The following is a 57671-nucleotide window of genomic DNA, read 5'->3' on the forward strand; positions in this document are numbered from 1 at the left end:
CCCTGCGTCAATTAATACTAGGTCACCATCTGCTACGCGTTGATTATTATCGACATAATGCAAAATACAGGCATTTTCACCCCCCCCAACAATCGTATTATAAGCGGCGAATCTCGCTCCATTTGAAGCAAAGGTATGCAATATATCCGCTTCGAGTTGATATTCCCAGATATCAGGATGCGCTATTTGCATGGCTTTGCAATGAGCCTGAGCTGAAATATCTGCAGCACGCTGCATAACAGCAATCTCCTGCTCAGATTTTATCAACCTCATTTTGTGTATCATAATCGAGATATCGTGCACACATTTCGGCGCGCTCATGGCCTGCTTGGGCGCGGTTTTACAAACCTTGATTGCCGCATTGACTACTTTATCAGCCAATGTATTTGCACCTGCCGTGTAATATAGATGGTCATGGCCATTGATAATTGTTGGCAATAGTTCGTCGAGTTCTTCAATGCTATAAGCTTGTTGGATATTCAGTGTCGATGGTGCTGACTGCACGCCCAAGCGGCGCCCATGCCATATCTCAGCTGTTTTATCTTTTGGTCGCAAAAATACGTAACTGGCGAACGAATTCGCGTTATCACGATTGCTAAGGATCAGATAGGCATCGGGTTCATTGAAACCCGTAAAATACCAAAAATCGCTATTTTGCCTAAAGTGATATTCTGTATCGTTGCTGCGGGTACACATTTGTGCGGCAGGCAAAACAACAACGCTATTGGGTAGGCACTCAGCGATTAAGCGTGCCCGTCTTTGGTCGTATTCAGCTTGAGTAATCAATGGATGACCGATTTATCAGCTTGTCGGCTATCTAATAGAGATTTACCGAGTTCATTGAAGCTCAACATAGCACTGATCCGCACATACTCGAGCACCTCAAACAAGGCTTGCTCATTTTCTTCGCCTTCGGTCATTTCTTCGTCCATGCGAGAAATTTGACTAAAGTCTTCCAACGCCTCTTTCACCTCTTCTGAGCATGCGCTCAAATCGGCTTGATGCAAGCCAAAACCTAGTAAAAACCCTTGCACCCACAAAATCAGCGCTTGACCTCGGTCGTTAATTGGCGCTGAATCGTCTGGCAAACACAAAGCCAAGGCAAAATCAGGTTCGATAAATTCTTGGCATATTTGGTTGTACATCTCAACGATGTTTTTCTTTACTCTTGCAGAAAATTTATCACCCTGATTGATAACATCTTCGAGCACCTCAATCCATTCCTGATCATCTACTGACATGCCACCCGCTAACATGCCGCAAATTACGCCGTGAATTTCTGAGGCATCAACAATAATTTTCTCTTGACTAAAAATATTGCTCAATTCGTCGTAACTTAATTTTTCTTGCGTCACAAAACTATCTCTTACTATGTGTTAGGCTAATGCTAGCAAATACACTCGGTTTAGAACAGTAAAGAAGTATAGCGGTAAGTTCGCAAGCAATCCGCTTCATACAATTATTTACAAACAAAAAGTTTTTGTACTTTTAACCGATTGGTGAATGGGTTAGTATTCGCAGTCCCGTAGGGTGTATCAGCATATTTTGCGATGTATTACGGGTCAAAAACAATAATAGCTTCAATGCTTCCTGAAATGTTAGCGGTTATGCTTCATGTTCCTGGCCGATGCTATAAACTTAGGATCTTGACTCTATTGCTATTGTGCAAGCTCGACTTGTATCGAGAAGCCTACGGCAATGATGATATTTCCACCGTGTCCTTTTCGGCGCACGGACGATAAGCATACAGCGGCATTTTGGGAGGCGCCTAAAAATGCGAGCAGCTTAATATGGCAGTCTTCAACTTTGGTTCCATCAACATCGATTATGTTTACAAAGTAGACCACTTTGTGGCACCCGGCGAAACACTCTCCTCGACAGCTTACAAAGCCATCCTAGGCGGCAAAGGAGCAAACCAGTCTATTGCTTGCGCGAAGGCCGGAACAAGGACCTTGCACATCGGCGCAATTAATAGCAAAGACCAACACATGCTCTCACCTATGACCGAGGCAGGTGTCGATATGTCGCATGTTAAACACTCAGACGACATCGCTAGCGGTCACGCATTGATACAGGTTACACCAGACGCTGAAAATGCCATTATCTTATTTGGCGGGGCTAATCATACTATCGAGCTCGATCACATAGACGAGGTGCTTCAGCAAGCCCAAACAAACGACTGGGTGTTATTGCAAAACGAAACAAATGCAATAAGCGATATCATCAACAAAGCATACGCTAAACACATTCCTGTGGCATTTAATCCTGCCCCTATGACCGCCGATATTGCTTCCTTACCTCTAGAAAAAATTCAATTGCTCATTGTCAATGAAATCGAGGCGATGCAACTGACCAATACAAAAACTGAGAACGAGGCCAAACTCGTATTACAACAACAATATCCCAACACAAATATTCTACTGACCCTCGGAAAAAATGGTGTCATCTATTTACACGCTGGAAATGAGCAGAGAGCCGAGGCTTTTGTGGTAGATGCAAAGGACACCACCGCAGCGGGTGATACTTTTATTGGGTATTTTTTGGCAAACTATACAAATCAAGACAATGTTGAATCCGCGATGCGTATTGCATGTGCCGCCTCAGCAATAGCTGTTACACGCGAGGGTGCTGCTCCTTCAATCCCTGACAAGGATGAAGTCAGTACTTTTTTATCTAATCGCACTTAGTTCTGCAAAGTGCTCTAAACTGGTAAGCGCAATTCATGACACATAAAATTATTTTAGATACCGATCCCGGTATCGATGATGCCATGGCAATATTCTTTGCCTTTCAATCGCCCGAAATTGAAGTACTGGGCTTAACTACTGTATTTGGGAATGTACCCGCCGAAATGGCTGCGCAAAATGGTTTGTCGCTGGTTGAACTCGCAGGTAAAGATATTCCTGTCACCAAAGGCGCAAGCGTCCCTCATGTAGGGCCTGAATCTTCGTATGCCCATTTTGTGCACGGAGATGATGGGTTTGGAAACATCAATCACCCCGCCCCCAAGGGCCAGCTTGACCCCAGAAGCTCTGCCGAGTTTATTGTCGAAATGGCACGCAAGTACCCCGGCGAAATAACATTAGTGGCTGTTGGACCTTTGAGCAATCTCGCACTTGCATTAAAACTTGAGCCTGATTTACCTAAACTCATTAAAGCAGTGAATATCATGGGCGGCGCTGCTTTTGTTCCAGGCAATGTCACGCCAGTTGCAGAAGCCAATATATGGAACGATGCTTATGCAGCAGAGATCGTGTTTGCGGCTGACTGGCGGGTGAATATGTTTGGCCTTGATGTCACCTACGACCTGCCGTTTCCGCCTAATTTTGTCGACATTTTAGAAGAAAAAAACCCTAGCCTAGGCGGCTTTGTTGCAAAGGCCTCACAGTTTTATATGGACTTTTATTCACAAGGCCATGACGAACGCAGATGTTTTTTCCATGATGCCTTTCCGTTAGCATATCTGTTAGATGAAAGCTTATTTGAAATGACAGAAGGACATATGCGAATTGGTACAGATCCCCTGCATATTGGGCAAACGAGCTTCGCACCAATTGGAACTACCATGAGTGAATTTTGGACAAAAATGCCACCTGTTTTTGTCGCGACAAAAGTCGATCACCCTCGCCTAACGACATTGTTTATCGATACCTACGCAAAGTAATGCTCGAACCCACTACAACACAATTGCGCAATAGCTTGCGGCAGACCTTCAGAGAGCGCCGCAAGTCTTTGTCTTTGGGTGAACAACAAGAAGCCGCTGAGGCTCTACTTGAACATTATAAAACCTTGCCGATAACTACAGGGGCAAAGCGCGTTGCTATCTATATGACTAATGACGGTGAACTCAGCACGCTGCCCTTGATTGATTTTTTATGGTCTCAAAATATAGAGGTATATTTACCAGTATTGCACCCCTTCTGTGATGGCTACTTGCTGTTTGTTAGCTATACAAAGGATTCATTGATGCTTGCCAATAACTTTGGCATCCTTGAGCCCATTTTGGAATGCCATAAAATTTGTCCAGTTCTTGAGCTCGACATAATTTTCACGCCTTTAGTTGCCTTCGACGAAAAAGGCAATCGCCTTGGTATGGGTGGAGGATTTTACGACCGAACTTTAGAGTTTGTTAGCAAACGAAACAAATGTGAATCGAATCCTTCCTTTAATAAAATGGCAGATGTATCTACGCAACAAAAAAATGCCCCCACATTAGTTGGCCTCGCGCATGACATCCAACAATGTTTGAGTTTACCAACCGAAGCTTGGGATATACCTCTACCTTATATTGTAACACCGACTCGCTTTTTTAATTTTACGCACAACATGTGAACACAACAGCCATGGATCAAAACACCAAGAAACAACGCGCAGCCGAAGCGGCAATATCTCTCATCAAACCGGGCACTGTCGTGGGTGTGGGAACGGGCTCTACGGTAAATTACTTTATAGATGCCCTCGCCGCTAACAAAATTGACATCGAAGCAACCGTATCTAGCTCGGATGCCTCTACTGCGCGCCTTAAAGCTCTCGGCATCGATGTCTATGATTTAAATGAAGTATCAACCTACGATGTTTATGTTGATGGTGCCGACGAGGTCACCAACCATAAGCATATGATTAAAGGTGGCGGAGCTGCACTAACTAGAGAAAAGATCGTTGCTGCGGTCGCCAAATCATTTATTTGCATTGTGGACGATAGCAAAAAGGTGGATGTACTTGGTAAGTTTCCGTTACCTGTAGAAGTGATCCCCTTAGCTCGTTCGTATGTGGCCAGAGAAATAGTTAAGTTAGGCGGTGACCCTGTGTATAGACAGGGTGTCATAACAGACAATGGTAACGTTATTCTGGATGTACACAATTTGTCCATCATAGAGCCAACAGCACTAGAAACACAGTTAAATCAAATAGCTGGAGTCGTATGCAATGGTATTTTTGCTCATCGGCCAGCCGACCTTGTGATTTCAGCCAGTGAAACAGGCATTGAACGCTGGTAAACTGCGATTGACTATTGTGAAAAGTCTGGTATCTTTGCGTCTCATTTAGACGTCTAGATGTCTTAACATATGTTTTACATCGCTACTAAAGGCTATTTTTTCCCATGAATAAACCTTCGCTTGCTAAAGATAAAATTAAAATTCTTTTATTGGAAGGCTTGCACAATAGTGCTCTTGAAACACTTCAAAATGCGGGTTATCACAACATCGAAGCGTTGAAAACCTCATTACCAGAAGACGAGTTAATCGAAAAAATCAAAGATGCACATTTTGTCGGCATTCGCTCCAGAACGCAACTCACCGAGAATGTTATCGAACATGCCAAAAAGCTTGTAGCGATCGGTTGTTTTTGTATTGGAACCAATCAAGTCGATTTATCTGCTACGCAAATTCGCGGTATTCCAGTATTTAATGCTCCTTTTTCAAATACTCGATCTGTTGCGGAGTTAGTACTCGGTCAAATTATTTTATTGCTGCGAGGCATCCCAAGAAAGAACGCAATGGCTCATCGTGGCGAGTGGGAAAAAAGCGCAGTGAACTCGTATGAGGCTCGTGGTAAAACCCTTGGTATCATAGGATATGGGCACATTGGTACACAGCTGAGTATATTGGCAGAACACTTAGGTATGCGCGTACAGTTTTACGATGTGGAAGATAAGCTTGTTTTAGGCAACTCAACCCAAGTAAGTAGTTTGAAAGCCCTACTCAATACCTCTGATGTTGTTAGTTTACATGTTCCCGAAACGCCACACACCAAAAACATGATTGGTCGTGAAGAGCTTGCGCAAATGAAAGACGGCGCAATATTGATCAACGCGGCTCGCGGCACGGTGATAGACATTGATGCACTGACAGAAGCCATGGAAGCAAACAAACTCAATGGTGCTGCCATCGACGTCTTCCCAGTTGAACCCAAGTCTAATTCTGAGCAATTTAGCTCGCCTTTGTGTAAATTTGACAATGTAATATTGACCCCTCATGTTGGCGGAAGTACACAAGAGGCACAACAAAATATTGGTATTGAAGTCGCTGGAAAACTCATTAAATACTCAGACAATGGTTCGACTTTGTCTGCGGTAAACTTTCCGGAAGTATCACTACCTGAATACACAAATCGCTCTAGGTTGCTGCATATTCATAGCAATCAGCCTGGCGTGTTAACTCAAATTAACCAAGCGTTTGCAGACAAAGGCATTAACATTGCTGCGCAGTACCTACAAACTGATGAGAAAATCGGTTATGTGGTTATTGATGTAGACAAAGTCAATGCAGAAGAAGCCTTAAATGAGCTCAAAACCATTGAAGGGACAATAAAAACAAGAGTGCTACATTAGTACTCTTGTTTTATCTCAATTTACAACACAATTCTATCTTTGGCTTGGACGATACATTGCGGTAAATAGCTTTACCCAAACATCAAAAACGCTGCAAGTATATCCATATACGCTTTGGTTTTTCATCCTTGACAAACAAATTTTGATGTTTGGGTAAAGCTATTTACCGCAATGTATCGTCACAATCTAAATACTCGCTTAAAAGAAACTATATACCAGCGTGACGGCAGTTTCGGTGTCTAGCTTTTCTATACCCGGCGCTACGTCTGTATTGTGATCAAATTTTATCGAAAATTTCATCGACAAGTTACCCGCAATTTGCGCTGTCAGTGCAGTTTCGGCTCTTGACTTAGTGTTGTCTGAACCTATTTCAGTAGACACAGCTTGTGTAAATTTCGCGGTTTCAGAAATATTCCAAATATAGCCCATGGAAGCACGTGCAATCGCATTGTTTTGGCTTTCATCGTCTTGTGTTTTGGAGAAGCTGTAACCCGGACCGATGCTGTACTCGAAAGAACTTTTATCATCTTCCCAAACCTTTTGGCTCCAACCCGCAGCCAAGGTCGATTGATACTTGAAGTTACTAAAACGGTCATCTTCATAAGAAGCAAAACCAAACAAGCGGTGATCAGGATTTTCTAGCTTGTAGTTACCCTGTGCTGATGCAAAAAACTTTTGCGCAGTAGTACGCTCAACCTCTTCACCGTCTGATTCGACCGTATCTTTTTTGTATAAACCTTTTACCACATAGGTATTGCTCCAGGATTCTAACTCCTGAGTGGCATTTAAAGCCGCACTTGCTGATGAAGTTTCTGTGTTACCGGTTGTGACAATAAAGCCGAATTCCCCATCCATAGTAAAATCTTTTTTCTCTTCTGCAATTGTAGGTGCAGCGAAAAGGGAAAACGCAATAATTGATGAAAACGCGTGTAGTTTCATGGTGTATCCTTCTTGGATTTGTAGTTATGTGTCCGAGCTAAGAAATACGAGCATTGCGCTCTATTAGCGTTTTGTAATTATACTACAACAAAAGACAGCAACAATCTTAAAAAAACTGATAAACCAAAGAAACGCTTGTTTGTGTAGTAAATCGATCAACATTACGAGAAACATTTTCGTCTAGTATCATTTCGAAACTCAGTTTCATGGCCAGCTTTTCGAATACTTTTGCGGTAAGCGAGGTCACTGATTTCGCTTTAGTCGTGTCTTCACTCATTTCTGCCGAAACATTGTGACGGAATTTAGCATTGTTCTTAAATTGGTAAGAATAATCTGCTGTACCGCGTACAATAAAGTCGTAAAAACTTTCTTCTGTGTCGGCCCGTGTAAAGGTCACATAGCCTGGCCCCAGGCTGTAACCAAAGCTTGATTTTTCCTTTTTCCAAGCAATCTGCCGCCAACCAAAAACAGCCGTAAATTGATCACTCAAACGCAAAAATTCGTTGTCATCATATTCAGCGTAAGCAAACAAACGGTTGTTTTTGTTCACTAACTTATAGTCAAACTGGCTAGAAAACTGGATACGGCTATTTTCTACTTCTTCGTCTCGCACTTCGCTAGAGCGCTGCAAAGCTTGGAAAGCATATTGATTACTCCATGATTTAAGCTCATGCTGAGCGTCTAAGGCCATTTTTAGCACACTTGTTTTGGTATTACCGCTCGTTGTTAAAAAACCAAACTCGCCTTGTAGTGATAGCTCGTTTTCATCCATATCTGATTTTTTTTGCTTTTCATTGAGCATGCGCATCATGTTGCGCTTCTTTTTGTGAGCATTTTTAAAAAAATCAGAGGCTTTTTTTTGTTTTTGCAGGGCAGCAAAATCTGCTGCAGTTGCAGGCAGGGACAAAGTAAAAATACTTAAAAAAACGAGTAATGTTTTCATTTGCGCGAATCTTACGGGTTATATTCGCACAAAAAATATAGTTGTTAGTTTAGTGCTGAAGCAATTTTTGTCGACTCAGCTTGTGCGAATTCGAAAATAATATCATATTCGTAATCATTTAATCCAATAGTCTCGGTTACTGAACGCGGTATTTCAAGTTTATCAAACACTTCACGTCCTAATTTGACTTGTGCCATCGCTGCACTCAGGTATACGACAGCTTGTTCAAACTGGCCAAGGTTACTACCTGTAAGCTCAATCGTTAAAAGTGGTTCATAGATAGACTCGGGTAAATTCCAAGACTTTAAGATCAAGCCACTACACTCAGCAAAAGTAAATCCAAAAAACCGTTGCTGAAGGCTCATTGCCACTGTATCTTCGGCAATCGCACTTTTGTATTCCACATACTTTTCTGGAAGTTTGGTGGCACACACTAGTTCACTTAAGTGATGCAAAATACCCACAACAAAATAGCGTTCGCTACCGCGAATACCCTTTTGTTGAACAATAGACTTCGCAATTAAGCCGGTCAATATTGCTTTATGCCAAAACTCACCAAAATTAATGTTGTCCGAGGCGAAAGACTTAAATGCCAAGTTTGCCGTTTCGGCCATAGAGATATTGTACGCCGCTTCGCCACCAATAATACTAAGTGCCTTGGGCACACTTGATACTTGCGCGGGAAATCGGAACAACGCACTATTCGCTAACTTTAATACCTTTGCACTCAATGAAGGGTCGACAGACATCACTTTTGCCATATCTTCGATTGACGATAAGGGATCGTCCAACATCGTTCGCAGTCTCACACACGTGTCGGGTAACGTAAAAGAGTGAGTAGCGTATTTAACTATTGGCGAAATCGACATGATGGTTCTCTGAGCAACTAAAACTAGAGAAATGATAACCGAGGTGAGCGGAGTTGTGGTTAAGCAGTATTATACCCAATCGTCGCTGGCTATACCTTATCTAGAACAAGTCACCTTGATTAAAATGCGTGGTTTCTGAAGGGTTTTGTTTACGCTTTAAGTGTGCGCGTTTTCTGCGATTACATGCTTTGACAATAATGCGTTTTGTTTGGTCGTCTATACCATGCCAATGCTGACGCTCTTCTCTACTCCTAAAGCAACCCAAACAATAGCCTCTCGGTCCTGATTCACAGACACCAATGCAAGGGCTAGGAATTTCAAAAAACTCTAATTGCTGCATCTAGAAATATGGCGGATAAAAAACGAGCTATATTATATACACGAAAACTAAAGAGACTCTTCTGAGTATTTGTACAGTGGATTATGCTTTGAGCTAAACTTTATGTGTGGGCTTAGCTTACCTTAAGTGTCAATTTTCGCGAGGAAAAGTAATGACTATGCTTTTTAAATTTGGCACTAAAAAAGGTGCCGAAGCACCTTTTTCATAAACAACGCAAAGCTATTTTTTCTTAGCTTTTGGATTTGGCAAATCAGTGATACTACCTTCAAATATTTCAGCGGCTAAACCAATTGATTCATTTAATGTCGGGTGGGCGTGAATAGTCAAACCAACATCCTCTGCGTCAGCCCCCATTTCAATAGCTAAACCAATTTCTCCTAGCATTTCACCTGCGTTAGTACCAACTAGCGCCCCCCCAATGACGCGACCCGTGTCTTTTTCAAAGATCATCTTAGTCATACCGTTGGTCGCATCAGAAGCAATAGCTCTACCGGATGCCGCCCAAGGGAAACTCGCCGTTTCGTAATTGATTCCCTGCTCCTTGGCTTCTTTTTCTGTTAAGCCAACCCAAGCCATCTCTGGCTCAGTATAAGCAACAGAAGGAATACACTTAGGATCGAAATAGTGTTTTTTGCCAGCAATGACTTCTGCTGCAACGTGGCCTTCGTGCACACCTTTGTGAGCAAGCATAGGCTGACCAACAACATCACCAATAGCAAATATATGTGAAACATTGGTGCGCATTTGCTTATCTACATTGATGAAGCCGCGCTCATCTACTTTGACCCCAGCGTTTTCAGCACTGATCTTTGCGCCATTTGGACGACGCCCAACGGCAACAAGTACTTTGTCATAGCGTACAGGCTCTGCTGGCGCTTGTTTGCCTTCAAAACTAACATAGAGTCCATCATCTTTTGCTTCTACCGCAGTGACTTTGGTTTCGAGCATCACATTGAACTTATCTTTAATCGTCTTCATGTAAACTTTAACGATGTCTTTATCCGCGGCAGGTACTAGTTGATCTAAAAACTCAACAACATCTATCTGTGAACCCAAGGACTTATATACCGTACCCATTTCAAGGCCAATGATACCACCACCGAGTACAAGCATTTTGCCCGGGATATCTTTCATCTCCAAGGCACCGGTAGAGTCAATCACGCGCTCGTCATCATGTGGAATAAATGGCAAGGTTACCGGCTCAGAACCTGCAGCAATAATGGCATTGTCAAAGCTAATAGTGGTTTTACCCTCGTTTCCTTCAACTTCTAGGGTATTTGCTCCAGTGAATTTACCGTAGCCTTGAACGTGTTTCACTTTACGCATTTTTGACATGCCCGCTAAACCGTTGGTTAGCTGAGAAACCACCCCATCTTTGTATGCTCTGATCTTATCAAGATCAAAGCTTGGCTCGCCAAAACTAACACCATTACTTGATAGATGCTTTGCTTCTTCTATTACTTTCGACACATGTAGTAGTGCCTTTGAAGGAATACACCCAACGTTCAAACATACACCACCCAGTGTTTCACGGGCGTCAACTAAAATAGTGTCAATACCAAGGTCAGCCGCTCTAAACGCTGCTGAATACCCACCTGGGCCCGCACCTAGAACTACTAACTGTGTTTTGATTTCGCTCATTATGACCTCAATTTACGTATTTGAGTAATTGTTTACCGCCATAGTTGCAGCAAACTAAAATATTAAACACCCCACTGCCATTATGCATTGAGGCGCATACAAAGCCGAATTACAACAAAATTCGACGAATATCCGATAGTACATCACCAAGATGTACTGCAAACTTACATGCTAGTGCACCATCAATTACGCGATGATCGTATGATAATGATAACGGCAGCATAAGGCGTGGCTGAAATTCTTTACCATCCCACTTAGGTTTCATTTCACTCTTAGATACGCCTAATATTGCTACATCAGGTGCATTTACGATTGGCGTGAACGCCGTTCCACCAATACCGCCTAAGCTAGAAATAGTAAAACAACTCCCCTGCATATCCTGTGACTTAAGCTTACCATCACGCGCCTTTACACTTATTTCCATTAACTCTTTTGAAAGTTCAATAATGCCTTTTTTGTCAACATCCCGCACGACAGGTACAACTAAGCCCCCCGGCGTGTCAACGGCAATACCGATGTGGTAATATTTTTTCTGAATCAGTGCTTCACCATCTTCAGACAAACTAGTATTAAAGGTTGGGAAAGCTTTCAGCGCATCTGCTACGGCTTTCATCATAAATACGAGCGGTGTAATTTTTACGCCAAGCTTGCGCTTTTCTGCAATCGCATTCTGTTGCTTACGGAATGCTTCTAGCTCAGTAATGTCAGCCTCTTCAAACTGCGTAACATGTGGGATCGTCACCCAGTTTCTATGTAAGTTTGGACCAGATAGCTTTTGAATACGAGTTAGTGGCTTTTCTTCGATTTCACCAAATTTACTAAAATCAACTTTAGGCTGCGCCAGCACTTGCAAACCGCCACCACCACTCGCAGCCGAGGCGCTACTGCCGCGAGGCTTAGCAAGCTCCGCCTTAACATACGCTTGCACATCCTCTTTAACGATGCGACCTTTACGACCTGAGCCACTAACAAGACTCAAGTCCACACCAAATTCACGGGCTACTCGTCTAACGGAGGGAGAGGCATACACTTTACCCGTCCCTTTAGAGGCGGGCGCCGCTGTCACCGGTGCAGGCTTTGCAACCGGTGCTGGTGCCGCTGGAGCGGATGCTGTCGCGCTTGCAGCGGCTGCCGTTGGTGCAGGTGAAGAAGCAACGGGCGCAGCGCCAGCAACTTCTAAGGTGAGCACTAACGAGCCTTCAGATACTTTGTCACCTACACTTACTTTCACATCAACGATTTTACCCGCCTCTGGTGCAGGTACATCCATTGTTGCTTTGTCTGTTTCAAGCGTAATTAGACCGTCTTCTTCTTCAACAGAGTCACCCGCTTTCACAAGCACGTCAATGATTTCTACATCGCTCGCATCACCAATGTCAGGCACCGTCACTTCGATGGTTTTGCTTTCGGACGATGCAGAAGAAGCGACAGGCGCGTCAGTTACGGGCTTATCTACTGGCGCAGCCGACTGAGAGCTATCGCCACTTGCACCGCTTGCTGTTTCAAGTACAAGTACCAGTGAACCTTCTGACACTTTGTCACCTACTGCTACTTTTAACTCGACCACTTTACCCGCTTGTGGTGCCGGCACATCCATTGTTGCTTTATCAGTTTCTAAGGTAATTAAACCGTCTTCTTCTTCAACCGAGTCGCCAACATTGACAAGTAACTCTATGATCTCAACACCTTCGGCATCACCGATATCAGGCACCATTACTTCAACAGTTGTTGAACCACCGGATGATGCAGGTGCAGGTGCATCTGCAGGCGCGGTTGCGGCTTGCGGCTCAGCTTTAGGTGCTTCTGGCGCTTCTACTGCTTTGCTATCAGTCGAAGCGCTCGCTTCTTCAGCTTTACCTAGCAAGTCGCCTTCTTTTATCTTGTCACCCACGGCAACACTAATTTCCTTGATTACGCCATCAAAGGGAATCGGAATATCCATACTCGCTTTGTCGCTTTCCACAGTCACAATAGATGCTTCTGCTTCAACTTCGTCACCAACGGCAACGCATACTTCAATAATTTCTACTTCATCCCCACCAACGTCAGGAACTAAAATATCAACTAGATTTGCCATTTTTCGTCTCTCTATGCGTATAGTGGATTAATTTTGTCGCCGTCGATATTTAGCTCTGAGCGCGCCTTTTCGAGTGTTTTCGCATCTAAATCACCGGCTTTAAACAACTCGTAAAGTGCCGCATAGGCAACATTGTTCGCATCGACTTCAAAGTGACTACGCAGATTTTCACGACTATCAGAGCGCCCGAAACCGTCTGTTCCAAGTACTCTGTACGGACCCGGCACATAGTTTCGTACTTGTTCAGCGTAAGACTTGATGTAGTCTGTTGCGGCAACAGTCGGCGCATCAAAGCCTTGAGCAAGTAATTCAGTGATATAAGGGACTTTTTGCTCTGCACTCGGATTACGCATGTTGTAACGGTCACAATCCAAACCATCTCGACCTAACTCGTTAAACGACGGTACACTGTATACTTCCGACGTTACACCATATTTTTCAGCAAGTAATGCCGCTGCGGCTCTTACTTGAACAAGAATAGTACCCGAACCAAGCAACTTCACCTTTTTAGAGGACTTTTCATCACCGACCGTATCAAGCAAATAAATGCCTTTTAAAATACCTGCTTCACAACCCTCTGGCATAGCTGGCTGAGCATAGTTTTCATTCATTACTGTCAGGTAATAGAAAATGTTTTCTTGTTCAGTCAACATGCGGCGAATACCATCTTGTACAATGACAGCCACCTCATAGCCGTAAGTAGGATCATAGCTCACACAGTTAGGGATTAAGCCTGCTTGCACATGTGAATGCCCATCTTGATGCTGCAAACCTTCTCCGTTTAAGGTAGTGCGTCCTGCCGTGCCACCTACTAAGAAGCCTCGGCATTGTGAATCACCCGCTGCCCAGGCCATATCGCCAACACGTTGAAAACCAAACATGGAGTAATAAATGTAAACCGGCAGCATGGGCAAATCATTAAGAGAATAAGACGTACCTGCGGCTACAAAAGAAGACATCGCACCTAACTCATTGATACCTTCCTGCAATACCTGACCTTTTTTGTCTTCGCGGTAATAGGCAACCTGATCTTTATCTTGTGGGATGTATTTTTGCCCTTCATTTGAGTATATGCCCACTTGACGGAATAGCCCTTCCATACCAAACGTTCTGGCTTCATCAGGAATGATGGGAACAACGCGTTTACCCATTTGCTTATCTTTAAGCATAACGGTCAATACACGCACAAAAGCCATCGTTGTGGAAATCTCTCGTTCGCCCGAGCCCTTAGTAATTGCTTCAAATGCTTTTAAATCAGGCGCTGGTAAGGCTTCACTACTTTGCGGAAGACGTCTTGGCATATAACCGTTTAGCGCTTCACGCTTTTCTCGTAAATACTTAAGTTCAGGGCTGTCTTCTTCAAATTTATAATAGCTGAGATTTTCAGCTTCTGTATCGGAAAGAGGAATATTAAAACGGTCGCGATACTGTTTTACAGATTCAGCTTCCATTTTTTTGACGTTGTGCGCGATATTCTTACCTTCACCAGCATCACCCAAACCATAACCTTTTACGGTCTTAGCAAGGATCACCTGAGGGCGACCTTTTGTCTCAGATGCTTTTTTGTATGCCGCATACACTTTAACTGGATCGTGACCACCGCGGTTAAGGCGCCAAATGTCTTCATCAGACATGTTTGCAACCATCTCTTTTAACTCGGGATATTTACCAAAGAAGTTTTCTCTCGTAAACGCACCACCTTTGGCCTTGTAATTTTGGTACTCACCGTCAACGGTTTCGTTCATCAAATCGTGTAATTTACCTGAACTGTCTTTTGCGAGTAGTGAATCCCAATAACGCCCCCAGATGACTTTAATCACTTCCCATCCTGCGCCGCGGAAAGTGCCTTCTAATTCTTGAATAATCTTGCCATTTCCACGCACAGGACCATCTAGACGTTGTAAGTTACAGTTAATGACAAAGGTCAGGTTGTCTAAGTTTTCGCGCGAAGCTAAACCAATCGCACCCAAGCTTTCTGGCTCATCTACTTCACCGTCCCCCATAAAGCACCAAACTCGTTGATCAGAGCAGTCTTTCAATCCTCGGTTGGTCAAGTACTTTAAGAATCGGGCTAGATAAATGGCCTGCATTGGCCCTAGTCCCATCGATACCGTAGGGAACTGCCAAAATTCGGGCATAAGCTTTGGATGAGGGTAAGACGATAAACCCTTACCGTCCACTTCTTGCCTGAACATATCTAAATGTTCTTCAGTTAAGCGTCCTTCAATATAAGCGCGAGAATATATACCAGGAGAGACATGACCTTGGACAAATAGATAGTCACCGCCATTGTCTTCGGTTGGTGCTTTGAAGAAGTGATTAAAACCGACATCATAAAGCATGGCTGAGGAAGCGAAACTAGAGATATGCCCGCCCAGTTCTAAATCTTTCTTAGAGCCACGAAGTACCATCATCAATGCATTCCAACGAATAGCATTGCGTATTTTTTTCTCTATGGTCTGGTCACCAGGCATTGTGGGTTCTTGACCAACAGGGATAGTATTTAAATATGCAGTTGTCGCGTCGTATGGCAAATGCGCGCCGCTGCGACGTGCTTTTTCAATCATGGACTCAAGAAGGTAATGTGCGCGTTCTACGCCTTCTTCTTCTAACACTGCTTCTAATGCATCTAACCATTCCTGTGTTTCGATTGGATCCACATCCGGTTGCTTCATTTCAGCCATAGTTATTTCCTATTCTTCTGTTTAAATAAACCCGAAAAGTTGAACTTATCGGGCTTGTTAAAAAGTCGCCTTGCGGCTTATTCGGTCGTAATTATTCGTCTCAACGAGCGCTGAACATTGGCGTCTCGTTTATTTATGTCTAACAGGGTTTTTTCAACAAAAGCCAAATGCTTATGGCTCGCGTTTCTTGCTTTAACTGGATCGCCACTCACAATGGCAAGCACAATATCTCTGCGCTGTTCCGAAATTTGCACTTCAACGTCGGTAGCACTTCTCAGCATGGATAAATTGCGCTTTATGTTGTCCACTAGCATTTCTTGCATCGTTTGCATGACCTGCAACAACACCATATTGTGCGCGGCCTTTGCCATGGTTAAATAAAAACTGGCAAGTGCTTGCGCTTCTTCATCTGCATTAACACCTTCACCTTTCATAGGCAAACCGTCCAAAGCCACTTGCAAAGCTTGATAGTCATCGGGTTGACCGCGAAGAGCAGCATAAAAAGCCGCCATACCTTCTAAAGAATGGCGAAACTCTAACAAATCAAACTGAGTTTCTGGACGGGAAGCAACAAGCGCTAAGAGGGGGTCGGTCATGTTGCGATTCATACTCTGAGAGACAAAAGTACCGCCTCCTTGTTTTCGCTCAATCAGGCCTTTTGCGGTTAAATTTTGAATAGCTTCTCGCAAAGATGGGCGCGATACTTGGAATTTCTCAGCTAATAAGCGTTCAGGCAGGAGTTTTTCACCGGCAACTAGGGTGCCGTCTAAAATCATAGACTCTAGTTGCTCAGTAATGACATCGGACAATTTGGGCTGCTTAATTAAGCTTGTCATCCTATCCTGTTAGCTAATGGTAATACCAATTAACCAAACAGTGTAGGCCATATTGAAATTAAGGTAAAGTTTTTATCGCACTAATCCGACCATAGTCGCGACAGCCACAGCCATTAAAACAAATACGACATTTCGTTTGACTAACTTAACTAATTGTAAAGGTTCAGTTAAATGCTTGTCGCATTTAGAAACATCTTCTGCGGCAACAGCCACTTTCGCTAATGCGTCGTAAGTGTTAATTTTAGTTTCCAGAACAATATGTAACCAGGCAGAAAGTGCATTTGTGAAGTGACCCACTATCAAAAAACCAAAAGTAGTAAAGCGTACAGGAAGCCAATCTAATACAAACAAAATTTTATCTGCCGCAGTTTCGTCCTCTACTCGTCCATGCTTTTCTTTGCATTGGATACTCAGTTCTTTAACGATCGAATAGAACACCAAACCTGGTGCGCCGAGCACAACAAAAAACAAGATAACAGAGGTATATTGTCTGTAATTCACTAAGACAAGCTGTTTTCCAACATTATCAAGCTCACCTCCTTGGTTGCCAAAGTTCATACTGTGCAATGAACACGCCTGAAAATCTCCCCTATTTGCGGCAGCTAAATAGTCTCTATAAGTTTTACGGGTAACTGGACAGCCTAAACAAACCCACAAAATTAATATGCTGACCAACAACTCAAAAAACAAAGGCAACCAAGCGAACAGCATAAAGCACAGTATCGCCGGAATCGCCGCAATGCAAACAACCCATAAATAATTTGGCTTGTCGCGCAAGTTCCCTTTGTCGATCCATAGTTTAAAATACAACTGGCTTATCGTTGCAATGTGAAACATCGCTGATTTTTTACTCACGCGTTCCAAAGCCATCACGATAAGTAATGCAAATAATGTCATACACTTGGTCTTAAGAAAAAATATAAACTGAGTATAATTGCACGTGCCAAAGGTGCAATCGGTTTTTCACAAAAAGAATGATTAAACAACTATGTCTATAGACTTTACAAAAAACATTAAAAAAGACGTTGCAGAAGCGCTCGCCGAAGATTTAGGTGGTAGTGTGTCATTGAGCAATGATATTACCGCTCAATTGGTAGACGAACACACAAGTGTCACTGCACAAATTATTGCAAGAGAGCCAGGTATTATCTGTGGTATTGAATGGGCCAGTGAAGCATTTTTACAACTCGATGAGGGTGTACACATTCTATGGGAAGTAGAAGATGGTGATCAGGTAACGGAAAATCAAGTGCTTGCAAAACTATCCGGTAGAGCACAAGTTATATTGACAGCAGAGCGCACAGCACTTAATTTTTTGCAGACTTTGAGCGGCACAGCGACAACGACTCGCAAATATGTAGGCATGCTCGCTGACTCAAATACAAAATTGCTAGACACCCGAAAAACGATTCCCAACTTGCGACTCGCACAAAAGTACGCCGTCAAATGTGGTGGAGGCCACAATCACCGCATAGGTTTGTTTGACGCTTTCTTGATTAAAGAAAATCACATCGCCGCCTGCGGTGGTATTGCTGAAGCTATTCAAAAAGCGCGCTCGGTTGACGCGGAAAAATTGGTAGAAGTAGAGGTAGAAAACCTAAATGAACTACAAGAAGCCATCGATGCGCAAGCTGATGTTGTCATGTTAGATAATTTTGATACAAAACAGATCTTGGAGGCAGTAGAGCTCAATAAGCAAGCCTGTAAACTTGAAGTCTCTGGAAATATAACCGAGACGAGACTAAAAGAGTTGGCAAAAATAGGGGTAGATTTCGTATCTTCTGGTGCGTTGACCAAACATGTCCACGCATTAGACCTATCTTTACTTATTGAATAAAATCATATAGTTAAAAAGTAATATTATTCAACTTTAGCCTTTCTCGGTGTCGAAACCAAGACTTAAGTATGCGTCTACATACTTCACAAGCCATTCGACAGATTTATACTTCCGATCAAGTTGAGAGAGGCAGCAAACACTTTCAGTTCTCTCGCAATGTGTATTAACTAACTTGTAACTGTGAAAGCGTATCAACGCAACGAGAGGAATCTATCATGTCTAAAGTTAACCAACAAAAAGGCTTTACCCTTATTGAATTAATGATTGTTGTTGCAATCATCGGTATTCTAGCAGCTATTGCTCTGCCTGCTTACCAAACTTATACAAACAAAGCACGTATGACTGAAGTAGTTAACGCTACAGCATCAGCCAAGTCTGCTGTTGAAGTTTGTGCTCAAGTTAATAGCAGCGTTGCAAACTGTCAAGCTAACCAAAACGGTGTACCTGCAGATATCGCTGGTACTGCGACGCTTCCAGGTGTTGCCACTGCCGCCAATGGCGTGATAACTGCGACAGCCTCTACTAACTCAAACCTTCAAAATGCTGCAGCCTCTGGTCCTGCGACAATCACAATGACGCCAACATTTGCAAACGGTCAAGTAACTTGGGCAACAGTGTGTGACCCAACTGAATACTGCTAATTAGCAAAGGTAAGCATACAAAGCCCAGCGAGTCTGGGCTTTCTTGTTTAAAAAGCAATGATAGTGAGGAAGCACCATGGCTAAAGCACTAGAAACATACACCTATGTTGGCTCTGACAGGAAGGGTGCGAGTAAGAATGGAGAAATTTCTGCCAGTAACTTGATTGAAGCAAAAAGCCTACTACGTAAGAAAGGCATATCTGCGACCAAAGTCCGCAAGCAAGCCAAACCTCTTTTCAAAAAGAAAGAAAAGATTACGGCAGCTGACATATGTGTAGTATCAAGGCAAATAGCCACAATGCTAGGGGCGGGCGTTACCTTAATCCAAAGTTTAGAAATGATTGGTCAAGGCCATGCAAATGGTGGTGTACGCAAACTAATGGGCGAAATTACCGAAGAAGTCAAATCGGGCAACCCTTTGTCCTCAGCCTTGAGAAAACACCCATTGTACTTTGACGATTTATACTGTGATCTCGTCGAGACAGGTGAGCAATCGGGAGCGCTCGAAACTATTTACGACCGAATAGCTTTATATAAAGAAAAGGCAGAAGCACTCAAGTCCAAAATCAAAAAAGCCATGTTTTACCCCATCGCAGTACTGGTGGTTGCTTTTATTGTTACCACCATATTATTGGTATTTGTTGTCCCTCAATTTGAAGAAATATTCGCTGGTTTTGGCGCTGAGCTTCCTGCATTTACACAAATGGTACTAGCGCTATCAAACTTTGTGCAAAACTATGGTGTATTTATCGCTGCGGGATTCGTTGCGGGCGGCGTAGTATTCGTTAGAGCACATCGAAAATCGATTAAACTGCGCGATTCTGTCGACAAAAAAATTCTTCGTATCCCCGTCATTGGCGAAATCTTAAAGAAAGCGTCTATTGCAAGGTTTGCGAGAACCTTATCAACCACATTTACTGCGGGTGTGCCACTTATTGGCGCACTTGATTCGGCTGCAGGTGCTTCAGGCAATGCTGTATTTAGGGATGCCATATTGTTTATTCGCAAAGAAGTCGCGGGTGGCACGCAAATGAATACTGCAATGAGAGCGACCGGCGTGTTTCCAGATATGGTGACACAAATGATTGCCATTGGTGAAGAGTCTGGCGCCGTGGATGATATGCTAGCCAAAATCGCCAGTATCTACGAGGCAGAAGTCGACGATATGGTAGATGGCCTTACTAGCTTACTCGAACCGTTAATTATGGCGGTGTTGGGTGTGGTAATCGGTGGTCTGATCATTGCCATGTACTTACCCATATTTCAAATGGGTGCTATTGTATAAACTCAGCGTGGACTAATACGCTTGCGATACCTCGCCCAAGGGAAGCAGTCGAGTATTGTAAAATATATTTTTCATGGAAGAAAAATATAAGCGTACATGGATGTACTCGCAGCGTTTTTACAATGCTCGACTGCTTCCCTTGGGCGAGGTTTAACAAGCATTAATCACATTGATTTCTATAACTAATTGTCTATTATACGATTTTTCGCTTAGGACTTATTCATGCCACAAATCATCGAGCTAATGTCAAGCTCTCCCACAGTCTTCATTTCAATCACTTTCCTTATCAGCCTTTTGGTGGGTAGTTTTTTAAATGTGGTGATTTATCGCTTGCCTCAGATGATGAAACAAGAATGGGAAGACGAACTATTTAGCGCCCAAAATCCAGACACCCCTCTCCCTTCACGTGATACCTTTAATTTGGTCAAGCCTGATTCCACATGTCCCACTTGCGGACACAAAATACGTGCTTGGGAAAATATCCCTGTATTGAGCTGGCTAGTTCTTAAGGCGAAGTGTGCGAGTTGCAAAACACCTATTTCTGCTCGCTACCCCGCGATAGAGTTACTCACTGCTGTGTTATCTTCAATTGTCGCTTGGCAACTCGGCTTTTCACCAATGGGTCTAACGTTTATTTTAGGAACCTGGTTACTGATCGCGATGACTTTTATCGACTTAGATGAAATGTTACTGCCGGACAGTTTGACCTTATCCTTACTTTGGTTAGGCTTACTCACTCATGCCGTGTTTACACCCGAGCTTTTAAAAGATGCCGTATTTGGGGGCGTCTTTGGCTATTTAAGTTTATTTAGCGTGTATTGGCTTTTTAAATTTTTCACCGGCAAGGAAGGCATGGGGTATGGTGATTTTAAATTGCTTGCTGCCTTGGGCGTTTGGGTGGGATGGCAATATTTAACAATTATTATTCTACTGTCTTCCGTCGTCGGAGCTATCATCGGCATCGCTCTAATGTTAAAGCAAAATAAAGACGGAAATTTGGCGATTCCCTTTGGCCCATACTTAGCTGCGGCCGGTTATCTTACTGTACTCTTTGGCGATACCATTGCGCAAACATACTTAGATTTATTACTATATTAAGAATATCCTATCCAATGCTCAGGTAGTGAATGAGTGAATATATTGTAGGCGTAACTGGCGGTATTGCGAGCGGTAAAACAACAGTCACCGATTTATTTTCAGATCTTGGTGTAGACGTAATAGATGCCGACATTATCGCAAGACAAGTAGTTGAACCAGAAACCGTTGCATTTAATAAAATCAAAAAACACTTTGGTAAGCAAGTTGTCGATGGCAAAGGCAACTTAAATCGGGCATGGCTGCGCAAGCACGTATTTGCTGACCCGAGTGAAAAAGAGTGGCTTAATCAGCTATTGCACCCGATCATTCGGCAAGAAATGCAGGTACAATGTCAGCAGGCTACATCGGATTACTGTATACTCTGCGCACCTTTACTCATCGAAAACAAGCTTGTGCACTTAGTAAAGCGTGTGTTAGTTGTGGATGTGCCACCTGATATTCAATTGCAACGCGCGATAAATAGAGATGGAAGTGCAGAAAAAACCATCCAACAAATTATTGAAGCACAATGTGAACGCGAAACTAGGCTTGCAGCTGCAGATGATGTTATTGATAATAGTAATGATGAGGCATCAATAGTTGCTCAAGTAAAAACCTTGCATGCACAATATCTGAAATATGCCTCTACTTGAGAACAACCTTGGATAAATAAGCTTTAAGCCCACACAATGGCATATGCGATATCTTTTGGAAACACAAAAAACAAAAGCAGGGAGAATTAAATGACAACCGCTCTATACGAATTCCCACTTTGTGAAAAAGTGCGAAATTACTTGCGACTAGAGCAATTGTTCAAACAACTTCATACTGCGAGCACGCCTGAAGATACGTACCAATTTTTACATTTTTTTAAGTTGCTATTTGACATTCTAGAGCTTGTAGAGCGATTAGACTTACGCGTCGACTTTATGAAAGACATTGATGCTCAAGAAAAAAACCTTATTCACTGGTCTCAACACCCTGAAATTGATAGTAGTGCCTTAGACAAAACACTGCAACAACTCCAACACTTACTTGGGCAAATTAAACTCAACAAAAAGTTAGGCGCAAGCATAAAAGAGGACAAGTTTATTGCTAGCATAAGGCAGCGTTTTGCTATTCCTGGCGGCGCGACAAGTTTTGACCTTCCAAGCCTGTTTTGTTGGATGAAACAAGCCCCCGCCATTGTCCAAGCCGATATCCAAAGATGGATCCAACAACTTGGTTTAATCGATCAAAGTGTCAATATTATCATGACGTTTTTAAGGGAGCGCGGACGTTTTCACAAAGTCCTAGGCAAGAACGGATTCTACCAAGGGAACGTAGAAGACAAAGTTGAATTAGTCAGGGTAAAATGTACAACGCTAGAATCTTACTACCCAGTGTTAAGTGGTAACACCTATCGATATGGGATCAAATTTATGCAATTGCACCCCAAGCAAGGTACTACGGGTGCCGTTGCCGAAGATATTAGTTTTGAAATTGCGCGATGTTAAGCGCGGACAATCATTTGAGCACACTAGTTATGCCTACAGAAGTTAACTGCCCCACATGCAAACAAAATGTCGTTTGGGCCGAGACCAGCCCCTTTCGTCCCTTTTGTTCGAAACGTTGTCAATTGATCGACCTAGGGGAATGGGCAAACGAAGAAAATCGCTTAGCAACTGAGAGTGATATTAGCGATAAGGAAAACTTAAGTATTGATGTAGAAGATATTGAAGCCTTACTTGCCGAACAAACAGATGAGTTTTTTAAGTCATGATGCGAAACGATGTAATTAAATCCGTTCTTGTAAGCGGCGGTACCCACGGCAACGAATTGTCAGGCGTATATGCGGTAGAGTACTGGCAACAAAACAGTGATGAGTTACTAGCAAGTAGTCCTAGTATTCATGTTGACTTTACCTTGGTGAACGAAAAAGCGATAAAAAACAGAACGCGCTATGTCGAAGAGGATCTTAATCGTCAGTTTTCTCATGTTGCACTCAATACAAATGCAAACAAGCGCGATAAAGAGCTGAATTACGAGCAACAATTGGCACAATCCTTAAACGCCCGATATGGTCCTAAATCAAATCCGCAGTATGATCTAGTCATCGATATTCACAACACAACCAGTAACATGGGGCCAAGTGTAATTTTACTAGCACTGGACGAATTCCATATTTGTTTAGCACGTTTTATAAAGAATCGCATGCCCGAAGCCGTCATCTTAGTCGAAGACCAAATACCTTTTGAGACCCATCCGTATTTTTGTACTCTGGGAAAAAAAGGCTTAATGCTAGAACTCGGCGCGCAGGCACACAGCACCTTAAAAGCCTCCCTATTTGAACAGACCAAGCAGCTAACGCATACCATATTTGCATTTATTCAGTCTTGGAATGAGCAAAGTGTCGCTGCACTTCCTGTTGTCGAGGCTTTTAAGTTAATTGAAGAAATAAAATACCCGCAAAATAACGGGAAAAAATCAGCAATGATTCATCCTGCTATCGACGGAAAGGACTTTCTCCCTTTGCACAAAGGTGATCCTTGTTTCCTGGACTTCGATGGAAAAACTATTACTTGGGATGAAGATACAGTGTATCCACACTTTATCGGTGAGGCAGCTTACCATCATTTGGATATTGCCTTTGCTACTGCAAGTAAAATTACAATTTAGTCCCCAAGGCTTATTTGTATTTGTTTATAAAATATGCAAAACCTATCAACTCGATTGATCGTAAAACCAATTTTTAAAACAAATTTGGCCAGCCTTGTATGATGAGTACAGCGTTAGTATCCTTGCTTTACAGCCGTGAAAACTGACCAAACGGACCACTACTAAAGTGTATTTTTTCTAAATAAACGCTTGGCTTTGTCGTTAAGTAAAATAAGTTATCCTCGTTTTGTTTTTCAACATGCATAATCCAATATCTATCAATACACTCCAACGGCTTGGGGTATCTGGGTGCTTAAAGCTATTTACAATGTTTGTATTAGGCTCAATACTGCTTGCTGGATTTGGATTTACGAAGATAAGTCTTGGCGTACTCTGCGTCGGTAGCCTTTTCGCTCTTTTTGTACTCAATGCAATACAAAGTGACCTCGAGTCATTCATTGGCTATTTAAGCAAGCTCACAGAGGAATATGACAACCAAGTAGGCGAATCCATAAAAGGCCCTCTGCATAGTCTCCAAGATCCGATGCTAAATGTATTGCGGAGTAAACATCGCAACTTAGATACCTCAAATGCTATCGTTACAGAAATGAGCTTTTCTTCAAATGAACTTGCCGACAATGCCCGTTTAGTAGTGGAACATTCTAAATCACAATCTGATGCCACTCTATCAGTAGCCTCAGCGATAACAGAAATAACGCAAAGTATTGAAGACGTATTCAGGCGTTTAGATAGCACCAGAGAAGAAGCCGCATCGAGCAAAGACGTATGCCAATTGGGTTATGAGAACCTGAATACTACACAAGCGATAGTGAGTCAGCTGTCTAACTCAGCAAGCACAAGTGCAGCTAGCTTGAGAGAACTTGAAGAAAACATGGATTTAGTTAACTCCATGTCGCAAGTCATTCGTGAGATGGCCGAACAAACAAATTTATTAGCATTGAACGCGGCAATTGAGGCGGCCAGAGCAGGCGAGCATGGTCGAGGTTTTGCGGTAGTTGCAGAAGAAGTTAGGAACCTAGCCCACAAAAGTCATGAGTCAGCAAACACGATTACAAAACAAACAGAAGACATCACACAAAATATGTCAAATGTTGCCTCACAGATATCTCAGTTACTCGAAAGTGCCAGCGACACCAATAGCAAAGTCAGCGAGGTATCAAGCACACTTAAGTCACTGCTTGGCTCTTCTGAACAGGTGTCAGATGACATTACAGGTGTTGCCGTGGCCTGTGAACAGCAAGCGATAGCGTGTCGAGAGATATCTCAGCTTATTGAAGATATATCCAGTAAAGCAAATGACAATGTTGTGCGTGCACAACAAACGTCTGACGTAGCCAGCCATTTACTCCAACTTTCGGACAAAAATAAGGAAGCCGCATGAGCGTATTTTTAGCCATTCTCCTGAGTATACTGTTAGTACTTGTAGCACTTATTGTGTCGGGTATTAGAAACGAAAAAGGCAACAAAAAACGTCAAAGGGTGGGTATTAAGTGGATACAAGAACTTGTATCACTGCTGTCTCTTGTGCAGCAACATAGAGGATTAACATCTGGGTATATCGGCGGCGATAACAGTTTAATGCCGAGGATCCTCAAATTACAAGATGATATTGAAAGCATTCAACAAAACATCAATAAAAACTTTATTTGGATCAGGAGCAACGGTTTTTGGGTGGGTAAAATGGATCATTGGTTGCGTTTAAAGACGATAAACAGAGATAAAACAAAAACATATAACTTTAACCAACATAACGCATTTATTAGAAATCTATTGCACCTTATTGAAGACTGCGCCGAACAACACCATTTGCAGGAAATGAAATGCCTAAATAACACACCTGCCAACATTCTTTGGCAGCTACTCCTAAATGCCAGTGAATCTGTTGGGCAAGCAAGAGCAATCGGTACTGGAATTGCTGCGTCTGGTTGTTCAAGTAGTGTAGAAAGAATAAAGCTGCACTTTCTTCAAGAACAATTAGAGCAGTTTCTAGTACGTAACCCGATGCCCGAATTGGCACCACCGATAGAAGCACTATTAACTTGTATAGAGAGTCAAATTCTTATCGAAAAACCAAGTTTGAACGCGTCTCAATATTTTGATTTGGCAACAAACGCGCTGAATAAAATAATGGATGGTTTTAAATTACAGATAACTAAGCTCAATGCTTAGATAGCATAGATACTTGCTGTTTGTTCAGCTTCGCTGGCGAAGCATGTTTAACCTTAAGCCTGTTGGCGTAAGTAATCAAGTATCGGCTTGTTTGCTTTCGGAAAATTCAATGTCAGCAAAGTGTCAAGCTTAACCCATTGGCTTTGCTGACCTTCTTTTCCAAAGGGGTCACCATCAAATTCTTGCACATTAAACACATGCAAATTGACGTGTTTATCTTCATATTTGTGACTGATCACAAATGCGCAAGACGAGATATTATCTATCGCAATCCCTACTTCTTCGAAAAGCTCTCTGGCTAAAGCATCTTCAGGTTTTTCACCTTTATCTACTTTCCCCCCAGGAAACTCCCATTTATTCCCTTGATGCTGATGCACGGCGCGACGACAAACAAAAAATTCTTTATCGTCTGCCGCAGTATTCTTTGAGATTATGCCAACGGCTACATCAATGATTGTCATGTTCTCAACAGTAATATTCTCGGCAAACTGCAATTAACTGAGTTTGCCACAGCATTGTTTGTATTTTTTACCCGACCCACAAGGACAAGGGTCATTCCTACCTACCTTCGGTCCTTGCCGGTGAACAGGCTTCGATTTCTTATCAGAGGCTTCTTCAGTAGCAGAGCCAACAGACTTGTGCTCAGCTATTTGTTCCGCTTCTGCCCGCCTACGCTGTGCTTCAACTCTCTCTACATCTGACTTTTCTTGAACTTGTACACGGCTTAAAATACTGATCACATCCAACTTCAAATTGTCTAGCATTTCTGAAAACAGTTCAAAAGACTCGCGCTTATATTCTTGCTTAGGGCTTTTCTGAGCGTAAGAGCGCAAGTTAATACCTTGACGTAAAAAGTCCATTGCAGCTAAATGCTCTTTCCAGTGCTGGTCAAGTGATTGCAACATGATTGCTTTCTCAAATTGACGCACAACTTGATCACCGACTGCATCTTCTTTCGCCTTATACGCTTCTTCTGCTTTACTTAGGATGAATTCACGGATTTTTTCTTCATATAGCTTGTCGTCTTCGTCAAGCATTTTCTGAATCGGTAGTTCTAGCGCAAAATCACTTTTCAAACGCTCTTCTAACCCAGGCACATCCCACATTTCTTCTAACGACTGAGGAGGAATGTATTGGTCAATCACGGTGTTAAAAACGTCTACACGGATATTTTCTACCGTTTTTGCAACATCACCTTCGTCCAACAATTCGTTTCTTTGTTCGTAAATTACTTTCCGCTGGTCATTAGCGACATCATCATATTCTAACAAGGCTTTACGCATGTCGAAGTTGCGCCCTTCAACCTTTCTTTGCGCATTTTCTATAGCTCTGGATACCCAAGGGTGTTCAATTGACTCGCCTCGTTCCATGCCCAAGCGCTTCATCATATTCCCCATTTTTTCAGAGGCAAAGATCCGCATTAAAGGATCTTCTAGTGACAAATAAAAGCGCGATGAACCCGCATCACCTTGTCGTCCTGAACGACCTCGTAACTGATTGTCAATGCGGCGAGACTCATGTCTCTCTGTACCGATGATGTGCAAACCGCCAGCTGCGAGCACAGCTTCGTGACGCTTTTTCCACTCGGCTTTTATCTGTTCAATCTTTTCGTCAGTAGGCGTCTTAAGTTTATCAATCTCTGCTTGTAAGTTTCCTCCCAGCACGATGTCGGTTCCGCGTCCAGCCATATTAGTCGCAATCGTAACCGCACCAGGCAAACCTGCTTGCGCAACAATATCGGCTTCTTGTGAGTGAAACTTCGCGTTTAAAACTTGGTGTTTGATTTTTTCTTTGCGTAGAATGCTGGAAAGCAATTCAGAGTTTTCGATAGATATTGTGCCGACTAAGCTTGGTTGACCACGCTCAACACATGCTTTGATATCAGCCACTATCGCCTCGTATTTTTCTTGCGCGGTCAAATAAATCTTATCTGCCATATCCATTCTAACCATTGGTCGATTAGTTGGAATAACCACAGTTTCCAAACCATAAATATGATTAAATTCAAATGCTTCGGTATCGGCAGTACCCGTCATACCCGCTAGTTTGTCATATATACGGAAATAGTTTTGGAAAGTAATTGAGGCCAGCGTTTGGTTTTCATTATTGATTTTTACGCCTTCCTTCGCTTCGATGGCTTGATGTAAACCTTCAGACCAACGCCTTCCCTCCATGGTGCGTCCAGTATGTTCGTCAACGATAACAATGTCATCGCCTTTTACAATGTAGTCAACGTCTTTTTCAAAGAGTTTGTGTGCGCGAAGCGCAGCATTAACGTGATGTAATAAAGGAATATTGGCAGCGGAGAACAATGATGTGCCTTCTTCAAGCAATCCTTCTTTTTGTAATAATTCTTCAACGAACTCTTGTCCATTTTCAGTAAGATGAACTTGCTTGGCTTTCTCATCAACGGTGAAATGCCCATCCCCGCGTTCGCCTTCTTCATCTTCTTTTTCCTGCAAACTGAGCTTTGGAATAATAACGTTAATACGTTTATACAAATCAGAGCTATCTTCTGCAGCACCAGAAATAATGAGTGGTGTTCTCGCTTCATCGATCAGAATTGAGTCTACTTCATCGACAACCGCATAGTGTAGTGGGCGCTGTACCCTATCAGCGGGACTAAAGGCCATATTGTCGCGTAAATAGTCGAAACCGAATTCATTATTTGTGCCGTAAGTGATATCACAAGCATAAGCTTGTTTCTTGGCATTTTGATCCATGCCGGGTATGTTACACCCAACTGTCATACCCAAGAATTCAAATAAACTACGAGCCCAATCTGCATCGCGTTTCGCTAGGTAATCATTTACCGTTACTACATGTACACCTTTACCAGTTAAGGCGTTCAAATATGTCGGTAAAGTCGCAGTGAGTGTTTTACCTTCACCAGTGCGCATCTCGGATATTTTTCCTTGGTGTAATACAATACCACCAAGCATTTGGACATCGAAATGGCGCATGCCATATACGCGTTTACTCGCTTCTCTGACTACGGCAAAGGCTTCAGGGATCAAGCTGTCTAATGGAGAGCCTTCAGAAACCTTTTGCTTTAACTCCTCTGTTTTGGTTTTAAGTTCCTCATCACTGAGTTTCTCAAAAACAGTTTCAAGCTCGTTTATTTGTTTAACTGTCTTGTTTAATTTTTTGAGTAAACGATCGTTTCGCGTACCAAAAACCTTTTTAAAAATACTTCCAAACATGCTGAAGAGTTATCCGGATTCGATTGAATTTAAAAACGCGCCATAATAGCACCTATGGTGTTGTTATGACCAGTATAGAGAGAGATTTATTGCAAACAATTTGCAACAAGCTTTTTGCAGGCGTTTACTGAAAATTATCTGTAAATATAGGGCAATGGGTCGACTTGAGCGCCGTTTTTTATTACTTCATAGTGCACATGTGCACCAGTCGAGCGACCGGTGTTGCCCATTTTTGCTAGCATTTGGCCTTTCGTCACTACATCGCCGATGCTAACAGTCAGCTCGTCATTATGACCATAGCGGGTTTTCAAACCGTTTCCGTGGTCTACTTCTACTAGTTTACCATAGCCGTAACGCTCACCTGACCAAGTCACTACACCCGCGCCGGTTGCAATCACCGCGCTGCCAGATTTCCCAGCAAAATCAATTCCTTTATGCATCGCCGGCTTTCCAGTGAATGGGTCTTTTCTAATTCCATAGTAGGAAGACAACCATCCATGCTCAATTGGGCGACCAGCTAATTTGCTCTCTAGTTCAATATTGAGGCCAATCAAGATAGATTCAAGGGCATTCAATTGCTGAATTTTGAATGACAAGGCATCAGAAAGTTTTTCGATTTTTTTGGTCAAACGATGTTCTGCGGCGATATCTTTACTAGTTTGTTCTGGTAAGACAAAGTCTTCAACTGAGAGACCAGCCTGTTGAGCTAGGTTTTTGCCGATTATATCCAAGCGTTCCAACTGTACCTGCATGTCAGCCAGTTGCCCCACCATACCATTAACTTGCTGCTCAGTATTAATTTTTAGTTGATTCACTAATTCACTTTGCTCTTCCAAGCCCGTTTTAATAACATTTAAGCGAATTTGATTTTCATACACTGACTCTGTACTTCGGCTGGATACTAGCATGACTAGCGATACTAGCACGAGACCACTAATCAGTTTGCGCACAGAAAAACGCGTGGCGTAGCGTGTCTCGTTTCCTTTTACCAGTATCGTTATCTTCATGGTCAATTCTCAAGTACGTCCAAAATACGAATAAATTTATAGTTATTATTGTGTGCAAACATCATATACAGAGTATATTGTGCTTCGCATTTTAATCCTATTGCGCTTTAACAGCATTATTATCTAATCAGATACCTTTTATATCGGCAAAACTTAAAATACTGTATATGGTTTACTGTTAATACGTCTTTTATTTTATAACTATTACTAGATTCTGCTCACTTTTAGTGCCGATAGTGCCGAAAACTCGACAACATACGGGGTGCTAATCTAGTGAACAAAATTCATGCAAATTTAATACCTAACTCGTCACCTGTTTCGATATATTTTATTGGCATCTTTTCTTCACTTTCAAACTCAACATATTCCCATGCATGAGTAGCATCTAGTATTGCATTCAACAACTTATTATTTAAGCCATGCCCAGTTTTATAAGCCACTAATTCCCCAAGTAAACTATGTCCGCCAAGATACAAGTCACCAATAGCATCAAGAATTTTATGTTTTAAGAATTCGTCTTTATAGCGCAATCCCTCTGGGTTGAGCACACGAAATTCATCCAATGCGACAGCATTGTTCATACTGCCTCCCAGTGCTAAATCCATCGAATTCATGGTCTCAAGGTCACGCATAAAGCCAAATGTTCTAGCCCGAGAAACTTGATCGACATAGCTGTCCTTAGAAAAATCCATTACCACATGCTGACGCGTTTGTGAGATAGCTGGATGCGCAAAATCAATCCTAAAATCGACTTTAAAGCCATCATATGGCCTAAACTCTGCCCATTTGTCGCCCTCTTCAACGCGTATGGTTTCGTTTACCTTAATGAATTTTTTTGCTTGTTCTTGCTCCTGAACCCCTGCGCTTTGAAGTAAAAATATGAATGGGCTAGCGCTGCCATCTAGGATAGGTAACTCGTGGCTGTCAACTTCGACAATGATATTGTCGATGCCCAGGCCTGATAGGGCTGAGGCTAAGTGCTCAACAGTGTGAATAGAGTGGCCAGAGTCGTTGGTAATGCAGGTGCACAACATCGTGTCACCGACATCACGCGCATCAGCACGGATATCCACGGGAGGCGTTAAATCGACTCTTCGAAACACAATGCCAGTATTGACCGGTGCAGGCTTCAGCGTCATTCGCACTTTTTTGCCTTTGTGTAAGCCTATTCCGGTTTCAGTAACGGTCGTTTTTATTGTTCGTTGTTTTAACATGCCGCTCTCTAATAGTTAAGCTAACCGCGCATTATAGGAAAAACCCCTTTGTTGTCAAGGGGTTTTAATTTTTCAAGGACTTTACAACTGTTCAGATCAGATTTAATCAGCCTGTCTTCTTAGAAAAGCAGGAATATCCAAATATTCCAACTCACTTGGTTGCGCTTCTTCCTCTGCCTTAAGCGTTGTGGCTGATTCTGCTCCGAGGCTTGTCATATTATCAGTACCAGTAGCTTTTTGCCTATTCCCTTCGTTATTAACCAAGGTAATATCAGGCTTTCTCTCTGCGCCAATACCGGTAGCGACAACAGTGACGCGCACCTCATCTTGCATTTCAGGATCAATAACCGTACCGACAACCACAGTAGCATTTTCAGACGCAAAGGCTTTTACTGCGTTACCAATTGTCTCATATTCGTCAATGGCAAAATCTAGGCCGGCGGTAATATTGACCAGTATCCCGCGTGCACCTGATAAATCGATGTCTTCTAAAAGCGGGCAGGCAATTGCCGCTTCAGCCGCTTCTTCAGCACGATCTTCGCCAGTGCCAACACCGCTTCCCATCATTGCGGTTCCCATCTCAGACATCACTGTTTTTACATCAGCGAAGTCAACATTCACCAAGCCAGTCTTAGTAATCAACTCGGCAATGCCCTGAACTGATCCCCGCAATACATCGTTTGCAGCGCTGAAAGCTTGCAATAGAGGTGTCCCCTTGCCCATCACTTTCAGTAACTTTTCGTTTGGAATAGTAATTAATGAGTCGACATACTTAGACAACTCAGTAATCCCTTGATTCGCAAATTCTGCCCGTTTTTTACCTTCGAATGGGAAAGGTTTTGTGACTACGGCAACGGTCAGTATCCCCATATCTTTGGCTAGTTTCGCCACCTCTGGTGCGGCACCTGTGCCGGTACCTCCGCCCATTCCAGCCGTAATAAACACCATATCTGCGCCATCTAAAGCTTGGCGAATTTTTTCACGGTCTTCATGCGCGGCTTCACGCCCCACATTTGGATCAGCTCCAGCACCCAAACCTTTGGTTAGTTCTGTACCAATCTGAATTTTTACTGTCGCTGTTGAATTATGTAAAGCCTGTGCATCGGTATTCATGGCGATAAAATCTACGCCTTCAATAACGTGCGTGACCATGTGCTGGACAGCATTACCGCCACCACCACCAACGCCAACCACTTTAATAATGGCTTCGTCGCTTGTATTATCCATCAGTTCGAACATGATAAGTCTCCGATACTGTCAAGTCTGTGCGCACAGACTCGCTTGTTTTATTAGCGCTTAAAGGTCCCCTAAAACTCACCTTTAAACCAACTCTGTATGCGTTTAATCATACTTTCTTCACCAGTTTTTCCTGGCTTGTTTTTATTATTTGAACTTTGTTTTCCGTATTGTAACAAACCCACAGCAGTCGCATAAGCAGGATCATCAACATATTCAGCTAAACCTTTTACTGAATGCGGTCTACCCACCCGTACAGGCATTTGAAAAACTTCTTCGGCAAATTCAACGGCACCTTCCATTTTAGAGGTACCGCCGGTTATTACTAAGCCCGCCGCTATTTGTTCTTCTAATCCGCTGGCTTTGATTTGTTCATACGCAATTTCTAGCAGCTCATGAAACCGTGGTTCTATGACCTCTGCCAATGTGTGCCTAGACATCGCACGTGATGGACGACCACCCACGCTTGGGACTTCGATCGTTTCTTCCATACTCACCATGTCTTTTAGCGCACATGCATAACTGACTTTTATCTGTTCTGCATTATTCATTGGTGTGCGAAATATCTTGGCTATATCGCTGGTAATTTGGCTACCTGCCAATGGTATTACTGCAGTATGGCGTATTGCACCGTCCGTGTAAATAACGATATCAATCGTACCGCCACCAATATCCACAACAGCCACGCCCAATTCTTTTTCATCATCAGTTAATACTGCATAACTTGATGCCAATGCGCTAAAAATCGTTTGATCTACTATCAAGTCACAATTTTCAACACATTTCACTAAATTTTTTGCCATATCGTCTGCGCAGGTGATAATGTGCGCCGCTGCGACCATTCTTACTCCCGACATGCCGATGGGGTTTTTAATTCCTTCTTGTACGTCTATGACAAACTCTTGTGGCAACACGTGTAATAACTTTCGCTCAGCAGCCATGGGCACAGAACGTGCGGCATGAATAACATTATCGACATCTTCTTGCGTGACTTCTTGATTATTAATAGGCACCATACCGCTTTCATTTTGACATTGCACATGTCTACCGCTTATCGACATGAATACAGAACTCACATGGCAGTCAGCCATCAACTCCATTTGTTGAACAGCCTGTTGAACAGATTGCAGCACTAGATTCAAATCATTTACGCCGCCTTTTTCCATACCACGCGATTTATGTTCGCCGACACCGAGAATACTGAGGTCGCCATCAGGTAACACTTCCCCTACCACCGCTTTTACAGTGCTAGTACCAATATCTAATCCAACTATCAGGTCTCTATCTGCTGCTTTTGACACGTTTAATCCGTCCTTTAATTCTTATTCTTTTGCGGTAGTTTGTTGCGCTACAAGCCAACCCACAGCTAAGCCTGTATCATAACGCAAATCAATGTAATCTATTGGCTGACCCGTTTCTTTCAACAAGGGGTAGATATCAATAAAACGCTGCAACCTATCAATATACTCTTGGCGCCCTAAATTCAATACTATGTTACTTTTCAGCTGAAGTTTCCATGCAAAACGTTCACTGAGCATCAACTCTTCAATACCTTGCCCTGTGCCATATAACAGAGAGCGCATATGGTTATAACCAGCCAGTGCCGTTTTTTCGCTACCATTGGGTCCAAACAAAACAGGTAACTTACCTTCAAAGGGCAAGCCTGCAAAAGAATCGCCGTATTTATTTAGTAATAAATCCGCATTCCATACGGCAACGGCTTCTTGCTCAACGATGTGTATATACAATTTGCTTGGCCAACGCTTTCTAACTGATGCTTTAAATACCCAAGGGTGTTTTTCTACCAAGTCGTGTACATCATTTACGTCTACCGCAAAAAAACTTCCCGCATTTTCTCGTCGAATATTGGCCTCAAGTTGCTCAACGTCAACTTGTTCAACTTTTCCAGTAAACACGATGCTTTGAACCGGCAGCATTTGTTCATCTTCTAGCCATGCGTTAATTTTGAACGCAATGAATACAAGAGAGCCAATAACGCCAACAAAAACCAATAAGCCAAGGGGCAAGGACACTTGCTCTCTGGGCACTGGGTTTTCTGTTTTTGCCAGTTCAGTCGTCATGTTTAGTCGTTTGCAAATGTCTGTGCCAATATCGACACAACAAGTTCCTGAAAGCTCATGCCGGCTTGTGCGGCAGCTTTTGGTACCAAGCTCTTTTCAGTCATACCTGGCGCGGTGTTCGATTCTAGTAAATAAAACTTACCATGTTTGTCGCGCATCAAGTCAACTCGCCCCCAACCGGCTCCAGAAAGCATTTCGAAAGCAGTGAGTGCCAAGCGGCCTAGTTCCTGCTCTTGCGCTACAGGCAGCCCACTTGGACAAAAGTACTCGGTATCGTCACTGGCATATTTTGCCTGATAATCATAAAAATCATGCGGAGAAGTCATCCGAATAGATGGCAAGGCTACGCCATTGACGATACTGACTGTATACTCAGGGCCGTCAATATAGGACTCTACAAGCACATCGTTGTCGAAAGCAAAGGCCGCTTCAATCGCCTTCTGCAAAGACGAGGCATTGCTAGCTTTTGCCATGCCAATACTTGAGCCTTCGCGGGAAGGTTTGACCATCACAGTCCCTCCCAAATCCGCCAAAATAAGCGCACATTCATTTGGGTTAAAACTAGCTTTGTCCAATACCCGATAATCTGCCGTAGGCATATTGCGAGCAGACCACACTAACTTACTCAATACTTTGTCCATGGCGAGCGCACTTCCCAGTACGCCAGTACCTGTGTAGCTAATTTTAAGCTGTTGTAATGCGCCCTGAATCACACCATCTTCTCCCCCTCTTCCATGGAGGATTATAAACGCGCGATCAAATGAGTCTGTCACCAATTCACAAATTGAGCGATGTGCGGGGTCAAAGCCATGCGCATCAATGCCGGCTTCATGCAGAGATTTAAGTACTGCTGAACCTGATGCTAAGCTGACTTCTCGCTCTGCTGACTCCCCTCCTAGCAACACGGCAACTTTGCCAAACGACTCCGGTGTATATTTTCCGAGTAACATTATTTTTGCTCTCCATTCGTTGCAGCCAGAGTATTAAAATCACAAGCCTGCTCAAGCATTTGTTGCGCTAAATTGCCAATATTTCCCGCACCTTGCATAAATACAACATCTCCGTCTTGCAAGACATCAGGTAAAACACTAAATAAATTACTGCCGCCGCCCACAAATATCGGATCAACTTTTCCTCGTTGTCGGATGGAACGGCAAAGGTTAGTGCTGTCTACGCCATCAATTGCTTCCTCACTGGCGGCGTAAATATCGAGCAGCAGTAAGCAATCAACTTTAGATAGCGCAGCAACGAACGACTCATAAAGGTCTCGGGTTCGAGTGTATCGATGCGGTTGATATACCATCACTAGCCTTCGATCAGGCCAATTACTGCGCGCCGCGGCAATGGTCATCTCTACTTCTGTTGGATGGTGACCATAGTCATCAACTAGAGTAAAGTGAGTCGCTTTTTCAGCATCACTGGTTTGGGCAAAAGCGAAATCGCCTAAGATTTGAAAACGCCTACCGATCCCCGCAAAGGTGGATAAAGCACCTTGAATGTGTTCGTCACTGATACCCTCGTCGGTTGCAATGGCAACCGCAGCCGTTGCATTTAACACGTTGTGTATACCAGTAATGTTTAAATGTATTTTAATGTCGTCCCTGCCCGGCCTTGAGACAATAAAGTCACTCCGGTTAACACCATAGGTGATTTGTTTTGCCACATAGTCGTTGTCATCATGCTGTCCGTATGTCAGGTACTTTCTTTCCAACTTAGGTAAAAGTGAGCGGATCACCTTATCGTCACCACATAAGACCGCCAGGCCATAAAAAGGTAAATTATGTAAAAACTCAAGATAAGCGCTTTGCATTTTCCCAAAATCGCCGTCATACGCTTCCAGATGATCTGCTTCGATATTGGTCACTACCGAAACCGTCGGCTGCAAATGTAAGAACGAGGCGTCGCTTTCATCGGCTTCTGCAATAAGGTATTTACTCGCGCCTAGCTTTGCATTGGTACCTGCACTGTTTAATAGGCCACCTATTACGAAAGTCGGATCGAGTTCGGCATGTGAAAATATTGTAGCCAACAGGCTTGTGGTCGTTGTTTTTCCATGAGTACCGGCTACAGCAATGCCATATCTAAAGCGCATTAATTCGGCTAACATTTGTGCACGCCGTATCACAGGTATGCGATTTTGTTGGGCGAACAAAATTTCTGGATTTTTTTTATTGATCGCGGTCGAGACTACAACTAAGTCGGAGTGTTCCACATTTTTAGCGTGATGGCCTATGCAAATATCAGCACCTAATGATGCTAGTCGCCTAGTCATTGCACCTTCAGCTTTATCTGAGCCACTTACGTGATAGCCAAGATTTATCATCACTTCTGCTATGCCACCCATACCTGCACCTCCAATGCCAACAAAGTGTATGTTGTCTACACTCCGCATCTTGTGATCGTTCACAGGCATCGGTTGCTTGTTAATACCCTGTTTGGCTTGTGGCTTAGTCATGTTTCATTCCTATTTCTTGCTGACAATAGTCTGCTAGCACCTTTGCCGAATCGACTTTTGCCAGCACTTTGGCATTTTCACCCATTGTTTTTCTTAATTTTTTGTCACTCAGCAGTGCCTTTAGGTAAGCTTCCAATCGCTCTGAAATGTCTTTTTGATTTACTAGATAGGCCGCATTCGCTTCAACCAAAACCCGCGCATTTTTGGTCTGGTGGTCATCCACTGCAATAGGTAGTGGAACAAATATTGCCGGTTTACCAGACGCCGAGACCTCTGCGACGGTTAAGGCACCGGCACGACATACAATGATCTCTGCCCACGCGTAAGCGTCGGCGGTATTGCCAATAAACTCGTCAACGCGCAAGGTAACGTCTGTAGAATAATTTTCTTCAATGCCAGTCAATTTGCCTTTGCCGGCTTGATGCCACACTTTTAAATTATGCTCCTTGCAGCAAGAATTTATGATGCTTGGCAACAAGGTATTGAGTGATTGCGCCCCCAAACTACCGCCTGTAATTAGAATATTGCATGGGGGATTCTCGCTTTCAGTTATTTTATTGCTAGCGAAAAGAGTGTCGATTTCTCGAGCTTGAGACTCGAAGAACTCAGCACGCACAGGATTGCCCACCCATATGGTATTCGACGGCGCTTTACTCTCAGTTTGTTTTTTTGTTAAATCAAAGCCAGTAAAGACTTTGTCGGCGAACACCGCCAATAGACGGTTAGTCAAACCAAAAACAGCGTTCTGCTCGTGAATAAACAAGGGAATATTTAGACTTTTTGCAGCAAGCCCTCCAGGGCCACTAGCATAGCCGCCCATACCGATCACTAAATCAGGGCTGAGCTGTTTTAGTATCTTTCGAGCGGATAACACAGCCTGAATCAAGCGAATGGGGGAGTGTAGTTTGCGCAATAGACCTTTGCCCCTTACGCCGGCGATGTCGAGAAAATGAATTGGATATCCGTGTCTGGGCACCGTGTCTGCTTCCATTCTATCTCTCGTGCCAAACCACTCGATTGTCCAGCCTCTGTCTTTCAATTCATTTGCTAGCGCTAGACCAGGAAAGACATGACCACCTGTACCGCCTGCCATAATCACAATTTTAGGCATGCTCGGCCTCCCTATCGTCTACTGGGACTGCCTTGGCGGCGCGTTTCCGTTTTTTAGGCATGGCTTGCACACCCGCGACGCGGATTTCAAAATCAATGCGAATTAAAATGGCCACGGCAACGCACATTATTATTAGCGATGAGCCTCCGTAGCTGACGAGCGGTAGCGTGAGTCCTTTAGTCGGTAAAACGCCAGAGGCCGCTCCCAAGTTTACAGCGGTTTGAAAGCTAAACCACACGCCAATACCATAGGCAACAAAAGCATCAAACGGGCGCTCATTGGTAAGCGCCTTATTGCCTATACGAAGCGCAATAATCACCATCCATAAAATGAGAGCAAGTATGGTAATGATACCTGCAAACCCTAGTTCTTCGGCTAAAATTGCCATGATAAAATCTGTATGCGCCTCAGGTAAAAAATTCAGCTTTTGAACACTGTTTCCCAGACCTTGTCCCAGCCAAGAACCTCGACCAAAGGCCATTAAAGACTGTGTCAATTGATATCCACTACCAAAAGGATCTGCCCAAGGGTCAAGAAAAGCGGTAATGCGCTTCATGCGATAGTCCGAGTACACAATTAGACTCACAACGGCGGCGATACCGGTAAAACCAAGTGCGAAAAACTGCCAAAGCTTAGCGCCCGCCAAAAACAGAAGTGCTAAGGTCGTAGCGAACATAACGATGACCGTACCCAAGTCTGGTTGCATCAATAGCAATACGGCTAACACAAAGAAAACAAGTAAGGGCTTGATAAAGCCTTTTAAGTTTTCGGTCACTTGTTCGTAGCGCCGCACCAAATACCCTGCCAAATAGCAGAAAAAGAATAATTTTGCAGGCTCGGCGGCTTGTACCGTAACAGGCCCTACTACCAACCAACGCGTACTGCCATTTACTTCGCGCCCAATGATTAATACTGCGACTAACAAAGCGACAGCAAGTAGCAACAAATAAGGGTTCATTACGCGCCAAAACTGCATAGGAATATTCAATGTGATCATGGCCGCGACGACAGCCAAACAAATGTATATACCGTGACGAATAGCAAAGTGAAACGGGTTGTCATGCAGTCGCACGGCCTCTGGAATCGATGCAGAAGTGACGATGACAAAACTGATGGAAAGTAAGGTGATCGCAATCAATACTAACCATAAGTTATACGGGCGAGCAGATGGAACATCATGCCGACGAGAAAACAAGCCTGCCAAGCTTTGCTGTTTTGCTACATCCGTCTCGCTCATGAAAACTCCTGAGCATTGACTGCCTGTTCAAATACCTCTCCGCGGTGTTGATAGTTTTTAAACATGTCCATGCTGGCACATGCTGGAGACAACAACACGACTGAGTTTGTAGTACAGGTTTCTACGTATTGTTTTGCGGCATTTACCGCCGATTCCATGCTTGCAACAAATTCTGTGTTAGCACAGCAACCAGCAAAGCGTCTTGCGTCTTTTCCCATCGACAAAAGTAAGTTTACCCTACTAGAAATCAAGGACTTTAGTTCGCTTAAATCGGTGCCTTTGCTATCTCCACCAACCAACAAAACTAAATTATCGTTTTCATTGATGCAGTTTATTGCAGCAATAGCCGCGCCTGGGTTTGTTGCTTTTGAATCATTAATCCATTGGGTTTGCATACCGTTGGCAAGCGTTGTTTGGCGTACCAATGAAAAGCGATGCGCTAAGCCTCGATAGGTCATCAATGACATCGTGCACTTTTTAAAGGCGTTGTCATCTTTCAAGATAGCTTTTGCACACAATAGGGCAACTTGCAAGTTCAACACATTGTGCTTGGCCAGATGAGCAATGGCCTCATATTTCAGTATTTTCGCATTGTTGATATACAGGCCTTCAGCATTTTCAAAGATCGCAAGTTCAACCGCTTGGGAACAAGCTAGAGGGGCAGTCTTTCCAAAAGAAAACAAGCGTTGACTGCGGGAATCATCAACCCCTTGCGATTTGCTTTCTGGCAGCGCCTCAGGCGGAATCGCAGTTAACACATCATCTCTATTAAAAATACACACATCGGCGTGTTTATAAATGCCTTGTTTAGCGCGCGCATATGAGAGTAGATCACCGTGCCGATCTATGTGGTCTTCACTTACATTTAATATGGCCGCCACACTTAGTTTTAGCGAAAAGGTCAGTTCAAGCTGAAAACTAGACAATTCAAGTACAATGACATCATATTGCTCATCCAGCAATTCCAGCACTGAGTTACCAAAATTACCGCCAACTGCGACTTTTAAACCCTCTTTAGACAAGCCAGTATTTAACATATCGACGACTGTACTTTTACCATTTGAACCGGTAATGCCGATGGTAGGTGTGGTGTTATGCCGAGCGAATAGCTCTATATCACTAACAAGAGGTAAACCTAACTTAATTGCTCGCTGTATGGCATTTTTTTGGGTATTTACTCCAGGGCTTACAAGCACAAGGTGAAAGCCTTCAAATTCGCTACTTTCATCAAATCGGGCGAGTTTAACTTGTACTAATAAGGGGTCGTCAATTTGCTTATCGAGTAAGTCGTCGTATTTGCTGTCAAAAAGGGTTACGTTTGCGCCACGTGCAAGCATAAATTTTACACAAGCTTGCCCTGTCACACCAAAACCGATCACTGCGACCGCCTTATCTTGGTATTGGGTATCAAAACTCGTGTTGTGCATCTACTCTTATCTCAACTTTAAGGTCGCAAGACCAACTAACACAAGGATTAAGGATATAATCCAAAACCTCACAATGACTTTTGGCTCGGGCCAACCTTTTAATTCGTAGTGATGGTGTATTGGCGCCATTCTAAAAATACGCTTGCCACGCAATTTGTAGCTGCCTACTTGCAAGATTACTGAGAGCGTCTCGATAACAAAAATCCCGCCCATAATCACAAGGACAATTTCTTGCCTGACTAAGACTGCTAGTACCCCTAAGGTTCCACCCAGAGCTAAAGAACCCACATCTCCCATAAACACCTGAGCTGGATAGGTGTTAAACCACAAGAACCCGAGTCCAGCACCAACAATGGCGGTACATACAATCACAAGCTCACTAGTAAGAGGAATAAACGGGATATTCAGATAAGCAGAAAAATTTACGTTTCCGGTCACATAAGCAAAAATGGCAAAGGCACCAGCCACAAGTATGGTCGGCACGATTGCCAAGCCATCGAGTCCGTCAGTTAAGTTCACTGCGTTACTGGTGCCAACAATGGTAAAATAAACAATGACAATATAAAAAATGCCCAGTTGCGGCAGTACGTCTTTGAAAAAAGGGACAATGAGCGAAGTTTCTGCCTCGATATTGCTGTTGATGTACAGAAAAATGGCAACGGCCAAGGCAATCACTGACTGCCAAAAGTATTTCCATCGAGCGATTAATCCTTTGGGATCCTTTCTGACTACTTTTCTGTAGTCATCAACAAAACCCAAAATGCCTAAACTGGCAATCACAAACAGGGTAACCAGCACGTAGCGGTTTTGAAGATCTGCCCACAAAATACTGCTGACAAGCACTGCTGCCAGAATCAATACTCCCCCCATTGTCGGCGTGCCTGATTTCGCGAGATGCGATTCTGGACCATCATTTCGAACCGTTTGACCAATTTGCATTCGCTGTAGCCATCGGATCATTGCGGGTCCAATCAATATCGCAATTAATAATGCGGTCAAGGTGCTTAAAATGGCTCGCATAGTTAAATACGAGAAAACATTGAACGCGCTCTCAAATTGCGTTAACCATTCTGCCAACCAAATTAGCATAGTTCAGACTCCTTAGATTGATCCCCTTGGAATCCTAGTTTTAATTGTATAGCTTGAGTCACGCGCTCCATTTTGGCACTACGTGAGCCTTTAACCAGTATATTCACAGGCACTTTCCCTGCTTTTTCTGCCGCGTCAACAAGCGCAGTGATTTGCGAGATAATGTCGTCAACCGATTCGCAATGCATGCCTTGCTTGTCCATAACTTGACTTGCATGCACACTCAACTGGCCTATGGTAATGAGGGCATCAACGCCTTTTTGTTTTGCATATTCACCAATTTGTTGGTGATAACTAGCCGCTTGGTCGCCTAATTCACCCATATCACCAAACACAAAAATACGTGGACCGTTAAAGGTAACAAGCGAATCAATTGCGGCCTTGACTGAAGCGACATTAGCGTTATAGGTATCATCTAGAATACGAATTTTGCTACTGACGTTAATGAGGCTTAAGCGCCCTTTTACCGAGCGCATATTGAATAAGCCTGTTTGGATATGGTGCAGCTCTGCGCCGACTTGGTGACTCAATGCAGCAGCCAACACTGCATTACCAATATTGTGCGCGCCGGGTATTCGCAACCTAATGGGAATTTTTCCAACTGGGGTAATTAGTTCAAACTCTGCGCATCCATCTTTGTTAATACTGACGTTTTTAGCGAAAAAGTCCCCTTTACAACTATTCGGCGAAAAGCTAAGGGTATTTATATGATCACATTTTCCCTGCCAAAACTCATAAAATTGACTATCGGTATTGATCACGGCAGTACCACCAGATTGTAAGCCTGAGAAAATTTCACTTTTTGCACGCGCTACACCAAACAAACTACCAAAACCTTGTAAATGCGATGCGGCAGCATTGACAATAGTGACTACGTCAGGCTTGGCTAAATTTACCGTGTATTCAATTTCACCTTGATGATTTGCGCCCATTTCAATTACGGCAAATCGGTGATTTTCAGTTAATCTCAACAAAGTGAGTGGCACACCAATATCATTATTAAAGTTGCCTGCTGTCGCCAATGTCTTGCCGCACTGGGTTAATATAGATGCGGTCATTTCCTTTACAGTTGTTTTACCACTGCTTCCGGTAATACCAATCGTTTTTGGTGCGACTTTTTCTTTGACTGCTCTGGCAATATCGCCAAGTGCATGCCGAGTATCTTTCACTAAAATTTGAGGTAAAGGAGAATCGACTGGTTTGCTAACAATCAAGGCAGCCGCGCCTTTTTGCAGGGCGTCTAATGCATATTCATGCCCGTCGAAGTTTTCGCCAATTAGCGCAATAAACACACTGCCAGCGCTTAGGCTTCGAGAATCAGTAGTAATATCCTCTATTACCATATTGGTGACACTATCCGTGCTTAACTGTCCCTTGACTTGTTTAGCTAGCCACCCCAATGTTACTGGAATCATATATACTCCTCGGCTAACTGTTGAACAAAGGCACGTTCGTCATATGTTATTTTTTTACCTTGAATATCTAAATAATTTTCATGCCCTTTTCCGGCAATCAATACAACATCACCAACTTGTGCAGATGACAGTGCATATTTTACAGCTTCGCAACGGTCAAGAATGCTGATGACTTTACCTGCTGCTGCGCTCTGGTCTTTGGTTTCGCCCTCAGCGATACCGCTTAAAACGTCTTCAACGATATCTTCTGGCTTCTCAAATCTAGAGTTGTCCTGAGTCAAAATAACCTTATCTGCAAACTGAACTGCGATGCTCCCCATCAATGGACGTTTCTCTTTGTCTCTATTTCCACCGCAACCAAAGACCACCCATAAACTACCTTTAGTATGTTTGCGTGATGCCTGAAGCGCTTGCTTAAGTGCATCAGGTGTATGGGCAAAATCAACAATAACCTGAGCATGATGACTTGCCATTATTTCCATTCTTCCTTTTGCGCCTTTTAAACGAGGGCTAGCGAGCGCGATCGCTTCCATGTCAACAGATGCAGCGCGAAAAGCAGCAATCGCCGCAAGGTAGTTTGCAATATTGAAGTCTCCAATCAAACCAAGATGGATGGAGTAGGCTTGTGCGCTTTCGAACAAGCTAAAATACAAGCCGTCAGACAAATATTGAGTATTCGATACAGAAAAAACGCGTTGCATGCACGAGGACAAAGAATCTTTAGCTGCATTTGGTAATAATGTAAAACCACTGAGTCGTTGCTGGCTTTGCAAGGATTGTTGCCAAAGTGCGGACTCAGGATCATCAAAATTCACGATGACGTTTTGAATATGAGTATTGTTTAACAATGCACGTTTTGCTGCCCCATAGGCCTGCATGCTGCCGTGATAGTCCAAGTGATCTTGCGATAAGTTGGTAAAAATGGCGGTATCAATGGGTAAGCCAGTGAGTCTTCCTTGCTCTATGCCGTGTGAAGATGCTTCAATTGCAACGTAGCAATAGCCCTGTTCAGCTAACCATGCGAGTTGATTCAACAAACTCACGCGTTCCGGTGTCGTGTTTTCGGCTTCTTGAACACAGCGTTCTTCACCATCATTGTCATAAGTCAAGGTGCCCAAGGTACCAATACTGGCTGCCTTACCAATAATGCTTGCGGCTAATTGCGCATAAAAACTGGCAACAGAAGTCTTACCATTCGTGCCAGTTACTGCGACTATTTGCTTGAACCCATCTAATTGTGGGTAAAGAGTGGCAAAGAACGAAGAAAGTTTGCCAGCTAAATTCACAACACTTAGATGCAACACTTGCTTGTCGGCAGGTGTAGAGGTGATAAGCATTTGTTTTGAGTTTGTATCGGCATCAGATTCAGAGCTATCTTCGATAATCAATACCGTACCCAAAGCCTTTGCTTGCTCAATAAATTCGCGACCGTGACGACTCACACCTTGTAAAGCAAGAAAGGCAATGCTTGGCGAGGCTTGACGACTGTCGGCGGTAAAACCCTCAATCGCGCTTAGCAAAAGCTGCTCTTCCTCAGACAAGGAAAAGCCTAAGTGACTTATCGCCAACAAGACTTGGCTAGTGTCTACTTTAGCGCACAGCATGTAGATTTCTCTCTAGCGTGTGATTGACACCAATCGCATCGGGTGGAACGTTTAGCATGTGCAAGGCGCCCGACACAATTGAAGAAAACACCGGTGCGGCGGTATCACCACCGTGGTACAAATCTCCTGCAGGTTCATTTATGAGTACAACCACAGCTATTTGCGGTTTTGAAACAGGTGCAAGACCAGCAAATATATTGACGTATTCCTCTCCATATCCACCGGCGACAGCCTTTCTTGATGTGCCTGTTTTACCTGCTACTCTGTAGCCCTCAACCGCGGCTTTTTGTCCTGTTGCCCCTTCTTTCGTGACACTTTCCATCATCTCCAAAATCGCATAAGCATTTTCTTCACTGACAACGCGGACAGGCTCAACGGCAGGATTGAGACCTTTGACTATTGAAAGCGGGTATTGCAGCCCACCATTACCAATCGTTGCATACATTCTGGCTAATTGGACGGTGGTTACAGCAATACTGTAACCAAAAGATAAAGTCGATATTTCATGCTGTGACCAACGGCTGCGCTCATGGAAAATACCGCTTGACTCCCCAACCATGTTAAGACCAGTCGTACTCATTAGCCCCATGTTGTAATAAATATCCATTAAAAATTCTTTTGGAATACCCAAGGCCAACTTAGACGTTCCCATGTTGCTGGAGCGTTTTATTATCTCAGTTAAAGACAACTTCCCGTAGTTACGCGGGTCACTCACTCGGCTCCCCCCCAAATACATCCATCCTGGAGAAGTATCTACTACACTATCTCTTTCAACCGTGCCAAATTCTAATGCGGCCAATACTGCCAAAGGCTTTACACTTGAGCCTGGCTCAAATGCATCGGTAATGGCTCTGTTTCTCATTTTGTGCCCCGCGACGGTGGCGCGATTGTTAGGGTTGTACGAGGGCGTGTTAGCCAAGGCGAGCACTTCGCCAGAATGCACATCGACCACGACTGCCGATGCAGATGCCGCTGTGTACTGGAGAGTGGCTTTCTTAATTTCTCGGTATGTCAGCGCCTGAATACGCTGATCAATAGTGAGCTGGAGGTTTTCAGCGGCCTTACCCTTTTTTTGCTCAAGAATTTCAATTTGCCGCCCTTCTGCATCACGTCTAATTCTGCGCTTGTCTGGTGTGCCGGTAAGGTATTGATTGTATAGCCTTTCTAAGCCTTCAATCCCCTTATCATCCACATCTGTAAAACCGACAACATGCGCAGACACTTCGCCCGAAGGGTAGTAACGTTTTGACTCATTGCGTAAATAAACGCCCGGAATATTCAAGTTTTCGACGAATTCAGCCATGGCAGGCGTGACTTGACGCTGCAAGTAAACAAACCGCCTATTGGGGTTCTTTACGCGTGCTTTGAGTTTATTGATATCCTGCTCTAAGACTTCTGCCAAAGCCTGCCATCGGCGATTATCCGCTAGAGCATCATTGCTATGAATAATCTTGGGGTCAGCGTAAATCGCCTGTGCAGGTACGGACACCGCGAGTTGTTGTCCGTGTCGGTCGGTAATGAGCCCCCTATAATTTGCATTGTCTCTTACGCGGATTGTCCGATTATCACCGTGTTCGATCAGTACATCAGGTTCAATTACTTGTATATAAGCTGCTCTAACAGCCAAGCAAGCGAAAACAAATACGACTGCTGTAAGCACAACGGCAAAACGCCATTGCACCAGAATTGGCGACACATTTGGTTTAGCCTGCCCCGCTTTTTTTGTTTTGCGGCGACGCGGCTTTTGTATCGTAGCGGTAACCGTCATTTTAGTTTTCTCTTACTAGGACTTCATCAGCCTTTTCAGGACGACGCATATTTAATTTGTCTGCGACAAGACGCTCAATACGATTGTGCTCGGTCAGCGCGTTCTGCTCGATTACCAAGTGCCGCCATTCAATATCTAACTCGTCTTTCGATTGAATGAGCTCTTCGTGAGTAATTAATAAGTCTCTGTTTTTGTGAGTACTTAATACGACTGCAAGCGCACTGCCTACCACTGCTAAATACAGGACTAAAAGAAAAGTATGCCGACTTAAGTCGGCGGTAATGAGTAACAGCAGATTAAAATTAGTCGACTTCACTTTGCTCATAATTTTTCTGCCACTCTTAAGACTGCACTTCGAGAACGAGGGTTGGCTTGCACTTCTTTTTCACTTGCTTTAATCGCCCTGCTGAGTGCTTTTAACTCTTTACCTTTGTCAAGCTCTTGCTGCGTCATTGGGAGTTTACTTGGCACACTTTTTCCCTGACTTTTTTGTTTGATAAAGCGCTTTACCAATCGATCCTCAAGCGAATGAAAACTTATCACCGCTAATCGACCGCCAATGTCTAGCATTTTACAAGCCGCATTCAATGCAAGCTCCAGTTGCTCTAGTTCCCTATTTATAAAAATGCGAACACCTTGAAAACTGCGTGTCGCAGGATGCTTAAATTTGTCTTTTACAGGCACGGCTGCATCAATAATCTTTACAAAATCATCAGTAGTAACAAGCGGCGTTTCTTGCCTTGCTTCAACAACTGCTGTGGCGATCCGGCGACCGAATTTCTCTTCGCCATATGTTTTTAGGACATAGCTAATGTCTTCGAGTTCAGCTGTATTTAACCACTCTGCTGCACTGATCCCTTGCGTCGTGTCCATACGCATATCTAAAGGACCATCATGCATAAAACTAAACCCTCTGGACGCATCATCAAGTTGCGGTGAGGACACACCGATGTCCAAAAAAATACCGTCAAATTTTCCAACCAAATCAAGCGATTCAGCAACATCCAGCATATTCGCAAAAGCCGTATGGAAAATACTAAAACGCTGATCTTCTGCCAAAGTCTCGGCAGCTTTGATCGCGTCGGGATCGCGATCGAGCGCGATCAATCGGCCATTTTCTCCAAGTTTTTCCAATATCCCTCGGCTGTGCCCCCCACGACCAAATGTGCCATCTAGGTAGATGCCATCAGCTTTAATTGACAACGCTTCTATGGATTCATTGAAAAGAACCGAGGTGTGGCGATAATCAAGTTGCTCACTTCCCTTCGTCATAAGGAAAAATCCTGAAGATTTTCACTAAGCTCAAAACCGCCAGCTTGCTCGGTCTCGATATCAAGCGCAATCTGTTTCTGCCAAGTTTCAGCCTGCCATATTTCAAACTTGTTAATCTGGCCAACTAGCATGATCGGTTTATATAGATCGGCATGTGCACGAAGGGTTGGGGCAATCAGTACACGCCCACTTTTATCCATTTCTACTTCTGAAGCATTGCCAAGCAATAATCGAAGAAGACGTCGTTCTTGAGGGTTGGTAGATGACAATCTGGAAAGTTTGAGTTCAATTTCTTCCCATTCGGGAAGTGGGTAAAGTAGCAAGCATTTTTGAGAAATATCGATGGTACATACCAGCTGTCCCTGGCAATCATCCAACAGGCTTTGTCGATACTTCGTCGGTATCGTAAGTCGACCTTTAGTGTCTAGATTGATTGCGTTAGCGCCGCGGAACATTTCCCCTAGCCTATTTTATATAGTAGTAGCTTGTTTTTATTTTTGTCGTTACTGGTTGCCCCTTACAAAAACCCTTCTTCGCCACTTTATCCCACTTTTTTACAATTCTTGACCTAAAACCGCCACATGTCAAGTTTTTTGACAGAAAAAGAGTAAAATTTAAAGACTACGGTATTTTTTATTTATCATTGCGCTACTTCCTGTCTTCGTTTTATTTGAGCAACGTTTCAACCTCTTCTAATTCATGACCCCGCTCCATAAAAAAACCACCCGCAAAGCAAGGTGGTTTTTCACTGTAGAAAGGTTGTTGTGTTGCTATGCGTTAGCAGTATCTTCTGTTTTTGCTTCTTCCGATTTTTCGGCTGGCACAATTTGCAGGGACTGAATAGGATTATCTGTTTTGTTAGATAGCTCGACCAAGCGATTCAGTTGGCCTAAAGACAACATCACTGAATAACATGCCCCCAAGAAACCCGCTTTGTGCATCTCTAGCACTTTTTCGTCAGACAGCTCTAACAGCTTTTTCTCATTAATCGTAAAAATACCCGTAACATTTCTGTTTTGTCCGTTGGTATAACGAATGCGAACTTGAATTTCATCTAACAAATCTAAGGCTTGGATCTCTTTCACAAAACGCTGATTTAAGACTTCGCTATTTGCTAAGTCAGCCAAAAACTGTTGGCGCGCTTTAAGTGCCTCACTCGGCTCACCGTCTTCGGTAAACAAAGCATCGCCCTCATCGCCGAATAGACTAGAATTTTCATCAATGAATACGCCTAATTTGTCACCGTCAGGACGAATATCAAATGGATAGCGTTGAATGTTCAAAGGCACGTGAGCAGCTTGCCATTGATCGTCATGCCAAAATAAATTCTTGCCTTGTTCCAGCCCTAACATCGCTACTGAGTGGACATTATTTGTATTTGGGTCTTTTATAAAAACAACTGGCATTGTGCCGGCCAGTTGTGCATATTCACGAATTGTAGCGGCAGCTAAATGTGTTTTTGCAGCAAAAGAAAATTCTGTTCTTGGCGCAACTTTTAATGCGCTGTGCTTCGCTTTATCAAGCGGAATGTAATTAATCGCCATTATGACTTCTCTAGTTTGTATTGAGCGTTTAAGCTGAATCACCTGCGATGTTCGATACCTCAATCAATATCGACGGTTGCGAGTAGCATCCAACTGCTAAAGATAAGGGGATAGCCAGAGGGTATATATCATAGCTCCTTCCCATTACCTTTCCATATGGGCGTTAAATTATTATACAAGCGCTGCAAAAAGTCACTTTTTAACTAAAAATTAACAAACCAGTTGTTTGGGCATAAATTTCCATAGAATATAAAACAAAATCATTAACTTACTAGATTCGAGTATTTAGAAACACGCAAAAAAGATTCTTCCAAATAAATTATTTTTTTGCCAATTCTGTTTGAGTAGCTAAATAATGAGCAAAAGTATCGAGCATCTGAGCATGAAGTGGGTTAGCTTTGGGCACTGCGCAACGCTCATTGACATTAACTTGCGCCTTATCGAATTCCATCTGCACAATTTGTATTGGATTGATCACTAAATCTGCATGACAAAGGTCATAACTCTCATCAACTTTAAATATAGTGTGCTCACCTTTAATTGACGCCGCTGTTTTTTCAATACCTTCAAATTTAGTGACCCTGTCGGCTAAGGAATGGGCAGCAAAAATCGACTGCTGCACTGTATTTTCTTTTAAATAGTTACGAATATCTTTGATCACGTCCATCAATACTAAACCTGAGTAACTGGCAACACTTGGGTATTTGTATGGATTCGGCCCTTGCGTTTCATATGTGCCATCTAACCATTTTGCCAGTGTCTTCATACCCCATATTTTACTCATGCTTTCCGCTCCACCCGTAAGCTGCAAGGCACCAGAAAATAAAACGAGGCCGTCAATCTCATCAGGATGCTGTACCGTATACCAAGTAGCAAAAGCTCCGCCAGTGGAAAACCCTCCAATAAACAAGGGAAGGTTGTCGTTTTTCGCGAGTGCCATTACCTGATCAACATGCTCATACCAACGCGCCTGCAAGTTAGGATCTTGCATATCTGCATCTGCTTCCAACTTACCGTGCCCTGGAGTTAAGGGAACGATTACACTGTATCCTAAACTGTTTGCATGCTCAGCTATTGAGCGCATGAAAAACGGAGAATCACTCAAGCCATGGTACAATACAAGAATCCCCTTAGCTTGTTTTACAGGTGCAATAAAGGGAGCATTGCCTTCATTTTTCAATTTTTTTGAACAGACTCTAATTTCATCACTGACTAGCGCGAAACCATAACCAGTGCATACAATTAACTCGCCGAGTTCTTCCTCGTAAATCGCACTAAAAGCGGTAATATCGTCATCAGATATGCCGGTATCAGCCACAGCGGTAGTCGACAATAATATTGTGAGTAGTATCAATGCAAAGTTGAGCGAGGTTTTCATGCTAGTCCAAACTGGGTATGTCAATTTATAAAGACCAGTGTAACGCAATGAATGGGAAAGGAAAATAAGCAAACAAACTGGCCTCGAACACAATCGAAGCCAGTGAAAAGAAGAGAGATTAAGCTTTAGCGAACCAAGCTTCGAGATCGTCGCTGCCACCAATGTGTTCACCGCCAATGAAAACTTGAGGCACAGTTTCACGACCCGTTACGGCTTTTAAGGATGCAAGTGTGGCATCTTTGCCTAGTTGCAACTCTTCATATTCATAACCATTATCTGATAGCATTTGTTTAGCTTTTGCGCAGTAGGGGCAACCGGGTTTAGTAAACAAAGCAACTTCGCTCGGTGCCTTAGCGTCTGGCGCTAAGTAGCTAAGCATAGTATCAGCGTCAGAAACTTCGAATGGGTCACCGGGTTGATCGGGCTCGATAAACATTTTTTCAATCACGCCATCATTAACAAACATAGAATAACGCCAGCTGCGGTCGCCAAAGCCAAGATCTTGCTTACCGACAAGTAAACCCATTGCCTTGGTAAATTCACCATTTCCATCGGGGATGACCGTAATATTTTCTGCTTCTTGATCAGCAAGCCACGAATTCATTACAAAAGTGTCATTTACCGACACGCAGCATATCTCGTCAACACCTAGCTTTTTAAATACACCAGCTAACTGATTAAAACGCGGTAGGTGGGTTGATGAACAGGTAGGGGTAAACGCACCGGGCAAAGAAAAGACGATAACTTTTCTACCGTCGAAAATGCTTTTTGAGTCGATATTCTTCCATGTTTCCCCATCAATTACCGGCCATACCACCTCTGGTACCTTTTGGCCTTCTTTATTCTCAAAATTAGGATTGTCTGACATGCTTTTATGTTCCTTATCAATAGATATTGAGTTTATTTGTGTACAAAACAAAAGTGAGCTAATGCACCGTATACAGCTTAAGCATTAATATACTGCGGCCGCATGGTTAAAGTTTAGTTTTTAGATTTCAATTCGTCTAATCTATATTTATCAATTAAGGAATACAGCGTTGGGCGAGTTACACCGAGCAGTTCTGCGGTTTTTGATACATTTTGTTCCGCTTGCATGTATGCTCTCCGGATCGCTTTAGTTTCGGCTATTTCTCGAACTTCACGCAGATTAAATACCCTTGTATCGGCCTCTTCTTCTGTAACAAATAAGCCAAGATCATCTGCGGTAATCAGTGCGCCTTCGGCTAACACAACGGAAGACTTGAGCTTATTCTGAAGCTCTCGGATATTGCCTTTCCATGAGTGAGCGCGCATTGCATTGATGGCGTCATCACTGAAGCCCTTCACTTTAGCGCTGTATTCTTCTTTGTATTGGTTAAGAAAAGTCTTTGCTAATAATATTATATCGTCATCTCGATCTCTGAGTGGCGGAATGAGAATACTGATTTCGCCAACACGATAAAACAAATCTTCTCGAAAGGTTTCTTGCTTTACCATCTCATGCAGATCTCTATGGGTCGCACAAACTACTCGCACATCAACTGGAATTTCTTGACGCCCACCGACTCTTTCAATCACCCTTTCTTGCAAAAACCTCAACATTTTAGCTTGCAAACCAATTGGCATATCACCAATTTCATCCAAAAACAGGGTACCGCCCTGCGCCAGCTCTATTTTTCCAAGCGTGGTTTTATTTGCCCCTGTGAATGCCCCCTTCTCATAGCCAAAAAGCTCTGACTCGAGCAAGTTCTCGGGAATAGAGGCACAATTTATCGCGACAAACTTTTTGTCTTTTCGCGAACTGCATTCATGAATACTGCGTGCGAATACTTCTTTACCTGTTCCACTTTCACCAAGCAGTAATGCGCTGATATCTGTTTGCGCAATTTTTTCTGCCTTTCTAGCAGCACCAAGAATAGCATCACTATTACCAATAATACGCCCCATTGAAGCACTGGATTTTGATAGTGCGCGGTTTTCATCTTCTAAAGCCGAGAGATGAAGTGCTCTTTGGATAATAAGATTAATTGTGTCGGTATCGATGGGTTTTTGGTAATAGTCATATGCGCCGAGTTCAATGGCTCGCAAAGCGTTTTCTTTGTCATCGTTACCGGTTACCACCACTACCTTTGTGTTCGGCGCAAGTTGTAGTATATCGGTGAGGGCTTGCAATCCCTCAGACGCATTTGTCGGATCCGGCGGTAAGCCCAAGTCTAACGTCACAACACTCGGCTCAAATCGTCTCAATTGAGCAATGGCCGATGATCGGTCACCTGCAAAAACGACTTCTACGCCTTTAAGTGCCCACTTGAGTTGTTTCTGAATACCTAAGTCGTCATCAACGACTAAAATCTTTTCCATAACTTCCAGACCTTTTCCAATTATACTTTAGGCAAAACAATGTGAAACACTGAACCGTTTCCTTCGGTGCTGTCGACCGTAAGACGTCCACCACATTCTTCAATGTAATTTTTTGCATCATACGCACCAATCCCCATCCCTGCATTACCTTTTGTGGTATCGAAAGGTTTGAATAATCGGTGTTGAATAAAATCTTCACTCATACCCATACCATTATCGGCGATGGCGATATGAACTTCAGTTTCATTCTGGCGCAAGCTGACCTTTACAAAGCCATCTTCTTTTGTTGCTTGCTGCGCATTGCTAATTAAGTGATATAACACATTTAATATTTTGTCTGCATCCACTTTCAAGCTTAGGTTTGTATCGCCATCTACCTCAGGTAAGGGTTGCACACCTTTGCATTTCGTTTCAATGAGTTTTTCAATTGCAGTATATAAATTCAGCTCTTGAATGGATTGGTTGGTTTCCGATGTTTTTTGCATGAGTTGCTTGAGCATTTTATCCATCCGCTCTTGCGTGTATTGCAATGTTTCAAAGGTATCTTCTATGAATTCTGGATTGTGTTTATGTTCTTTTGCATTAGAAAGTATTAAATTTATTTGCGCCAATACATTTTTTAAATCGTGGACGACAAATGCAGACATCCTATTGAATGCAGCAAATTGGGCATTTTCAGCAAGGGTCACACTATTTTCTGCATTCAATATAAACGAACCAATTTGATCAGACAGAGCATTTAAATAATCTCTCAACTCCCAATTCAAGACCTTTTTGTTAGTTTCATTCGCGCCTAATGCGACAAAACCCCAATGATTTTCACTTACCACAATCGGTAAAAATATTTGATAAGGGCTATTTTTCACAAATGCACTTTTTTGCTCTAAAGCTTGATAAATATCCGGTTTAACAGCTAATTCATCCGAATCAATTATCCACGAGTTTTGCTCGAAAAAATGGAGGAGTGACTGCAATTGCCGGTCATCGAGTTTTGGTGTTTGTTGTGCTGGTTGTTCACTGACTAACTGATAACTACCTGCCACTTTCTTGTAAAGTAAAGCAAAATCATAACCCAAACCTTCCATCCAACCTCTAAGTGCTGCGCTATATGCTTGTTGAACTTCATCCCCAGAATGCGCCAAGGTTTTTGTGAGTTTTACCCACTCAGCCCGATAATCGTATTGGTTGGCATAAAAGTGCTTTGTGATAAAAATCTTGATGGTGGCGCGTACTTGATGGGACATAAAAAGAGCCGCCAACAGCGCCAGTGAAACCACAACTAATGCCATCTGGATAGTAAAGCTCCAATTCCCTCCAACAAACTTTACCAAATAGCCAAGTAAGCCCATAAACATCAAATATACACCTGCCAACAACAACAAGGTGCTGTGCATAACCACTTCTCGGCTCACAAAAATATCTATCCCCCAATGTTTGATGCGCCTAATAGCGACAACAAGCAAAGGCATTAAAGCAAATAGAATATAACCTCTAGCGGCAAAAAAATCCCAACTCAGGGTATTCAGCATTGAAGCATTGGCATAGATAACAAAATCCATTAGCCCAATACTTCCGAGAAATATAACCAGCGGTTTAAACGCCCATTTTTGGGCACCCGATTGCCGATAGACCAGTTCAGTCATGACTAAAGTTTGGACGGCTATCAAGGTATGCAATGAAAATTGCCAAACAACGGGTAGAAACTGGAAAGAACTGCAAGCAATAGCAACAAGAGGCAAGATAATAGAAATTAAGGTTGTACTCTGTTTTATGAATGCCAAGCTGTTATCAAATTGATTGCGCAAACAGCCAGCTAAAAACAAAATCCATGCCCCTTGACGAATAGCGTCGTACAGCAAAATATTTTCTTGCCCCAAATTGGGAAGTATAAAACTTACATGCCCAAGTGCCCACAGCACAGTGGTGACAGTCGCAAGCAATAAAAGATGTCTGGCAAAGCCCGCATTTTTTACAGTTAACAAAAGTAACACCAAGGCGGTGTAACTTATCGCGGTTAATCCGTAACCTAGGTCAAAAATCAAATTAAGCTACCTTTTTTGCAGCAACACACTCCCAATGGAGTAGCCAGCACCAAAAGAACACAATATGCCATAGTCGCCTGAAGACAAATCTTGATTGTGTAGATGAAAAGCAATCACTGAACCCGCAGAAGCTGTGTTCGCATACTGGTCTAACACGATAGGTGCCTCATCCGGACTTGCATCTCGCCCCAATAAACGTTTGCTAATCAAAATATTCATATTGATATTTGCTTGGTGCAACCACCAACGGCGTAAATTTTGGGGTGCTAAACCGTGCGCGGATAAATGTTGAGTGATGTGTTCAGCCGCCATAGGACACACTTCTTTAAATACCTTACGACCTTCTTGGTGAAAAAGCTTGTCGGCGGCGTAAGGGTCTTCGTCAGTAGCATGACTCATATAACCAAAATTTGATCGAATGTTATTAGAAAACTTGGTTAACGCTTTAGTTGATAATACATTGTAAGCGTGGTCACTCGTGACAGTCTCAGCGTTTTCAAACACACTCGCTGTGGCGACATCGCCGAAAATAAAATGACTGTCTCGATCTTTGTAGTTAATTTGCGGCGAGACCAACTCAGGGTTAATAACCAAGACTGCTTTTGCCGTTCCAGCAGCAATCATTTCGTACGCGCGATGCATGCCAAATGTAGCCGCTGAGCATGCAACTAGCATATCAAAGGCAAAGCCCTCAATACCCAAGGCTTCTTGCACTTCGATAGCGATAGCAGGATAAGAACGCTGTGTATAAGCACATGACACAATCACGGCGTCAATGTCTGCAGCCGTTTTATTAGCTTGCGCTAGGGCTTTTTTAGCAGCATCTACAGCGATTTCTGCTTGGTGAGACAACTCGTCGTCTCGTCTTACTGGAATATTAGGACGCATTCTTTGTATGTCTAATACACCATCTTTGCAATAAACATAACGCTGTTTAATGCCAGATGCCTTTTCAACAAATTCCGCTGACGAATATGGCTTGGCCGCACGCGCACCTGAAGCTATTTCGTCTTTGTGGATTTCATTGTAATGGTCAGCATACTGGTTATATGTGCTGATCAATTCTTCATTAGAAATGCTATGGCTGGGCGTCCACAAACCCGAGCCACTGAGTACAACTGATGTAGACATTATTTATTCCTATGTCTCTATTTATCTACTAATGGTAGTGCTTGCATGTTTCTACTGCAATATCTTGTAAAGATTATCTTGTAGAGAATAGTATCGCGCAGCACCCATGGAATGAAAAAATAATGATGATGCAGTAAAAAACATCAAGTCATGTCACGACTGTTAGGCATTAACGGGGCGACCAGTTTTGCAATATTCCTGAATAATTGCATCCGCGTTGTACCATTTCGCCATACCAAGCCAATTTCTCTAAATGCATTTGACTCTGCGGGTAATGAGACAACGTCAGTTCCTTCCAATATACCTTTGTTTAAAGACATAGCAGGTAAAAAGGTATAGCCCATTTTACTGTTTACCAACGAGACCAGTGTGTGCAAACTGCTCGCCGTGAGCGAACTCACTTGAGACTTGTGAGCGAGCCCGCACGCAGAAACAGCGTGCTCGGTTAGGCAATGTTCTTTTTGTAAGAGAAAAATGCTATTGTTTGGTAAGTCATCGATATCTATGGGCTGTTCGATGCTTGTCGCGTTAGTTTTATGCGCCACTAAGTGGAAGGGGTCGCTCCCCACTACTAACTGCTTGCAACCCGGTGTATGCATGGGGAGCGCGAGAATCAACAAATCGAGACTCCCTTCCATTAATTGCTCTAACAGATTGTCAGTCGTATCTTCAACCAATTGCAAGGTTAGATTGGGCAAGGCTATATTGACCGTATTGATAAGAATTTCAAATATAAAAGGAGCAATCGTCGGTATCACACCAAGTTTAAGCACGCCTGACTGCCAATCAC

Annotated in this window: 52 protein-coding genes and 1 other RNA gene (2 of these 53 cut by a window edge); 16 read left to right on the top strand and 37 right to left on the bottom strand. The window is 43.2% G+C overall.

Annotated elements, in window-relative coordinates; translation table 11 throughout:
- A protein-coding gene (pepP, locus tag ACFOHL_RS04780) for a Xaa-Pro aminopeptidase (RefSeq protein WP_376919063.1) crosses the window boundary here: on the bottom strand, nt 1-786 show its 5' portion. The gene continues 537 nt to the left of window position 1, outside the view; only the first 786 of its 1323 coding nucleotides appear in the window; the start codon lies at nt 784-786; the stop codon falls past the left edge of the window.
- Nucleotides 783-1355: a UPF0149 family protein gene (locus tag ACFOHL_RS04785; RefSeq protein ID WP_376919064.1), complete on the bottom strand. Its 573-nt coding sequence runs from the start codon at nt 1353-1355 to the stop codon at nt 783-785. Before ACFOHL_RS04785 ends, pepP begins: the two co-directional genes overlap by 4 nt.
- Before the next feature lie 229 nt (nt 1356-1584).
- Here ACFOHL_RS04785 and ssrS point away from each other — a divergent pair.
- From ssrS to serA, 6 genes are all read left to right on the top strand, one after another.
- A non-coding RNA gene (ssrS, locus tag ACFOHL_RS04790) (6S RNA) lies at nt 1585-1768 on the top strand.
- Nucleotides 1769-1790: 22 nt separating this feature from the next.
- Entirely contained in the window at nt 1791-2687 is an 897-nt protein-coding gene (locus tag ACFOHL_RS04795) for a ribokinase (protein ID WP_376919065.1), read from the top strand.
- Between the two features lie 35 nt (nt 2688-2722).
- Nucleotides 2723-3664: a nucleoside hydrolase gene (locus ACFOHL_RS04800; RefSeq protein WP_376919066.1), complete on the top strand. Its 942-nt coding sequence runs from the start codon at nt 2723-2725 to the stop codon at nt 3662-3664.
- Entirely contained in the window at nt 3664-4332 is a 669-nt protein-coding gene (locus ACFOHL_RS04805; protein WP_376919067.1) for a 5-formyltetrahydrofolate cyclo-ligase, read from the top strand. The genes ACFOHL_RS04800 and ACFOHL_RS04805 overlap by 1 nt, the downstream gene beginning before the upstream one ends.
- 11 nt (nt 4333-4343) lie before the next feature.
- Complete coding sequence (gene rpiA / locus ACFOHL_RS04810) at nt 4344-4997, top strand: ribose-5-phosphate isomerase RpiA (RefSeq protein WP_376919245.1); 654 nt, start codon at nt 4344-4346, stop codon at nt 4995-4997.
- Between the two features lie 104 nt (nt 4998-5101).
- Nucleotides 5102-6331 (top strand): phosphoglycerate dehydrogenase, encoded by a 1230-nt coding sequence (gene serA, locus ACFOHL_RS04815; protein ID WP_376919068.1) that lies wholly within the window; start codon nt 5102-5104, stop codon nt 6329-6331.
- Nucleotides 6332-6529: 198 nt separating this feature from the next.
- Here the strand turns inward: serA and ACFOHL_RS04820 are convergent, their stop codons facing one another.
- The 9 genes from ACFOHL_RS04820 to ampE all read right to left on the bottom strand — a co-directional run bounded on the left by ACFOHL_RS04820 (nt 6530) and on the right by ampE (nt 17557).
- The gene (locus ACFOHL_RS04820; RefSeq protein WP_376919069.1) at nt 6530-7270 is read right to left on the bottom strand and encodes a DUF481 domain-containing protein; all 741 of its coding nucleotides are present in this window, start codon (nt 7268-7270) and stop codon (nt 6530-6532) included.
- A gap of 106 nt (nt 7271-7376) precedes the next feature.
- On the bottom strand, nt 7377-8213 hold the full coding sequence (locus tag ACFOHL_RS04825; RefSeq protein WP_376919070.1) for a DUF481 domain-containing protein: 837 nt from the start codon (nt 8211-8213) through the stop codon (nt 7377-7379).
- Between the two features lie 44 nt (nt 8214-8257).
- Nucleotides 8258-9082 (bottom strand): HDOD domain-containing protein, encoded by an 825-nt coding sequence (locus ACFOHL_RS04830; protein WP_376919071.1) that lies wholly within the window; start codon nt 9080-9082, stop codon nt 8258-8260.
- Nucleotides 9083-9182: 100 nt separating this feature from the next.
- Nucleotides 9183-9422 carry a DUF1289 domain-containing protein gene (locus ACFOHL_RS04835; protein ID WP_376919072.1) on the bottom strand — a complete coding sequence of 80 codons (240 nt, stop codon included), beginning with the start codon at nt 9420-9422 and terminating at the stop codon, nt 9183-9185.
- Between the two features lie 219 nt (nt 9423-9641).
- Nucleotides 9642-11063: a dihydrolipoyl dehydrogenase gene (gene lpdA, locus ACFOHL_RS04840; protein WP_376919073.1), complete on the bottom strand. Its 1422-nt coding sequence runs from the start codon at nt 11061-11063 to the stop codon at nt 9642-9644.
- A 109-nt stretch (nt 11064-11172) separates the two neighbouring features.
- A complete protein-coding gene (gene aceF / locus ACFOHL_RS04845; RefSeq protein ID WP_376919074.1) occupies nt 11173-13140 on the bottom strand; it encodes a pyruvate dehydrogenase complex dihydrolipoyllysine-residue acetyltransferase in 1968 nt (655 codons plus the stop codon).
- 11 nt (nt 13141-13151) lie between these two features.
- Nucleotides 13152-15824, bottom strand: a complete 2673-nt coding sequence (gene aceE / locus ACFOHL_RS04850; RefSeq protein ID WP_376919075.1) for a pyruvate dehydrogenase (acetyl-transferring), homodimeric type — start codon at nt 15822-15824, stop codon at nt 13152-13154.
- Nucleotides 15825-15901: 77 nt separating this feature from the next.
- Nucleotides 15902-16660: a GntR family transcriptional regulator gene (locus ACFOHL_RS04855; protein ID WP_376919076.1), complete on the bottom strand. Its 759-nt coding sequence runs from the start codon at nt 16658-16660 to the stop codon at nt 15902-15904.
- Nucleotides 16661-16732: 72 nt separating this feature from the next.
- Nucleotides 16733-17557, bottom strand: a complete 825-nt coding sequence (gene ampE / locus ACFOHL_RS04860) for a regulatory signaling modulator protein AmpE (RefSeq protein WP_376919077.1) — start codon at nt 17555-17557, stop codon at nt 16733-16735.
- 91 nt (nt 17558-17648) lie between these two features.
- Between ampE and nadC the strand changes: the two genes are divergently transcribed.
- The 10 genes from nadC to ACFOHL_RS04910 all read left to right on the top strand — a co-directional run bounded on the left by nadC (nt 17649) and on the right by ACFOHL_RS04910 (nt 26327).
- A complete protein-coding gene (gene nadC, locus ACFOHL_RS04865; RefSeq protein ID WP_376919078.1) occupies nt 17649-18497 on the top strand; it encodes a carboxylating nicotinate-nucleotide diphosphorylase in 849 nt (282 codons plus the stop codon).
- A 215-nt stretch (nt 18498-18712) separates the two neighbouring features.
- Complete coding sequence (locus ACFOHL_RS04870; protein ID WP_376919079.1) at nt 18713-19138, top strand: pilin; 426 nt, start codon at nt 18713-18715, stop codon at nt 19136-19138.
- Nucleotides 19139-19214: 76 nt separating this feature from the next.
- Nucleotides 19215-20423 (top strand): type II secretion system F family protein, encoded by a 1209-nt coding sequence (locus tag ACFOHL_RS04875; RefSeq protein ID WP_376919080.1) that lies wholly within the window; start codon nt 19215-19217, stop codon nt 20421-20423.
- Between the two features lie 222 nt (nt 20424-20645).
- A complete protein-coding gene (locus tag ACFOHL_RS04880; RefSeq protein ID WP_376919081.1) occupies nt 20646-21521 on the top strand; it encodes a prepilin peptidase in 876 nt (291 codons plus the stop codon).
- 29 nt (nt 21522-21550) lie between these two features.
- On the top strand, nt 21551-22153 hold the full coding sequence (gene coaE, locus ACFOHL_RS04885; RefSeq protein ID WP_376919082.1) for a dephospho-CoA kinase: 603 nt from the start codon (nt 21551-21553) through the stop codon (nt 22151-22153).
- A gap of 90 nt (nt 22154-22243) precedes the next feature.
- Nucleotides 22244-22996 (top strand): cell division protein ZapD, encoded by a 753-nt coding sequence (gene zapD / locus ACFOHL_RS04890; protein WP_376919083.1) that lies wholly within the window; start codon nt 22244-22246, stop codon nt 22994-22996.
- Between the two features lie 29 nt (nt 22997-23025).
- Nucleotides 23026-23262 (top strand): DNA gyrase inhibitor YacG, encoded by a 237-nt coding sequence (gene yacG / locus ACFOHL_RS04895; RefSeq protein ID WP_376919246.1) that lies wholly within the window; start codon nt 23026-23028, stop codon nt 23260-23262.
- The gene (locus ACFOHL_RS04900; protein WP_376919084.1) at nt 23259-24158 is read left to right on the top strand and encodes an aspartoacylase; all 900 of its coding nucleotides are present in this window, start codon (nt 23259-23261) and stop codon (nt 24156-24158) included. Before yacG ends, ACFOHL_RS04900 begins: the two co-directional genes overlap by 4 nt.
- Nucleotides 24159-24465: 307 nt before the next feature.
- On the top strand, nt 24466-25539 hold the full coding sequence (locus ACFOHL_RS04905) for a methyl-accepting chemotaxis protein (protein WP_376919085.1): 1074 nt from the start codon (nt 24466-24468) through the stop codon (nt 25537-25539).
- Nucleotides 25536-26327 carry a hypothetical protein gene (locus tag ACFOHL_RS04910; protein WP_376919086.1) on the top strand — a complete coding sequence of 264 codons (792 nt, stop codon included), beginning with the start codon at nt 25536-25538 and terminating at the stop codon, nt 26325-26327. Before ACFOHL_RS04905 ends, ACFOHL_RS04910 begins: the two co-directional genes overlap by 4 nt.
- 53 nt (nt 26328-26380) lie before the next feature.
- Here ACFOHL_RS04910 and mutT read toward each other — a convergent pair whose 3' ends face one another.
- The 26 genes from mutT to ACFOHL_RS05040 form a co-directional block, all read right to left on the bottom strand.
- Complete coding sequence (gene mutT / locus ACFOHL_RS04915; protein WP_376919087.1) at nt 26381-26821, bottom strand: 8-oxo-dGTP diphosphatase MutT; 441 nt, start codon at nt 26819-26821, stop codon at nt 26381-26383.
- Nucleotides 26822-29530 (bottom strand): preprotein translocase subunit SecA, encoded by a 2709-nt coding sequence (gene secA / locus ACFOHL_RS04920; RefSeq protein WP_376919088.1) that lies wholly within the window; start codon nt 29528-29530, stop codon nt 26822-26824.
- A gap of 134 nt (nt 29531-29664) precedes the next feature.
- The gene (locus ACFOHL_RS04925; protein WP_376919089.1) at nt 29665-30537 is read right to left on the bottom strand and encodes a M23 family metallopeptidase; all 873 of its coding nucleotides are present in this window, start codon (nt 30535-30537) and stop codon (nt 29665-29667) included.
- A gap of 284 nt (nt 30538-30821) precedes the next feature.
- Nucleotides 30822-31751: a UDP-3-O-acyl-N-acetylglucosamine deacetylase gene (lpxC, locus tag ACFOHL_RS04930; RefSeq protein ID WP_376919090.1), complete on the bottom strand. Its 930-nt coding sequence runs from the start codon at nt 31749-31751 to the stop codon at nt 30822-30824.
- Nucleotides 31752-31853: 102 nt separating this feature from the next.
- Entirely contained in the window at nt 31854-32990 is a 1137-nt protein-coding gene (ftsZ, locus tag ACFOHL_RS04935; RefSeq protein WP_376919091.1) for a cell division protein FtsZ, read from the bottom strand.
- Between the two features lie 68 nt (nt 32991-33058).
- Nucleotides 33059-34288 carry a cell division protein FtsA gene (gene ftsA, locus ACFOHL_RS04940; RefSeq protein WP_376919092.1) on the bottom strand — a complete coding sequence of 410 codons (1230 nt, stop codon included), beginning with the start codon at nt 34286-34288 and terminating at the stop codon, nt 33059-33061.
- A 21-nt stretch (nt 34289-34309) separates the two neighbouring features.
- Complete coding sequence (locus ACFOHL_RS04945) at nt 34310-35068, bottom strand: cell division protein FtsQ/DivIB (protein ID WP_376919093.1); 759 nt, start codon at nt 35066-35068, stop codon at nt 34310-34312.
- Nucleotides 35069-35070: 2 nt separating this feature from the next.
- Entirely contained in the window at nt 35071-36018 is a 948-nt protein-coding gene (locus tag ACFOHL_RS04950; protein WP_376919094.1) for a D-alanine--D-alanine ligase, read from the bottom strand.
- Complete coding sequence (gene murC, locus ACFOHL_RS04955) at nt 36018-37481, bottom strand: UDP-N-acetylmuramate--L-alanine ligase (RefSeq protein ID WP_376919247.1); 1464 nt, start codon at nt 37479-37481, stop codon at nt 36018-36020. Before murC ends, ACFOHL_RS04950 begins: the two co-directional genes overlap by 1 nt.
- 34 nt (nt 37482-37515) lie before the next feature.
- Complete coding sequence (murG, locus tag ACFOHL_RS04960; RefSeq protein ID WP_376919095.1) at nt 37516-38634, bottom strand: undecaprenyldiphospho-muramoylpentapeptide beta-N-acetylglucosaminyltransferase; 1119 nt, start codon at nt 38632-38634, stop codon at nt 37516-37518.
- Nucleotides 38627-39871: a cell division protein FtsW gene (gene ftsW / locus ACFOHL_RS04965; RefSeq protein WP_376919096.1), complete on the bottom strand. Its 1245-nt coding sequence runs from the start codon at nt 39869-39871 to the stop codon at nt 38627-38629. Before ftsW ends, murG begins: the two co-directional genes overlap by 8 nt.
- Complete coding sequence (gene murD, locus ACFOHL_RS04970) at nt 39868-41298, bottom strand: UDP-N-acetylmuramoyl-L-alanine--D-glutamate ligase (protein WP_376919097.1); 1431 nt, start codon at nt 41296-41298, stop codon at nt 39868-39870. The genes ftsW and murD overlap by 4 nt, the downstream gene beginning before the upstream one ends.
- Nucleotides 41299-41304: 6 nt before the next feature.
- Nucleotides 41305-42387, bottom strand: a complete 1083-nt coding sequence (mraY, locus tag ACFOHL_RS04975) for a phospho-N-acetylmuramoyl-pentapeptide-transferase (protein WP_376919098.1) — start codon at nt 42385-42387, stop codon at nt 41305-41307.
- Nucleotides 42381-43802 (bottom strand): UDP-N-acetylmuramoyl-tripeptide--D-alanyl-D-alanine ligase, encoded by a 1422-nt coding sequence (locus tag ACFOHL_RS04980; RefSeq protein WP_376919099.1) that lies wholly within the window; start codon nt 43800-43802, stop codon nt 42381-42383. The genes mraY and ACFOHL_RS04980 overlap by 7 nt, the downstream gene beginning before the upstream one ends.
- A complete protein-coding gene (locus ACFOHL_RS04985; protein WP_376919100.1) occupies nt 43799-45406 on the bottom strand; it encodes a UDP-N-acetylmuramoyl-L-alanyl-D-glutamate--2,6-diaminopimelate ligase in 1608 nt (535 codons plus the stop codon). Before ACFOHL_RS04985 ends, ACFOHL_RS04980 begins: the two co-directional genes overlap by 4 nt.
- Nucleotides 45393-47174 carry a penicillin-binding transpeptidase domain-containing protein gene (locus tag ACFOHL_RS04990; RefSeq protein WP_376919101.1) on the bottom strand — a complete coding sequence of 594 codons (1782 nt, stop codon included), beginning with the start codon at nt 47172-47174 and terminating at the stop codon, nt 45393-45395. Before ACFOHL_RS04990 ends, ACFOHL_RS04985 begins: the two co-directional genes overlap by 14 nt.
- Before the next feature lies 1 nt (nt 47175).
- Nucleotides 47176-47499 (bottom strand): cell division protein FtsL, encoded by a 324-nt coding sequence (gene ftsL / locus ACFOHL_RS04995; RefSeq protein WP_376919102.1) that lies wholly within the window; start codon nt 47497-47499, stop codon nt 47176-47178.
- On the bottom strand, nt 47496-48446 hold the full coding sequence (gene rsmH, locus ACFOHL_RS05000; protein ID WP_376919103.1) for a 16S rRNA (cytosine(1402)-N(4))-methyltransferase RsmH: 951 nt from the start codon (nt 48444-48446) through the stop codon (nt 47496-47498). The genes ftsL and rsmH overlap by 4 nt, the downstream gene beginning before the upstream one ends.
- Nucleotides 48443-48901 (bottom strand): division/cell wall cluster transcriptional repressor MraZ, encoded by a 459-nt coding sequence (gene mraZ, locus ACFOHL_RS05005; protein WP_376919104.1) that lies wholly within the window; start codon nt 48899-48901, stop codon nt 48443-48445. The genes rsmH and mraZ overlap by 4 nt, the downstream gene beginning before the upstream one ends.
- A 315-nt stretch (nt 48902-49216) precedes the next feature.
- Entirely contained in the window at nt 49217-49990 is a 774-nt protein-coding gene (locus ACFOHL_RS05010; RefSeq protein WP_376919105.1) for a SapC family protein, read from the bottom strand.
- Between the two features lie 319 nt (nt 49991-50309).
- Nucleotides 50310-51368, bottom strand: coding sequence for an alpha/beta hydrolase (locus ACFOHL_RS05015; protein WP_376919106.1), 1059 nt, complete (start codon nt 51366-51368; stop codon nt 50310-50312).
- A 118-nt stretch (nt 51369-51486) separates the two neighbouring features.
- Nucleotides 51487-52236, bottom strand: a complete 750-nt coding sequence (locus ACFOHL_RS05020; protein WP_376919107.1) for a glutathione peroxidase — start codon at nt 52234-52236, stop codon at nt 51487-51489.
- Nucleotides 52237-52349: 113 nt separating this feature from the next.
- On the bottom strand, nt 52350-53708 hold the full coding sequence (gene prsR / locus ACFOHL_RS05025; protein WP_376919108.1) for a PEP-CTERM-box response regulator transcription factor: 1359 nt from the start codon (nt 53706-53708) through the stop codon (nt 52350-52352).
- A 20-nt stretch (nt 53709-53728) separates the two neighbouring features.
- Nucleotides 53729-55750, bottom strand: a complete 2022-nt coding sequence (gene prsK / locus ACFOHL_RS05030) for an XrtA/PEP-CTERM system histidine kinase PrsK (protein ID WP_376919109.1) — start codon at nt 55748-55750, stop codon at nt 53729-53731.
- Between the two features lie 6 nt (nt 55751-55756).
- Entirely contained in the window at nt 55757-56881 is a 1125-nt protein-coding gene (locus tag ACFOHL_RS05035; RefSeq protein ID WP_376919110.1) for a beta-ketoacyl-ACP synthase III, read from the bottom strand.
- A gap of 143 nt (nt 56882-57024) precedes the next feature.
- Nucleotides 57025-57671 carry the 3' portion of a hydrogen peroxide-inducible genes activator gene (locus ACFOHL_RS05040; RefSeq protein ID WP_376919111.1) on the bottom strand. It continues 265 nt past the right edge of the window, so 647 of the gene's 912 nt are visible here — the last part of the coding sequence; its start codon lies beyond the right edge, outside the window — the gene reads right to left on this strand; it ends in the stop codon at nt 57025-57027.

The organism is Agaribacter flavus (assembly GCF_042646125.1).
GTDB classification, from domain to species: Bacteria; Pseudomonadota; Gammaproteobacteria; order Enterobacterales; family Alteromonadaceae; genus Glaciecola; species Glaciecola flavus.

Bases quoted from the DNA above. Each gene is read 5' to 3' on its own strand.
- ACFOHL_RS04795 (WP_376919065.1), top strand. From the start codon at position 1,791: ATGGCAGTCTTCAACTTTGGTTCCATCAACATCGATTATGTTTACAAA.
- ACFOHL_RS04800 (WP_376919066.1), top strand. From the start codon at position 2,723: ATGACACATAAAATTATTTTAGATACCGATCCCGGTATCGATGATGCC.
- ACFOHL_RS04805 (WP_376919067.1), top strand. From the start codon at position 3,664: ATGCTCGAACCCACTACAACACAATTGCGCAATAGCTTGCGGCAGACC.
- rpiA (WP_376919245.1), top strand. From the start codon at position 4,344: ATGGATCAAAACACCAAGAAACAACGCGCAGCCGAAGCGGCAATATCT.
- serA (WP_376919068.1), top strand. From the start codon at position 5,102: ATGAATAAACCTTCGCTTGCTAAAGATAAAATTAAAATTCTTTTATTG.
- ACFOHL_RS04820 (WP_376919069.1), bottom strand. From the start codon at position 7,270: ATGAAACTACACGCGTTTTCATCAATTATTGCGTTTTCCCTTTTCGCT.
- ACFOHL_RS04825 (WP_376919070.1), bottom strand. From the start codon at position 8,213: ATGAAAACATTACTCGTTTTTTTAAGTATTTTTACTTTGTCCCTGCCT.
- ACFOHL_RS04830 (WP_376919071.1), bottom strand. From the start codon at position 9,082: ATGTCGATTTCGCCAATAGTTAAATACGCTACTCACTCTTTTACGTTA.
- ACFOHL_RS04835 (WP_376919072.1), bottom strand. From the start codon at position 9,422: ATGCAGCAATTAGAGTTTTTTGAAATTCCTAGCCCTTGCATTGGTGTC.
- lpdA (WP_376919073.1), bottom strand. From the start codon at position 11,063: ATGAGCGAAATCAAAACACAGTTAGTAGTTCTAGGTGCGGGCCCAGGT.
- aceF (WP_376919074.1), bottom strand. From the start codon at position 13,140: ATGGCAAATCTAGTTGATATTTTAGTTCCTGACGTTGGTGGGGATGAA.
- aceE (WP_376919075.1), bottom strand. From the start codon at position 15,824: ATGGCTGAAATGAAGCAACCGGATGTGGATCCAATCGAAACACAGGAA.
- ACFOHL_RS04855 (WP_376919076.1), bottom strand. From the start codon at position 16,660: ATGACAAGCTTAATTAAGCAGCCCAAATTGTCCGATGTCATTACTGAG.
- ampE (WP_376919077.1), bottom strand. From the start codon at position 17,557: ATGACATTATTTGCATTACTTATCGTGATGGCTTTGGAACGCGTGAGT.
- nadC (WP_376919078.1), top strand. From the start codon at position 17,649: ATGTCTATAGACTTTACAAAAAACATTAAAAAAGACGTTGCAGAAGCG.
- ACFOHL_RS04870 (WP_376919079.1), top strand. From the start codon at position 18,713: ATGTCTAAAGTTAACCAACAAAAAGGCTTTACCCTTATTGAATTAATG.
- ACFOHL_RS04875 (WP_376919080.1), top strand. From the start codon at position 19,215: ATGGCTAAAGCACTAGAAACATACACCTATGTTGGCTCTGACAGGAAG.
- ACFOHL_RS04880 (WP_376919081.1), top strand. From the start codon at position 20,646: ATGCCACAAATCATCGAGCTAATGTCAAGCTCTCCCACAGTCTTCATT.
- coaE (WP_376919082.1), top strand. From the start codon at position 21,551: ATGAGTGAATATATTGTAGGCGTAACTGGCGGTATTGCGAGCGGTAAA.
- zapD (WP_376919083.1), top strand. From the start codon at position 22,244: ATGACAACCGCTCTATACGAATTCCCACTTTGTGAAAAAGTGCGAAAT.
- yacG (WP_376919246.1), top strand. From the start codon at position 23,026: ATGCCTACAGAAGTTAACTGCCCCACATGCAAACAAAATGTCGTTTGG.
- ACFOHL_RS04900 (WP_376919084.1), top strand. From the start codon at position 23,259: ATGATGCGAAACGATGTAATTAAATCCGTTCTTGTAAGCGGCGGTACC.
- ACFOHL_RS04905 (WP_376919085.1), top strand. From the start codon at position 24,466: ATGTTTGTATTAGGCTCAATACTGCTTGCTGGATTTGGATTTACGAAG.
- ACFOHL_RS04910 (WP_376919086.1), top strand. From the start codon at position 25,536: ATGAGCGTATTTTTAGCCATTCTCCTGAGTATACTGTTAGTACTTGTA.
- secA (WP_376919088.1), bottom strand. From the start codon at position 29,530: ATGTTTGGAAGTATTTTTAAAAAGGTTTTTGGTACGCGAAACGATCGT.
- ACFOHL_RS04925 (WP_376919089.1), bottom strand. From the start codon at position 30,537: ATGAAGATAACGATACTGGTAAAAGGAAACGAGACACGCTACGCCACG.
- lpxC (WP_376919090.1), bottom strand. From the start codon at position 31,751: ATGTTAAAACAACGAACAATAAAAACGACCGTTACTGAAACCGGAATA.
- ftsZ (WP_376919091.1), bottom strand. From the start codon at position 32,990: ATGTTCGAACTGATGGATAATACAAGCGACGAAGCCATTATTAAAGTG.
- ACFOHL_RS04945 (WP_376919093.1), bottom strand. From the start codon at position 35,068: ATGACGACTGAACTGGCAAAAACAGAAAACCCAGTGCCCAGAGAGCAA.
- ACFOHL_RS04950 (WP_376919094.1), bottom strand. From the start codon at position 36,018: ATGTTACTCGGAAAATATACACCGGAGTCGTTTGGCAAAGTTGCCGTG.
- murC (WP_376919247.1), bottom strand. From the start codon at position 37,481: ATGCCTGTGAACGATCACAAGATGCGGAGTGTAGACAACATACACTTT.
- murG (WP_376919095.1), bottom strand. From the start codon at position 38,634: ATGCCTAAAATTGTGATTATGGCAGGCGGTACAGGTGGTCATGTCTTT.
- ftsW (WP_376919096.1), bottom strand. From the start codon at position 39,871: ATGAGCGAGACGGATGTAGCAAAACAGCAAAGCTTGGCAGGCTTGTTT.
- murD (WP_376919097.1), bottom strand. From the start codon at position 41,298: ATGCACAACACGAGTTTTGATACCCAATACCAAGATAAGGCGGTCGCA.
- mraY (WP_376919098.1), bottom strand. From the start codon at position 42,387: ATGCTAATTTGGTTGGCAGAATGGTTAACGCAATTTGAGAGCGCGTTC.
- ACFOHL_RS04980 (WP_376919099.1), bottom strand. From the start codon at position 43,802: ATGATTCCAGTAACATTGGGGTGGCTAGCTAAACAAGTCAAGGGACAG.
- ACFOHL_RS04985 (WP_376919100.1), bottom strand. From the start codon at position 45,406: ATGCTGTGCGCTAAAGTAGACACTAGCCAAGTCTTGTTGGCGATAAGT.
- ACFOHL_RS04990 (WP_376919101.1), bottom strand. From the start codon at position 47,174: ATGACGGTTACCGCTACGATACAAAAGCCGCGTCGCCGCAAAACAAAA.
- ftsL (WP_376919102.1), bottom strand. From the start codon at position 47,499: ATGAGCAAAGTGAAGTCGACTAATTTTAATCTGCTGTTACTCATTACC.
- rsmH (WP_376919103.1), bottom strand. From the start codon at position 48,446: ATGACGAAGGGAAGTGAGCAACTTGATTATCGCCACACCTCGGTTCTT.
- mraZ (WP_376919104.1), bottom strand. From the start codon at position 48,901: ATGTTCCGCGGCGCTAACGCAATCAATCTAGACACTAAAGGTCGACTT.
- ACFOHL_RS05010 (WP_376919105.1), bottom strand. From the start codon at position 49,990: ATGGCGATTAATTACATTCCGCTTGATAAAGCGAAGCACAGCGCATTA.
- ACFOHL_RS05015 (WP_376919106.1), bottom strand. From the start codon at position 51,368: ATGAAAACCTCGCTCAACTTTGCATTGATACTACTCACAATATTATTG.
- ACFOHL_RS05020 (WP_376919107.1), bottom strand. From the start codon at position 52,236: ATGTCAGACAATCCTAATTTTGAGAATAAAGAAGGCCAAAAGGTACCA.
- prsR (WP_376919108.1), bottom strand. From the start codon at position 53,708: ATGGAAAAGATTTTAGTCGTTGATGACGACTTAGGTATTCAGAAACAA.
- ACFOHL_RS05035 (WP_376919110.1), bottom strand. From the start codon at position 56,881: ATGTCTACATCAGTTGTACTCAGTGGCTCGGGTTTGTGGACGCCCAGC.